The following is a 41,775-nucleotide window of genomic DNA, read 5'->3' on the forward strand; positions in this document are numbered from 1 at the left end:
ACCCCCCCCCCGCGGGGCGCCCCCCCCCCCCCCCCCCCCCCCCCCCCCCCCCCGCGCTCGGATCACCTCATGAACCGCCCCCCAACAGCCCCGCCGCCCGAGCCCAGCGGTACTTCGCGCCGAGCGCGGCCACCGGCTTCTCGGTCGTGTACGGGTACGCAACGACCCCCCGCTCGTACAGGTACTGGCAGGCCTCCTCGACCTCGACGTCACCCGCGAGCGACGCCACCACGGGCTTCTCGATGCCGCGCTCCCGGAACTCGGCCACCACGCGCGCGGTGAGCTCCGCGAAGACCATCGGGGGAGTGACGATCGTGTGCCAGTAGCCCAGGACCAGCGTGTGGATGCGCGGATCCTCCAGACCGAGCCGGATCGTCGCCTCATACGTCGACGGCGGCTCGCCCCCCGTGATGTCCACCGGGTTGCCCGCGGCCCCGAAGGGCGGGATGAACTTCCGGAACGCCTCGTCCAGGTCCGGCGGGATCTCCATCAGGGACAGGCCGTTGTCGGTCACGGCATCCGACAGCAGCACACCGCTGCCACCGGCCCCGGTGATGATCACGACGTTGTCGCCCTTGGGAGTGGGAAGCACCGGCAACGCGCGCGCGTACTCCAGCATTTCGTTGAGCCCGGGCGCCCGGATGACGCCGGCCTGCTTGAGGATGTCGTCGTACACGGCGTCGTCGCCGGCGAGGGCTCCGGTGTGCGAGCCGGCCGCCTTGGCGCCCGCCGCGGTACGGCCCGCCTTGAGGACCACGACGGGCTTCTTGGGTACGGTCGCCCGCGCGGCCTCGACGAAGGCACGCCCGTCCTTGAGGTCCTCCAGATGCATCGCGATGCACTCGGTGTGCGGGTCCTCGCCGAACCAGGTCAGCAGGTCGTCCTCGTCCAGGTCCGACTTGTTGCCCAGGCCCACGATCGCCGACACGCCCGTCTTCGTGGTTCGCGCGAAGCCCAGGATGGCCATCCCGATGCCGCCGGACTGCGAGGTCAGCGCCACCCCGCCCTTGACGTCGTACGGCGTGCAGAACGTGGCGCACAGGTCCTGCCAGGTCGAGTAGTAGCCGTAGATGTTCGGCCCGAGCAGCCGGACGCCGTGCCGCTCGGCGATGGCCACGATCTCCTCCTGGAGTTCGTGCTCACCGGTCTCCGCGAACCCGGAGGGGATCAGGACGGCGTTGGGGATCCCCTTGCGTCCCACCTCCTCCAGGGCCGAGGCCACGAACTTGGCGGGGATAGCGAAGACCGCCACATCCACCTCACCGGGAACGTCCGTGACACTCTTGTACGCCTTGCGGCCCAGAATGTCATCGGCCTTGGGATTCACCGGGTGGATGTCCCCGGCGAAACCACCGTCGATGAGGTTGCGCATGACCGAATTGCCGATCTTGCCCTGCTCGTTCGAGGCACCGATGACCGCGACCGACGACGGCTGCATCAGCCGGCGCATCGAGGTGAGGATCTCCTCGCGCGAGTAGCGGCGGCGTGGCTTCGCGGGCGCCTCGGAGAGGATCACGCGGATGTCCGCGGCGACCGCGCTCTCCGCGGTGGCGATCACCGGGTTGAGATCCACCTCGGCGATCTCCGGGAAGTCCGCGACCAGCTGCGACACCCGGCGGATCTGCTCGGCGACCGCCCACCGGTCCACGGCCGCCTGACCGCGCACGCCGCGCAGGATCTCCGCCGACCGGATCGAGTCCAGCATGGACAGCGCCTCGTCGGCGCTCACGGGCGCGAGCCGGAAGGTGACGTCCTTGAGGACCTCGACGAGCACCCCGCCGAGCCCGAAGGCGACGACCTTGCCGAACGTCGGGTCGGTGACCGCTCCGACGATCACCTCCTGCCCCTGCGGGAGCAGCTCCTGCACCTGCACGCCCTCGATGCGGGCATCCGCGCTGTACGCGCGCGCGTTGTCGATGATCTTGTGGAAGGCGGCCCGCACGTCCGTCGCACCCTCGACACCGACGATCACGCCGCCCGCATCGGTCTTGTGGAGGATGTCCGGCGAGACGATCTTCATCACCACGGGCCCGCCGAAGCGCGCCGCGTACGCCACCGCCTCGTCGACATCCGTCGCGAGCTCCTCGCCCGGTACGGCGATCCCGTACGCGTCGGCGATCACCTTGCCCTCGGGCGCGGTCAGCGCGGTGCGTCCCTCGGCCCGCACGGAGTCGAGGAGCGTCCGCACCCTGAGGACGCGGTCTTCGGCCATCACGTCAGATCACTCCGTTCGACTTGAGCAGGCGCAGTTCCTCGTCACCGAGGCCGAGCTCGCCGATGTAGACCTCTTCGTTGTGCTCGCCGAGCAGCGGCGAACTGGTCACCTGGACCGGGGAGTCGGAGAGCTTCAGCGGGCTGCCGACGGTGACGAAGTCGCCCCGCTCGGGGTGGGGCACGGTGACGACCATCTCGTTGTCGACCAGCGAGGAGTCCTCGATGATCTCCTTGGTGGACAGGATCGGCCCGCACGGGATGTTGTGGGCGTTGAGCTTCTCCAGCACCTCCCACTTGGGCAGGGTCGAGGACCACTCCTCGATCAGCTGGAACATCTTGCTGAGCTTGGGCAGCCTGGCCTCCGGCGTCGCCCACTCGGGGTCGTCGGAGAGTTCGGGCCGGCCGATGAGCTCGCTCAGCGGCTGCCAGCCGACGGGCTGCACGATGACGTAGACGTAGTCGTTCGGGCCGCCCGGCGCGCACTTGACCGCCCAGCCGGGCTGACCGCCGCCGGACGCGTTTCCCGAGCGGGGAACTTCCGTGCCGAAGTCCTCGTTCGGATATTCAGCAAGCGGCCCATGTGTCAGGCGTTGCTGGTCCCTCAACTTCACCCGGCAGAGGTTGAGTACAGCGTGCTGCATGGCCACATTGACCCGCTGCCCACGCCCGGTCTTCTCGCGCTGGAACAGCGCCGCGAGAATCCCCGCCACGGCGTGCACACCCGTCCCCGAGTCCCCGATCTGGGCTCCGGTCGCCAGCGGCGGCCCGTCCTCGAAACCGGTGGTCGACATCGACCCGCCCATGGCCTGAGCGACGACCTCGTACGCCTTGAAGTTGGTGTACGGGCCCTCGCCGAACCCCTTGATGGAGGCATAGACGATACGTGGATTGATCTCCTGGATGCGGTCCCAGGTGAAGCCCATCCGGTCGATCGCGCCCGGTCCGAAGTTCTCGACCATGACGTCGGAGCGCCGGATCAGCTCGGTGAGGATCTCCTTGCCGCGCTCGGTCTTGGTGTTGAGGGTGATGCTCCGCTTGTTGCAGTTGAGCATCGTGAAGTAGAGGGAGTCGACGTCCGGGAGGTCGCGCAACTGCTTGCGCGTGATGTCACCGGTCGGCGCCTCCAGCTTGACGACGTCCGCGCCGAGCCAGGCGAGCAGCTGGGTCGCGGAGGGCCCGGACTGGACGTGGGTCATGTCCAGGACGCGGATGCCTTCGAGAGCCTTGGACGGAATACCCGTCGTGCCGGTCATGCAGGCCTCCTCACTTGTACATGGTCTGGTTCATGGTTCCGGGGGCGTACGCGTCCGGGTCGACCCAGACGTTGATCAGCGACGGCTTGCCCGACTCACGTGCGCGCCTGAGTGCGGGGCCGATGTCGGCGGGGTCACGGACCTCCTCGCCGTAACCGCCCAGCATCTGCGCGAACTTGTCGTAGTGGATGTCGCCGAGGGTGTTGCCGACCCGCTCGCGCTCCAGCCCGTACTTCTGGGCCTGGCCGTAGCGGATCTGGTTCATGGAGGAGTTGTTGCCGACGATGCCGACGAAGGGGAGGTTGTAGCGCACGAGCGTCTCGAAGTCCCAGCCGGTGAGGGAGAACGCGCCGTCGCCGAAGAGGGCGACGACCTCCTTGTCCGGCCGCGCCTGCTTGGCCGCGAGCACGAAGGGGACGCCGACGCCGAGGGTGCCGAGGGGACCCGGGTCCATCCAGTGCCCGGGGGACTTGGGCTGCACGACCTGCCCGGAGAAGGTGACGATGTCGCCGCCGTCGCCGATGTAGATCGAGTCCTCGGTGAGGAACTCGTTGATTTCGCTGACCAGCCGGTACGGGTGGATCGGCGAGGCGTCCGACTTCAGGCTCGGCAGCCGCTTCTCGATGGCGGTCTGCTCGGCGGCGCGCAGTTCGTCCAGCCACTCCTTGCGCTTGGACGCGCCGCCGTTGCTGTATCCATTGAAAGCGTGCCCGGAGGCGGCCTCGGCGACCGACTTCAGTACCAGTCCGGCGTCGCCGACGATGCCGAGGTCGATGTCGCGGTTCTTGCCGACCGTGCGGTAGTCGAGGTCGATCTGCACGACGGTTGCGTCAGGGGACAGCCGCTTGCCGTAGCCCATGCGGAAGTCGAAGGGAGTGCCGACGATCACGATGACATCGGCGTTGGAGAAGGCGCAGCGCCGCGACAGCTGGAAGTGGTGCGGGTCGCCGGGTGGGAGCGTGCCTCGACCGGCCCCGTTCATGTACGCGGGGATGTTGAGGGTGCGGACCAGCTCGATGGCCGCCTCGGTGCCGCGCGTCGTCCATACCTGGCTGCCGAGCAGGATGGCCGGCTTCTCGGCGTGGACCAGCAGGTCGGCGAGCTTCTCGATCGCCTCGGGGTCGCCGGCCGAGCGGGTGGAGGCACGGTAGGCGCCCTCCTTCGGCACGCGTGCCTTGCTCACGGAGACCTTGGCGTCGAGGACGTCGCGTGGGATCTCCAGGAAGGAGGGCCCGGGCGCGCCGTGGTAGCACTCGCGGAACGCCATCGACACCATGTCCGCCGCGCGTGCCGTGTCCGGCACGGCCGCCGCGAACTTGGTGATCGGCGTCATCATGTCGACGTGCGGCAGGTCCTGCAGGGACCCCATCTTGTGCTGGGTGAGAGCGCCCTGGCCGCCGATGAGCAGCATCGGTGACTCGGCGCGGAAGGCGTTGGCGACACCGGTGACGGCGTCGGTGGTGCCGGGGCCGGCGGTGACGACCGCGCAACCGGGCTTGCCGGTGATACGGGCGTAGCCGTCGGCGGCGTGGGCGGCGACCTGCTCGTGTCGGACGTCGACGACCTCGATGTCCTCGTCGACGCAGCCGTCGTAGATGTCGATGATGTGGCCGCCGCACAACGTGTAGATACGGTCGACCCCCTCGGCCTTCAGCGCCTTGGCAACGAGATGACCACCGGAAATGACGTCCTGGGTGTCGTCGGGCATGGCGAAGTCCTGTCCCTTCGTAGGGGGTTGGGAACGCACTCAGCGATATGCCGTCGGCCGTCGGCAGTACATTGCATACAGTCGACGAATACTGTATGAACCTTGTTATCCCGCATCCGGTGGGTGGTGTCCAGGGGGCGTGCGGCACTTTTGAGTCAGGAGCCGAAATGGACCTGTACGAACACCAGGCAAGGGAACTCTTCGAGGAACACGGCATCTTGGTGCCGCGGGCAGAGGTGACGGACTCACCCAAGGAGGCCCGCGAGATCGCACGCCGACTCGGCGGTCGGGTCGTGGTGAAGGCACAGGTGAAGACGGGTGGCCGCGGGAAGGCGGGCGGTGTGAAGCTCGCTGCGGACCCGGCCGCCGCCGAGTTCACGGCCCGTCAGATCCTCGGTATGGACATCAAGGGCCACACGGTCGGCAAGGTGATGCTGGCCCAGCCCGTGGACATCGAGACCGAGTTCTACGTTTCCAATGTACTCGACCGTGCGGAGGGCGGCTTCCTGGCCATTGCCTCCGCCGAAGGCGGCATGGAGATCGAGGAGGTCGCCGCCACCCGCCCCGAGGCCGTGGCCCGCATCCCGATCGACCCGGTCGAGGGCGTCACCTCCGCCAAGGCGGGCGAGATCGCCGCGGCGGCCGGACTGCCACCACAGACCGTCGACGTCCTCGTACGACTGTGGGAGGTGCTGGTCCGCGAGGACGCCCTCCTGGTCGAGGTGAACCCGCTCGTGCTCACCAAGCAGGGCCAGATCCTCGCCCTCGACGGCAAGATCACCCTCGACGACAACGCCCGATTCCGGCAGACACGCTGGGGCGCCGACGACGTGGAGCATGACGACGCCCTGGAGGCGGCCGCCGCGGCCAAGGGCCTCAACTACGTCAAGCTCGACGGCGAGGTCGGCATCATCGGCAACGGCGCCGGCCTCGTCATGTCCACCCTCGATGTCGTCGCGGGCTGCGGTGCCCGCCCCGCCAACTTCCTCGACATCGGCGGCGGTGCGTCGGCCCAGATCATGGCGGACGGACTCTCCGTCATCCTCTCCGACCCGGCCGTGAAGTCGGTCTTCGTCAACGTCTTCGGCGGGATCACCGCGTGCGACGCGGTCGCCGACGGCATCGTGAAGGCCCTGGACACCGTCCAGCTGACCAAGCCGCTCGTCGTACGGCTCGACGGCAACAACGCCGCCCGTGGACGCGCCATCCTCGACGGACGCGCCCATCCGCTGGTCCAGCAGGCCACCACCATGGACGGCGCCGCGCTGCGGGCCGCCCAACTCGCCGCCGCCACAGCCTGAGGAGACACGACGACATGGCCATCTACCTCACCAAGGGGAGCAAGGTCCTCGTCCAGGGCATGACCGGCGGCGAGGGCATGAAGCACACCCGGCGCATGCTCGCCGCCGGCACCGACGTCGTCGGCGGCGTCAACCCGCGCAAGGCGGGCCGCACCGTCGACTTCGACGTCCCCCAGTGCCTTGAGGGCCTGGGAGGTGCCCCCACCGCCGTCCCCGTCTTCGGCTCCGTCGCCGACGGGATGCGCGCGACCGGCGCCGACGTGACCGTGGTCTTCGTGCCGCCCGTCTTCGCCAAGGCGGCCGTCGTCGAGGCCGCCGACGCCGGCATCGGACTCACCGTCGTGATCACGGAGGGCATCCCGGTCCACGACTCCGTCGCCTTCACCACGTACGCCAAGGCGCGCGGCACCCGCGTCATCGGTCCCAACTGCCCCGGCCTGATCACCCCCGGCCAGTCCAACGCGGGCATCATCCCGGCCGACATCACCAAGCCCGGCCGCATCGGCCTGGTCTCCAAGTCCGGCACGCTCACCTACCAACTCATGTACGAGCTGCGCGACATCGGCTTCTCCACCTGCGTCGGCATCGGCGGCGACCCGGTCGTCGGCACGACCCACATCGACTGCCTGGCCGCCTTCCAGGACGACCCCGACACCGAACTCATCGTGCTCATCGGAGAGATCGGCGGCGACGCGGAGGAACGCGCGGCCGCGTACATCCGCGACCACGTCACCAAGCCGGTCGTCGGCTACATCGCCGGGTTCACGGCGCCCGAGGGCAGGACGATGGGGCACGCGGGCGCGATCGTGTCCGGCTCGTCCGGCACGGCGGCGGCGAAGAAGCAGGCACTGGAGGCCGTCGGAGTGGGAGTCGGCAGTACGCCGACCGAGACCGCGCGTCTGGTGCTGGACCGCCTCGGGGCGCATACGTGATGCCACTCATAGTCGACGCGGGGTTACTTTCAGGAGTCGCCGCGCCTCGCTAGCTTCCGCCGTAGCCATGTACGACCGCCCACCCGTCTCCCACCACCACCCTTCCAAGGAAGGGCCCTACGGACCCCCTTTCCTCTCGACTGTGCACCGAGAGCGGAGAACCCGATGGCAACCACCCTCACCCTCAAATCCGGCACCTCCTGGGCCGACGCCTGGCAGCGCTGCCTCGCCGTCGCCCCGGAGGCATTCCGGGACGACCGAGTCCTCAACCTCTGGAACTCCACCTGGCAGGCGGACGGCCGTTCGCTGCCCGCCACCACCCCCGTCGACGGCAGCCCGATCGCGGGCCCGCCGCGCCTGGACCGGGCCACCGCCCACCAGGCCGTACGGGCCTCACTCGACCAGCACCGCGCCTGGCGGTGCATCCCGCTGGACGAGCGCCGGGCGCGCGTCGCGGCCACCCTCGACGCCCTGACCCAGCACCGTGACCTGCTCGCCCTGCTCCTCGTCTGGGAGATCGGCAAGCCCTGGCGGCTCGCCCGAGCGGACGTCGACCGGGCCATCGACGGCGTGCGCTGGTACGTCGACGGCATCGAGCCGATGGTCGCCGACCGGGCCCCGCTGGACGGTCCGGTTTCCAACATCGCGAGCTGGAACTACCCGATGAGCGTGCTCGTTCACGCAGTGTTGGTACAGGCACTGGCAGGCAACGCGGTCATCGCCAAGACCCCGACCGACGGCGGTGTCGCCTGTCTGACCCTGGCCTGCGCGCTCGCCGCCCGTGAGGGGATTCCCGTCACCCTTGTCAGCGGCAGCGGAGGGGAGCTGTCGGAGGCGCTGGTGCGGGCGCCCGAGATCGGCTGCGTGTCCTTCGTCGGCGGTCGCGACACCGGGGCGGCCGTGGCCACGGCCGTCGCCGACCTCGGCAAACGACATGTACTCGAACAGGAGGGACTCAACACCTGGGGCATCTGGAACTACACGGACTGGGACGCGCTCACCACGGTCATCCCCAAGCTCTTCGACTACGGCAAACAACGCTGCACGGCGTACCCGCGCTTCGTCGTCCAGCGTGCGCTGTTCGACGAGTTCCTGGTGGCGTACCTCCCGGCGGTGCGCACGCTGAGGGTCGGCCATCCCCTGGCGGTCGAGAACCGCGTCGAACCGTACCCACAGCTGGACTTCGGGCCGGTGATCAACGCGGCCAAGGCCAAGGAACTGCAGGACCAGGTCGCCGAGGCGATCGACCGCGGCGCCGTCCCGCTGCACCGCGGCAAGCTGTGCGACGCCCGCTTCCTGCCCGGCCAGGACACCTCGGCGTACGTCCAGCCGGTCACGCTGCTGAACCCGCCGCCGTCCTCGCCGCTGCATCACGCGGAGCCGTTCGGTCCGGTCGACACGATCGTCCTGGTCGACACGGAGGCGGAACTGCTGGCGGCGATGAACGCGTCCAACGGCGCGCTGGTCGCCACCCTGTCCACGGACGACCGGGCGACGTACGACCGTCTGGCGCCACAGATCCGGGCGTTCAAGGTCGGCCACGGCAAACCGCGCTCCCGCGGTGACCGGGACGAACTGTTCGGCGGCTTCGGCGCGTCGTGGCGCGGGGCGTTCGTCGGCGGCGAACTGCTGGTACGTGCGGTGACGCAGGGGCCGGCGGGGGAGCGGCTGCCCGGGAACTTCCCGGAGTATCACCTCATGCCGTGACGGGACCCGGTGGCCCCCGCCGTGCGCGGGTGCCACCCGAACCGGCCGATCTCACCCGTGCGTGACCCCGCGGTCACCTCCCGTGAAGCGCCTCGGAGGACCTCGTCGCACGCCTCCAGGTGGCCGTCCAGCGCACGGATATGCAGGTGAAGGGCGCTCCGAAACCTTGGTATTGTTGTCCATGTCGCCGCGGGGAACACCCTCGGTAAGGCGGCAGACACCTAGTCCGGGTGGCGGAATGGCAGACGCGCTAGCTTGAGGTGCTAGTGCCCTTTATCGGGCGTGGGGGTTCAAGTCCCCCCTCGGACACAGAACACTTCCAGCTCATGCGGATCGAGGATTGCCTCGGTCCGCATGAGCTGTTTTTGCATCCTGCCGTTGTCCGGCTGGAGGGCCAGATGCCACGCCTCGTGGCGCGGCCGGACCCGGGCCGTCTCCCGTGTGAGGCGCCGCCATATGTGGGGTGCCGCCGACGGGGCGGCACCCGGCAATTGGGTCGATACCCGGAGATACTTCGTGAGGTGCCGTCGGATTGTCCGAGGCGTTGTACGTCATGGAGGCCATGGTCGGCCTGGCAAGGAGGGATGTTGATCCGTGTTCTTCTCGTCGAGGACGCAGACCTGGTGCGCGGGGCACTCGCCGCCCTGCTCACACGTGAGAAGGACATCGAAGTGGTCCCGGGGCCGGCGGAGCACAGACACACGGTTTCGCAGGCGCTGACGTACCGGCCCGACGTGGTCGTCATCGACGTCGACGGCGGTGAGGAAGGCGCCCTCGGCACCTCGCTGGAGCTGGCCTCGCGGCTGCCGGAGTGCCGGACCTTGCTGGTGGTCGGCTCGGCGAGCCCGGACTATCTGCGGCGGGCACTGGAGCGTCAGGTCGCCGGCGTCGTCGGCAGGAACAGTCCCTGCGACATCCTGCCCCAGGGGGTGCGCCAGGTGGCGGCGGGAGAGCGGTTCATCGACCCCAGGCTGGCGCTGCTGGCGCTCTCCGCGTCGGAGAACCCGCTGACCGAGCGGGAGCGTGAGGTGCTGCGGCTGGCGGCGGAAGGTACGCCCACGCGCGAGATCGCCGACCGGCTGTCGCTGTGTGTGGGAACGGTTCGCAATCACCTGAACGCGGTCTCCAGAAAGACCGGGGCACGCAATCGCATCGACGCGATTCGGATCGCTCGGGAGTCGGGCTGGATGTAGGGGGGCTAGGGCGGCGTTGTCGCGGCGGCACACGCTCAGTCGTCAGCGCCGGGCATCGGCTCCCACCTGGTCCCAATGCCCGATCAGGTCCCGGTACGGGGCACAGTCGGTCCGCAACTGTTCGTGCGTGCCGAGGGTGCATCGGGGGCCGTCCATGACCAGGACGAGGTCGGCGCGCAGGGCGGAGCTGATGCGGTGGGCGCAGACGATCAGGGTGGACGGGCGGCTGGCGAAGGCCCGTTCGGCGACCTCCTCGGCGGCCGGGTCGAGGTGGCAGGTGGCCTCGTCCAGCAGGACCAGGGCGGTAGGCGGCAACAGGGCCCGGACGAGGGCGATCAGTTGGCGTTCCCCGGCGGAGAGCAAGGCTGGGTCGACCGGGGCGTCGTAGCCGCCGAGGCGTTCGACCAGAGGGGTGGCGCCGATGGCGTGGACCGCCGAGTCGAGGGCGGGCCGGGTGGCCGTCGGGTGCAGGTAGGCGAGGTTCTCGTGCAGGGTGCCGGTGAAGACGTATGCCTCCTGCGGGATCAGCACGCGGGATCCGGAGAGCCGGCCGCTGTCCAGGGAGCGGAGCGGGACACCGCCGAGGCGTACGTCGCCGACTTGCGGTTCGAGCATCCCGGCGACGATCGCGGCGAGCGTGGACTTGCCCGCGCCACTCGGGCCGACGACGGCCAGGTGGGTGCCGGGAGTGAGGGAGAGGTCGAGGTTCTGTACGACCGGTTCGGCGGCCGGGGCGTAGCCGAAGGTGACGTCGCGCAGCTCGACGCGGCCGTCCGAAGGCCGAGGGTTCGCCGACGGCGACGCCTCCACCTCCGTTGCCGGAGCCCTTGCCGTTGCCGGAGTCACCGGAGCGTCGGCGCGGGGTCCTCCCTGCCCGGGGGCGAGCGGGGGGCTCGGCGGCTGGAGGCTCGCGGCTGCCCCCGAGATCCTTGCCCTCTTCGAAGCGCCGGTCTTCCGCGACGCCCCCGCTACTCGCGGCGCCTCCGTCATCTGCGGTGTTCCCGTCATCCGCGGGGCCCGCGCCACCTGCCAGGCGCCCGCTACTTGAGAGGCCCCCGCAGGTTGAGAGGCGCCCGCCGGTTGAGAAGTACCCGTCGGCTGCGGGGCGCCCGGCTCCTGCGGGGCACCCGATACCTGCGAGGCACTCGCCGCCTCCGAGGCGCCCGCTACTTGAGGAGCCCCCGCCACCCCTGGTGCGCCCGCCCCCGATGCCTCCAGGATCCGGCCCAGCGTGACCAGCAGCCACAGCCCGCTGCCGCCGAGCCCCTGGACGAAGCCGCGCAGGGCTGGTTGCAGGCTCTGGGAGACGTACGTCAGCGCGCCCAGGATCGCGCCGGTCGTCACGCCGTTCCGCACCAGCCAGGGTGCCCCGGCCAGGATGAGCACGATCGGCAGCCAGCCGCCGACACCGAGCGCGGCGGTGCGCAGTGCGGTGAGCCGGGCCAGGGCGCGGGCCGCGCGCGCCGCCTCGTCGATGCGGGCGCCGACGCGACGGCGTACGACATCCTCGGCGCCGCACGCCGCAATGTCCCGCAGCCCTCCGGCCACCGCGCTCACCTGCTCGGCGATGGCCTCGTCGGCGAGGACGACCGCCCGTTGCCGGGCCGCCATCGCCCGCAGGGCCAGCAGGAAGAGCACCAGCCCGGCCAGGAGGGGCGGTACGACGAACAGCAGGAGGGCGGGATCCAGCGCGGCCAGCCCGAGCAGCACGCTGACCGCGGTGACGGCGAAGGTCTGCACGAACATGACGACCGCGCCGTACGACTCGCGGGCGATCTCCACCTGTTCGGTGAGCCGGGCCACGCCCGCGGTGTCGATGGACTGGCCGGCGCCGGCGGAGCGGCGCAGTGTGCCGGTGGTGGCGAGGGTGACCAGGTCGTCGCGGAACGGCTCGACGACGCCGGCCAGTTGGAGCGTGGCCTGCCGGGTGCCCCAGGCGCCGACGAGGACGGCGCAGGCCAGCAGGCCGAGCCAGCCGAAGCCGGCGGTGCTGCGGCCGGCGAGGAAGCCGTCGTCGACGGCACGGGCGACCAGCCAGCCGGACAGCAGCGCGGGCACGGCCTCGACCAGCGACCAGCCGGTGAGCCGTAGGAAATCCCGGCGCCGTGTGCGCAGTGTGGACCGCAGCAGGACTCCCGGCCGCGGGCTCACCCCACGCCTCCGTCGCGTTCCGGCGCGGAAGCCGGGCCCCACACAGGCCGGCCACTCGCCCCAGCCTCGCACCCCGCTTCCGCCTCGTACCCCGCCTCCGCCTCGTACCCGGCCTCCGCCTCGAACCCGGCCCAGTGCTCCGTCTTCGCTTTGTACCCGGCCCGGTGTCCCGCCTGCGTTTCGAATTCGGCCTCGGCCTCTGTCTCTGCCACGAGCTCCGTTCGATGCTCCGTGTTTGCTTCGTACCCGGCCCGGTGTCCCGCCTGCGTTTCGAATTCGGCCTCGGCCTCTGTCTCCGCCCCGAACCTCGCCCGGTGCTCCGCCTCCGCCCCAACCTCAGCCCCGAACTCCGTCCGATCCCCCACCCCGGCCCCAAACCCCGACCGATACCCCACCCCCGCCCCGAAAACAGCCCGATACCCAGCCTCCGCCCACAACTCGCGATGTGTCCCCACCCCCCGCACCCGCCCCCCGTCGAGCCAGACGACAACATCAGCGCGGGCGGCCGTGGAGGTGCGGTGGGTGATGATGAGGCGGGTGCGGTGGGCGAGGGGGCCGGTGCCGGTCAGGGACTGGCCGATTTGGTGTTCGGTGACGGTGTCGAGGCTCGCTGTCGCGTCGTCCAGGATCAGCAGGCGGCCGCACGGGGCGGACTGGGCGAAGGCGCGGGCCAGGCCGATGCGCTGGGTCTCGCCGCCGGAGAGCGGGGCAGCGGCGAGCCGGGTGCCGTACCCGTCGGGCATGGTCCGGATGAAGGCGTCGGCGCGTGCCGCGGTGGCCGCCGTGCGGACCTCTACGGCGTCGGGTGCGCGGGGCCCGAAGCCGATCGCGTCGGTGTAGGAGTCGCCCAGCAGTACCGGGCGTTCGAAGCCGTACGCGACGGCCCGGTACAGCTCCGGGCGGGCCACGTCGCACAGCGGCTGCCCGTCGAGCCGTACCTCGCCCTCGTCGGGGTCCGCCAGCCGTCCGGCCAGCGCGGCCAGCAGGGACTTGCCGGATCCGGAGCGGCCTACGACGGCGGTCAGCGCGCCCGGCGGCAGGTCCAGGTCGATGCCGTCCAGTGCCGGGTCGCCATCAGCGGTGCGTACCGTGACGCCGCGGAACTCCAGCCGCCCGCCGCCCCCGGAGGGCAGGTGCGCGGTGCCGTACGCGACGGTCGGCTCGCCCAGCACCTCGGCGATCCGGCCCGCGGTGGCGCGTGCGAAGGCCAGCCGGTTGACCGAGGCCACCAGCGAACTGACGCCGGTGGCCAGGAGGACGTAGCCGCTCGCGGCGAGCATCTGACCCGGTGTGATGCGGCCCTGGGCGAGCCCCAGTCCCGCCACGGCCAGCACGGCGATCTCCAGCAGGGGCACGATCGCCGCGTCCCGTGCGGAGACCCGGGCGAACGCCTGCCACATGCCCAGGCCGTGGCGGTGAAGTTCGGGCAGCGGCTCCAGTACCCGCTCGGCCTCGCGGGACGTGGTGCCGGCGGCGGCGATGGTGCGGATGCCGGTGAGGGCGTCGACGAGCCGGGTGGCGATGCGGCCCTGCGTGGCGAAGTAGCGGTCGTTGAGGTCGGAGACGTCGCGGACGAAGGCGCGGACCATGAGGACGACCAGCGGCAGCCCGGCCACGAAGGTGAGGCACAGCCACGGGTCGATGAGGGCGAGGGCCACGATGGCCCCGATCGGCGGGACCAGTTCGGTCACCGCCCACACCAGGCCCGACGGGGCGCTGCCGGCCCGGGCGGTGTTGCCCACCAGCCGGGCCACCAGGTCGCCGGGGGTGTGCCGACGGGCGGCGGGGGCGCCCAGGTCGAGGACATGGCCGAGCAGGGTGTGCCGCAGCCAGGCCGTGCAGCGGGCGTTGGCCACGGCGCCCGCGTAGTCGTCCGCGGTGTCGCACACCACCAGAAGCGCGACCGTGACGGCGGTGAGCGTCAGCCACAGTGCGGTATCACCCTGCCCGAGCACGGCGTCGACCGTGCGACCCAGGACAGCGGGCAGAAGTACGTAGACACACGCCAGCAGGAGGGATACGGCGGCCTGGATCCCGCCCCATGCACCGCCTCGCCGGACCGTCTCCAGGAGCAGACGGTCGGCCGCACGTCGGTCCACCGACTGCTCCCGTCGTCGCACGGTTCAGCGGGAGGGACAGGACTGCCCCAGGAGGGGCGGGGGCGCGCGGTGAGCCCCCGCCGTGTCTGTCCGGACCAGCAGATCTGTATGGACAAGCAGGGCTTCTGCCTGGACAAGCAGAGCTGTCCGCATGGGCGCCGGCAGACGTGTCTGTCCCGACTGGCAGAACTTGTCTGCCTGGACTAGCAGAGCAGCAGGCTCAGCCGGCTGCCTCCGCCACAACCCTTGCTGGCCCGGCTGCCCGGCGGCGGCGCGTAACCGGTCTCGGTCTCGGTCGTCAGACCCTGCAGGTCGAGGAGCGACATATGTCCTCACCTCCTCTCTCGAACTCGCGTGGGGACGGGTTGGTCATGAGCGGGCTCCAGGCCCGGGGTCAGGAACGGCAGCCCGGTGGGCCGCGGGTGGAAGGCGGCGCCAAGCGCCAGCAGGACCCCCGCGGTGCCGGTGGCCAGGTCCATGGACAGCCGCAGCAACTGCTCGCCGGGGAAGGCGAGTCGGCCGTCCAGTACGCAGGCGTGGCGCTCCAGATGGCGTACGTGGTCCGCGATCACCCGGTCGCGCGCGGCGGCCGTACCGGGTGCGTGGGCGCGGCTGAGGTGGAGGATCATTCCGGCCACGCCGTCGAAGAGCCCGGGTTCGATGTAGAACGACGCCCTCGCCGCCCGGCGGATCGCGTCGGCGGCGGTCGAGAACCGCTCGTCCGCGCGGTGGGTGAGGTACTCGTCGAGGACCATGCCGATGCCCACGCTGCCGTCGGCGAGATAGGGCATGGTGCGCCAGCCCTCGTTCACCTCCATCGACCCGTCCGGGCGTACGAGGCAGCGGCGCAGGTCCTGGCGGAGGGCCGTGGCGGCCAGGTCGAGCAGGGCCGGGTCGCGGCTGACCTCGTACAGCCGCAGGAACAGCAGCGCGGGTCCGGACGAGCCGTACATCAGTCCCGCTCTCGGGTGGGCGCCGCCGCTGGTCTCCGGTACGCCGTCGGCCGGGCCGAGACGGTCGGCCACGGTCTGCGCCACCTGCTGGACGGCGTCACGGCAGGCGGTGTCGCCGAGGGCGGTCGCAAAGTGCAGCAGGTTGAGCCCGATGCCGGACAGCCCGCCCTTGAGGTCCGAGGCCAGGGCCTCCCAGTGTTCGCCCAGGCACATGTCGAGGACCTTGGTGGCCTCCTCCCGGTGCCCGAGGTGGTCGAGTACGTGGGCGACGCCGTGCAGACCGTCGTAGAAGCCGAGGCGGGTGCCCGGTTCCGGGCGCAGTGCGTGCCGGATCAGCCAGTCCTCGTGGGCCGGGTGGCGTCCGGCGCCGGTCGCGTCCAGCGCGTACAGCACGCCGGCCGCGCCGTGGGCCAGGTCGAGGCCGCCGCCCTGGACGGTGAACTGCTCGATGTCGCCGGGGAAGAGCCGGTCGTGGCGCTCGGGTGTGGCGGCGGCCAGGATGGCGTCGGCCATCGAGTCACGGGCGCGCAGCCACCCGGCCTGGTCGGGCTCCAGGCGGGGTCCGTCGGCCATGCCCGTCGCCATGCCACCGTCGCCGGTGAGCGTGCGGACGGCCTCGTCGAGGAACTGCCGCGGGACCGGGAAGAGCCGGGCGGCCTCCCTGGCGAGCTGCCCGGCCTTGCCGCCGTCCAGGTCGATGAGGCCGGTCAGCGGCAGGAAGAGGAAGATCCGCATACAGGCCAGCGCGTACCGGTCGATGTCGAAGCCGGTGGCCCCGCTCGGGGCGATGAACCCCGGGGCCGCGAGGACCTGGTGCCCCGCCTGCGTCACGTCCGACGCGCCCTCGAAGTCGATCAGCACCACCCTGCCGTCGGGGCGGATCAGGACGTTGTACGTGTGCACGTCGCCGATCACGATGCCCCGCCGGTGGACCTCGGCGACGGCCTCCTCCACCTGCCGGTGCACATCGAGCGCCCAGGCGGTGTAGTCGGCGAAGGCCGTCGCGTCGGCGTCCAGATCGGTCGGCGGATACTTCTCGACGAACACCTCGTGCAGCGCCCGTCCCTCGATGAACTCCTCGACGAGGAAGTGGTGACCGCCCAGTTCGAAGTGGTCGTGGAGCGCGGGTACGCAGGTCAGCCCGCTCAGCCGCTCCAGGGCCGCCCGCTCGCGCTCCAGCCGGATGACCGCGTCGGCCCCGTCGGGAGTGAGTCCCGCGTGCGGCCGGGCCTCCTTGAGGACGACACGTTCTCCGGTGCGGGTGTCGACCCCGGCGTACAGGCCACCGCCGTTGGAGAAGTGCAGTGCCCGCTCGAACCGGTAGGGCAGGTCGGCGACGGTGGTCCGGCGGCTCTCGGCGAGCTCCGGTTCCAGGAAGCCGGGCATCCGCACCCACTCCGGCACCTGGAAGGTGGGGCCCCGGACATCGGGCACCAGCCGGCCGGAGGGATCGGCCACCGCCTGCTCCAGGATCCCGTCGGCCGAGACGCAGTACCGGTCGGCGAAGGCGCCGTACCGGACGTAGAGCGGCCCCGCGCCCCAGCGCAGATCGCTGAGAATGTACGGCCCCTGCCAGCCGTCCAGCGCGGGGCCGAGCTCGGCGAGGATGCGCTCGCACTGGGCCTCGTCCACGGGGTAGATGGTCACGAACTTGCCGCTGGAACCCCGGTGCGCGTACTTCGCGTTGGCCAGGAACAGGGTTTCCAGGCCGGGCAGGAACTTGAAGGCGATGCGGCGCGGGACGCAGTAGTCCCAGACGGTGTCCAGGATCTGCTGTGCGTCGTCCGGGCAGGCCGAGGCGTGGATCTTCCAGCCCTGCGGGGGAAGTTCCGCGTCGACCGGGCGGCAGACCACCCAGTCGCCGAGCTCCTCGCGCGACCACGAGGCGGGCAGCGGACGCAGGGTCTGACGGAAGCGGCCACGCGCCCGGCCCTGGGACGGCGTGTCGTAGAAGTGTGAGTGGGTGAGGCAGTAGACCTCATACCGCTTGTCCACGGAAAGCCTCCCGCGGGGACGGTCCTGACGGTGGTCGGGCCGCCTGGCCCGCGCCTCTCACGTCCCACGATGGCAGAACAGCAGGCCAGGGGCATCGATCGACTGTCATCGGCCGACCGTGAGATTCGCACAGCGCATCTGGACGAATCGCACGGTCGGTCCGCGGAGGCGCAGAATGCCTGGTCAGCGGCCGATCAGGCGGTTGTCCGGCGGTTGTCCGGCGGCGGGTCGGGCCACTGGTCGGTTGGGCGGTCGATCGGTCAGGCGGTCGGTCGGGCCGCTGCTCAGGCGGTCGGTCGGGCTGCCGGTCAGGCCGCCTGGCTCGGCGCGCTGGTGCGCAGGGCCGCGACGACGCCGCCGTCCACGAGTAGATCCGTGCCGCTGACGAAGGCCGAATCGGGACCCAGCAGGAACGCGGTCGCGGCGGCGATGTCGGCCGGTGTGCCCAGCCGGCCGGTGGCCGAGGCGTCGATCACCGAGCGCATCAACTCGCCGCTGTCGCCCGCCAGTTCCTGTCGGCCCATGGGCGTGGAGACGACACCGGGGCTGATCGAGTTGATCCGGGCACCGCGCCGGCCCCACGCCCCGGAGGCCGCCTGGACCCGCAGGTGGTTGGCGAGCTTGGCGAGGGCGTAGCCGACGGCGCCGGAGGTCACCTGGCCGAGGAACGGCAGATCGAGCAGTTCGTCGGCCGGGGTGTGGGCGAGCGCCCGCTCCTGCTCGGCGTCGAGCGGCGCCGCCAGATGCCCGGCCATGCTGGAGATCACGACCTCCGCACCGCCCGGGGCGACGACGCGCCCGAACTCCTCCAACACCAGGGCCACGCCGAGCAGATCGACCGCGAGGATCGCGGCGGCGGACGCCTGCACGGGGGAGAGGCCCGCGGTGTGCACGACCTCGGTGACGCTGCCGAGCCGCGCCGCCCGGTCGGCGAGTGGGGCCACCGAATCGCGGGAGGAGACGTCGACGGAGGGGGCGACGATGTCGAATCCCTCGCCGCGCAGCGACCCTGTGCCGTGGCGCCGAGCACCTGCTCGTCGAAGTCGGCGAGCAGCACCCGCCTTCCCGTCCCCTGGCGCCGGGCGATGCTCTGTCCCATACCGCCGACACCGATGACGACCAGCACGTTCATGCTCATGCGACGTGCGTTCGAGCCTCGGCAGGCTGCGTAGGCCCTCGCCGGGCTACGTCAGTCTCGTCAGTCGCGGTCGGCCATCGCCGAGCTGAGGGCGGCGGGGGCGGCCGGGTCCGCGTCGCCGTCCGTGCCGGGCGTGCCGGCCGTCTTGTCCGTGCCGCCTGTGCCGGGCGTGTCGGCTCTGTCGTCCGTGGCCTCCGTGCCTCTCGGCCAGGGGCGGCCCGTGATGCGCTCGATGTCGGTGTTGAACTGCCGTAGGTCGGTGATGAACCGGTCCAGACGCTCGGGCGTCCAGTCGGCCACGACCGAGGACAGGCCGGTGACGATGCCCTCGCGCTGCTCCGAGAGCAGTCGGTGGCCCTCCTCGGTGATACGGAACTTGCGCGCCACCCCGCCGTCCGGGTCGAGCGTGCGCTCCACCAGCCCGTTGCGCAGGAGGGCCGAGGTCTGCCGGGTGAACGTCGACGCGGCGAGTCCGAAGGCCTCGACGAAGTCCGGGATGGACATGGGGCCCTGGGTCTCCAGCCGGTTGAGGAGTACGTAGGCGCTCTGGTCCAGCGGGTCGCCGCCGCGCGGTCCCCGAGGTGCCCGCATCTCCTTGTGGCGGGTGAGGATCAGCAGTTCCCGCTCGATGCGCTCCGCGGCCTCTCGGGCGTCCACGCCGATCTCCTTCCCGGCCGCCAGGCCAACTCCCCGACCTCTCAGGTCCACAGCTTCCCAGGTCCCCACCCTACGGTGAGATTGCGCCATGCATCGAAAGTGCATGATGCACTCTTGATGCATGATGCACAACGTGCGTAACGTGCCGTGCTGTGCACGCTTCCGCGTCGCTCACCCGCCTCCCCCCACCAGGTGATGCAAGATGCGCGAGAACGACCTCCTGCGACTGCCACTGCTCGGCGACAACCCCCTTGATCCGCCCGCCGAATGGGAGCAACTGCGCGGGCGATGCCCGATGTCCACGGTTGAACTTCCCAGCGGGGACAAGGCGACGTATCTGACCCGCTACGACCACGTCAAAGCCCTGCTGTCCGACCCCCGCTTCGTCCGGCCGACCGCCGAGGACGTCGGCGCCGCCCGGATCGCCCCCGAAGGCGCGGGCGGCCCCGCCGCCGACGGCAGCAGCACCCTGACGCTGCCCGACCGCGGCGAACCACACCTCAAGTGGCGGCGGCAGGTGGGCAAGTACTTCACCGCCCGCCGTATGACCGCACTGCGCCCCGGCATGGTGCGGACGGCCGAGGACCTCGTCGACGAGATGGTCCGCGGCGGCCAGCCCGCCGACCTCAAGGCGGGCCTCGGCTTCCCCCTGCCCGTCTACGTCATCTGCGACATCCTCGGCGTCCCCGCCGCGGACCGGGACCGGTTCTCGCACTGGTCGGACGCCTTCCTCAACGTCAGCCGCTACTCCGGCGACCAGACCCGGGCGGCGTACGACGAGTTCGCCGAGTACATGGGCGCGCACATCGCGGCGACGCGCGCCGAGCCCGGCGGGGACCTGATCGGCATGGTGATCCGGGAGAGCAAGGAGGAGGGGCAGGGGCTGACCGACGACGAACTGCTCGGCACCGCCATGGGACTCCTGGTCGCCGGGCACGAGACCACCGCGAACATGATCGGCAAGATGGTCGCCATGCTCCTCGCCGACCGCACCCGCTGGGAGCGGCTCCTCGCCGCCCCGACACTGGTGCGCACCGCGGTCGACGAGGCCCTGCGCTTCGACGCCAACCTCGGCTTCGGGCTGCGGCGTTATCTGACCGAGGAGGTGGAGATCGACGGCGAGGTGCTCCCGAGCGGCACGACCGTCGTGTGCAGCATGCCGTCCGCCAACCGGGACGAGAGCGTGTTCACCGACGCGGACGACATGGTGCTCTCCCGGTCCCCGAACCCCCATCTGACGTTCGGCGTCGGACCGCACTCGTGCCTCGGGCAGAGCCTGGCCCGCACCGAACTGCAGGTCACCCTCGATGTCCTGCTGCGTAAGTTGCCGTCCCTTCAACTGGCCGTACCCGCCGATGAGTTGAAGCGCGTCGAGGGCCTCCTTGTCGGCGGACTGCGCACGGTTCCCGTGCGGTGGTGACGGCTCTCTCACCGGGAAGGAAGGCAACCGCCGTGAAACTCAGTGTGGACGAGGGGCGCTGCTGTGGCGCCGGCCAGTGTGTGCTGATCGCACCCGAGGTCTTCGACCAGCGTGACGAGGACGGCATCGTCACACTGCTCGAACCGAACCCCGCCGAGGACCTGCACGCGTCCGCCCGCGAGGCGGCGGCGGTCTGCCCCGCCGCGGCCATCACGATCGACGAGCAGTAGGGACGACGACCAGCAAAAACCGGCTGCATCGACCCCGCCCGGCTCCCTAGACTCACCACGAAACCACGCGCCGCCCGCCACTCGGCGGCGCGTCGTCGTGCCAAGTCGAAGGGAGCCGGGCCATGCGTGACCACACCGCTGCCGTCGTCTCCCTCTGCCGGTACGAGGTGATCCTGGTGTCCTCGTCCGCCCGGTGCCCGCTGCGCGGCCGGCACCGGATGCCCGTGACGAGCGCCTGAGAGCGCCGGCACACCCGGGTACCTCAACGCACCTGCCACAGCACCGCTCTGACGGTGCGACAGGCGGTAGGTGTCAGGCGTCAGGTCATGCTCGTGTGCCTGTACACATGTGCCGATCTCGTCCGGGAATCGCGCTGACCCGTTCCACTTCCGGATCATCCGAAAGGCCAAGGGCCGTGCGCACCAACCCCAACCCCAACACCCTCGCCGTCGTCCGCAATCTCGGCATCCTCGCCCACGTCGACGCAGGCAAGACCACCGTCACCGAGCGGATCCTGTACGCCACCGGGACCACGCACAAACGCGGCGAGGTCCACGACGGCACCACCGTCACCGACTTCGACCCGCAGGAGCGCGACCGCGGCATCACCATCTTCGCGGCGGCGGTCAGCTGCGCCTGGGACGGTCACCGGATCAACCTCATCGACACCCCCGGGCACGTCGACTTCGCCGACGAGGTGGAGCGTTCGCTGCGCGTCCTCGACGGCGCGGTCGCGGTGTTCGACGCCGTCGCGGGCGTGGAGCCGCAGAGCGAGTCGGTGTGGCGGCAGGCCGACCGGCACGGTGTGCCGAGGATCGCGTTCGTCAACAAGCTGGACCGTGCCGGGGCCGACCTCGACACGGCGGTCGCCTCGATACGGGAACGGCTGCACCCGGCGCCGCTGGTCGTGCAGTTGCCCATCGGCGCCGAGGACGGGTTCCGCGGTGTCGTGGACCTCGTACGGATGCGGGCGCTGGTGTGGGCCGACGGCGCCGACACGGCCGTAGAAGGGCCGGTTCCGGAGGAGTTGCGGGCGGAGGCGGACCGGCGTCGGCGGCTGCTGGAGGAGGCGGTGGCCGAGCTGCATGCCGGCGCGCTGGAGGAGTTCTGCGCGCGGTCGACGCTCTCGCCGGAGACCCTCGGCACCGCGCTGCGCGACCTGACCCGCAACGGCGACGGCGTGGTAGTGCTGTGCGGCTCGGCCTACCGCAACCGGGGGATCGAGCCGCTGCTCGACGCGGTCGTGGCCTATCTGCCCTCACCGCTCGACGTACCGGCCGTGCGCGGCCTGCACGACGGTGTGGACCAGGACCGGCCGGCAGACCCGTCGATGCCGTTCGCGGCCCTGGCGTTCAAGGTGAGCGCGACCCCGACGGGACGGCTCACGTTCCTGAGGGTGTACTCGGGAACGATCGAGAAGGGAGACACGGTGTTCGACGCGACAGCGCGGCGCACCGAGCGGATCGGACGGATCCTGCGTGTGCGGGCCGACCGCCACGCCCAGCTGGACCGGGCCGTCGCGGGCGACATCGTGGCCGTGATCGGCCTGAAGTCGGCCCGTCCCGGCGCCACCCTCTGCGCACCGGACGCGCCGCTCGTCCTCGAACCGCCCAGTGTGGCCGACCCGGTGGTGTCCGTCGCGGTCGAGGCACGCAGGACCACCGACACCGACCGGCTGGCCACCGCGCTGGCACGGCTGGCGGAGGAGGATCCGTCGCTGGTCGTGCGCACCGATGCCGAGACCGGGCAGACGGTGCTGTCCGGCATGGGTGAACTGCATCTGGAGGTCGCGGTGGAGAAGATCCGCCGGGACCTCGCAGTGGAGGTCAACGTGGGCCGTCCCCGGGTCTCGTACCGGGAGACGGTCGGCCGAGGCGTGACCGGTTTCGTCTTCCGGCATGTCAAACAGGACGGCGGGGCAGGGCAGTTCGCGCATGTGGTACTGGACGTGCAGCCCACGGAAGGTGGCTTCGAGTTCCGCTCGACCGTCGTCGGCGGGCGCGTGCCGCAGGAGTACGTCCGTGCCGTCGAGGCCGGCTGCCGGGACGCTCTCGCCGAGGGCCCGCTCGGCGGTCACCCGGTGACCGGGCTGCGCGTCACCCTCACCGACGGGGCGACCCATGTGAAGGACTCCTCCGACACGGCCTTCCGCACCGCCGGCCGGCTCGGCCTCCGCGACGCCCTGCGCACCTGCGCGATGGTCCTCCTGGAGCCGGTCGTCGAGGTCACGGTCACCGTGCCCGAGGACGCCGTCGGTGCGGTCCTCGGCGACCTGGCGGCACGCCGGGGCCGGGTGACGGGCTCGGCCACCCGGGCGGGCGCGGCCGTCGTCACGGCGACCGTGCCCCTGGCCGAACTCTTCGGCTACGCCACCCGGTTGCGCAGCCGCACCCAGGGCCGCGGCAGCTTCACGACCCGGCCGACCGGGTATGCACCGGCGCCGGTGACGACGGCGGCGCCACGGTAGGACGGGCCCGTCCCTTCAAGGGACAGTGCCCCCTCCAGGTGGCCCCTCCTGTTCCCGGGAGGGGCCACCTCCGACCGGCGGCGTCATGGCACGCTCTCAGGGGTACGACACCACGGTCGACGGCACCGTCGACGTCCCCGAGGTGGGCGCCCCGGTGTCATTGATGACGCGCTCGTACTGCCCCTTCCCGCCCAGCGACACGACCAGCAGGCCGTGAAAGCGCACCCCTGGCGTGTCGGGGGCGGCGAAGCCGTGGTGCTGCACGATCGTGGGGTCCACGTTGTAGTAGCAGTAACTGCCCAGTCCCCAGCCCTCGTGCGAGGTCACGCGGTCACCGACCTTGTAGGCGGCGTACCCCTTGACCGGGCCGTTCTGGATGGCGGCCTGGTTCGGGGCGTCGTACGCCTTCTCGTTCTGGAAGAAGATCGTGCGGCCGCGCCGGCCGTTCCACTGGACGTCGTACTTGTTGAAGTGCTCCACGAACAGGCCGGTCGCCAGGACGTCGTCGCCGTTGACGACGACGCCGTAGTCGGCGCGGTTGGTCTCCCAGCCGACTCCGTCGCCGTGGTCGGCGCGCCACACCCAGGTGTGGTCGACGATCGTGTGCCGGCTGTTGATCACCATGCTGGTGGTGGCCTTGCCCGCGCCCGCTCCGCCGATCCGGACGAACACGTCCTGCACCGTGGTCGGGTTGGCGGAGTGGTCCCTGGACGCGCCCGTCGGCCCGATCTCCAGCAGGGTCGCCGAGTTGACGGGTCCGGCGTCGACCAGGAACCCGGCCAGCCGGACTCCGTCGACGTCGGCGACCTTCAGAGCCGTGACGCCGCCGTCGGGAACGACGGTCGCGTAGCCGAGGCCCAGGACGACGGTGTTCGGCCGGTTCACCTGGATCGGCCGGTCGACGTGATAGATCCCCGGGGTGAGCAGGAGGTGCAGTCCCTGTGCGAGCGCCTGGTTGAGGGTGGCCGCCGAGACGCCGGGCCGGGCGACGTAGAACTGCGTCAGTGGCAGCGAGGTGCCTCGCGGGGTGCCGTTGCCCCAGGTCACGCCCCGCGCGTTCGTCCGCTTCTCCGGCAGGAAGACCCGGAACCCGCCCCCGTCGACGTACAGGAACGGCTTCTCGCGTGAGACGGGTGTCGTGTCGAGCGTGGTGTACGGCGGGTTGGGGAAGCTCTGCGCGGGAGCACCCTCGACGCCGGAGAACACCATGTTCCACACGCCGTTGAGCCAGCCGCCGATTGCACTGTCGCGGGTGTACCACTGCTGTTGGGAGTAGGGCCCGACCTGACCGTCGATACGGCTGTCGGCGATGTATCCGCCGCTCGCCCAGCCGTAGCCGGTGGGGGAGAGGTTGAGGCCGCCGCGCACATGCATACGGCGGAACGGGGCCGCCTGCGCGACCGCCCAGCGGTTGGTGCCGTTCGCGGGAACTAGCGCCAGGTTCTCCGCCGAACGCCAGAAGTTCTGCGTCGCGTTGCCGTCGAACCAGCCGGCGTCGACCGTGACGTCGCCGTTGATGGTGGTGTCGTCGGGGGACAGGCCCAGGCCCGCGATCGAGGTGTAGAAGCCGAGTTGGGCGTTGAGCCCGTGATAGATGCCGGGCTTGAACAGCAGGGCGTAGCGGCCGGTGCCGAACTGCGCCGACTCCTGCTGCCGGAACACCTCGTCGAGGCGGGCCTGGACCTGGCCGCCCGGGGTCGACGGGTCGAAGACGAGGACGTTCGGGCCGAGGTCACCGCCGCCGGGCAGCGGACGCGGTCGCTTCCGGGCCGACGGGACGGTGGAATCCCGCGCGGCAACGGCGGAATCCCGGGCATCGACGGCGGTGCGCGCGGAGGCCTGCGACGACAGTCCGATCACCGCCGACGCGGACGCCGACGCGACCGCGGCGCCGATCACGGCCCGGCGGCCGATCGAGGGTGGCCCGGACGAAGGGGAGGAAGGGGGCATGGGGCGGCTCTCCTGGTTCAGGAAGTGAACGGCGTGGGGTGCGGGGAGCGCTCTCTCGCCGCTGAATGGTTCAACCGTGGAACGGATGAGTCAAGAGGTACGCCCGAAGTTCGGAGACTGTGTCAGAACTCTTGACGCGTCCGCGCTCCAGGGCTTAACTCACGCTCTAAATTAAGCCGTGACGCACTTCCCGGAAGGGCCAACTGGAGCCATGCGCAGCATCCGAGCCGCGGCCGTAGGCGCCGTCACCCTGTCCCTCGCTCTGGCCGCCTCGGCGTGCGGAGGCGGTTCGCCGACGGGCGGCGGGTCGGACGACTCGCCGAAGACCCTCACCTACTGGGCCTCCAACCAGGGCGCAAGCATCGAGGTCGACAAGAAGGTCCTCCAGCCCGAACTCGACAAGTTCGAGAAGCAGACCGGCATCGAGGTCGAGCTGGAGGTCGTGCCCTGGTCCGACCTGCTCAACCGGATCCTGACCGCGACGACCTCCGGCCAGGGCCCTGACGTCCTGAACATCGGCAACACCTGGAGCGCCTCCCTCCAGGCCACCGGGGCGCTGCTGCCGTGGGACGCAGCGAACTTCGACAAGATCGGCGGCAGGGACCGCTTCGTCGAGTCGGCGCTCGGATCGACCGGCGCCAAGGGCGAGGACCCGGCGGCGGTGCCGCTGTACTCGATGGCGTACGCGCTCTACTACAACAAGAAGATGTTCGCCGACGCGGGCATCTCGAAGCCGCCGGCCACCTGGGACGAGCTCACAGCCGACGGAAGGAAGCTGTCGAAGGACGGCAAGTGGGGCCTGGGCACGGAGGGTTCGAACCCGGCGGAGAACATCCACCACGCCGTCGTCTTCGCCAAGCAGCACGGCGCCGACTTCTTCACCGCCGACGGCAAGCCCGACTTCACCTCCGACGGAGCGGTCGCGGGAGTCAAGCAGTTCGTCGACCTGATGGCCAAGGACAAGGTCATCGCGCCGGGCAACGCCGAGTACGCGCAGAACCAGTCGGTCAGCGACTTCGCCAAGGGCAGGACCGCGATGCTGCTGTGGCAGTCGGCGTCCGCCAACCTCAAGTCGCAGGGCATGAGCGAGGACTCCTACGGAATCGCCCCCGTCCCCGTGCAGTCCGGCGCCCCGGGCACCGGCACCGGCGTCAACTCGATGGTCATGGGCATCAACCTGGCCGTCTTCAAGAACACCGACAACCTCGACGGCGCCACGAAGTTCGTGAAGTTCATGACCGGCGACGCCGAGCAGAAGATCCTCAACGAGGCCTACAGCTCGATCCCGCCGGTCAAGGGCGCACAGTCGGAGCAGGCCTTCAACTCCCCGGCGAACGCGGTCCTCAAGGACACCCTCGCGAAGAGCGCCGTAGCGGCACCGCAGGTCCCCGACGAGTCGCAGTTCGAGACGGCTGTCGGGACGGCCGTCAAGGAACTGTGGGCCGACGCGGCCGCCGGACGCCCCGTGACCACCGACTCGGTGAAGGCGGCCCTGGAGAAGGCCCAGCAGCAGATGCCGACGAAGTGAGCACGATGACGACCACCGTCCCCGCCGAGGCCGCCGTACGCAAGAGCTCCCCCGGGACGGCGGACGGCCCCCGCCGCCGTCCCGGGCGGATCCGCCGCATCGGCCTGCCGTACCTGCTGCTCCTGCCCGCCCTGCTCCTCGAACTCCTGGTCCACCTCGTGCCGATGGTGATCGGCATCGCGATGAGCTTCAAGGAGCTCACGCAGTTCTACATCCGCGACTGGACCACGGCCCCCTGGAGCGGTCTTGGCAACTACGACACGTCGGTGGACTTCAACGCCCCGGTCGGCGAGGCGCTGCTCCACTCCTTCCTGGTCACCATCGCCTTCACTCTGCTCTCGGTCGGCCTGTGCTGGCTGATCGGCACGGCGGCGGCCATCTGCATGCAGGACACCTTCCACGGCCGGGGCCTGCTGCGCGCCCTGTTCCTGGTGCCGTACGCACTGCCCGTCTACACGGCCGTCATCACCTGGGTCTTCATGTTCCAGCACGACAACGGCCTGGTGAACCACGTCCTGCACGACCAGCTCGGCCTCACCGACCAGCCCTCCTTCTGGCTCATCGGCGACAACAGCTTCCTCGCACTGCTGACGGTTTCGGTGTGGAAGGGCTGGCCGTTCGCCTTCCTCATCGTGATGGCCGGCCTGCAGAACATCCCGAAGGAGCTGTACGAGGCGGCGGCCCTGGACGGCGCAGGCATGTGGCAGCAGATCCGCCGCATCACGCTGCCGTCCCTCCGCCCCGTCAACCAGGTCCTCGTCCTGGTGCTGTTCCTGTGGACGTTCAACGACTTCAACACGCCGTACGTCCTGTTCGGCAAGACCGCACCCGCAGCCGCCGACCTCATCTCGGTGCACATCTACCAGGCGTCGTTCGTCACCTGGAACTTCGGCACGGGTTCGGCGATGTCTGTTCTCCTGCTGCTGTTCCTGCTGCTGGTGACCGGCGTCTACCTCTGGCTCACCTCGCGCGGACGGAGAACCGCCGATGCGTAACTCCCCGATGGCACCGCCGATGCGTAACTCCCCGATGGCGCCGCCGCGTTCCTTCCTCTGGTCCCGGCGGATCTTCCTCGCGCTGCTCACCGGCTTCGTCCTGGTGCCGGTCTACGTCATGGTCTCCAGCTCGCTGAAACCGCTCGCCGACGTCACGGGGAAGTTCCGCTGGCTGCCCAGCAGCCTGACCATCCGTCCGTACATCGACATCTGGTCGACGGTGCCGCTCGCCAAGTACTTCGTGAACTCGCTGATCGTGGCGGGCGCCGCGACGGTCTGCTCGGTGGTGATCGCGGTCTTCGCGGCGTACGCGGTCAGCCGCTACACCTTCCGCGGCAAGCGCGTCTTCACGGTCACGGTGCTCTCCACGCAGATGTTCCCGGGCATCCTCTTCCTCCTCCCGCTGTTCCTCATCTACGTCAACATCGGCAACGCCACCGGCATCGCCCTGTTCGGCTCGCGCGGCGGCCTGATCCTGACGTACCTGACGTTCTCCCTCCCGTTCTCGATCTGGATGCTCATCGGGTACTTCGACTCGGTGCCGCGCGACCTGGACGAGGCGGCGCTGGTCGACGGCTGCGGTCCGCTGGGCGCGCTGCTCAGGGTCGTGGTCCCGGCCGCGGTCCCCGGCATCGTCGCGGTCGCCGTCTACGCCTTCATGACCGCCTGGGGCGAGGTGCTGTTCGCCTCGGTGATGACCAACGACACCACCCGCACCCTCGCCGTCGGCCTCCAGGGCTACTCCACGCTCAACGACGTGTACTGGAACCAGATCATGGCCGCCTCGCTGGTCGTCAGCGTCCCCGTGGTGGCGGGCTTTCTCCTCCTCCAGCGCTATCTGGTCGCCGGTCTGACCGCGGGCGCCGTCAAGTGACCGGGCGCAGCCAGGTAGCCAACACCCCCCGTTCCGAAGGGATCTCCGTGTCCGACCGCATCGACCTCGCCGCACTCCCGCACGACTTCCTGTGGGGCACGGCCACATCGGCGTACCAGATCGAGGGAGCCGTGGCGGAGGACGGCCGATCCCCATCCATCTGGGACACCTTCTCGCACACCCCCGGCAAGATCGACGGCGACGACCACGGCGACGTCGCCTGCGACCACTACCACCGCTGGCGCGAGGACATCGCCCTGATGCGCCGACTCGGCACGAACGCCTACCGCCTGTCGATCGCGTGGCCGCGAGTGGTGCCCGGCGGCGACGGACCGGTCAACGGCAAGGGCCTCGACTTCTACGACCAGTTGGTCGACGGCCTGCTGGAGGCGGGCATCACCCCCTCCGTCACCCTCTACCACTGGGACCTCCCGCAGACGCTCCAGGACCGGGGCGGCTGGCCCGAGCGGGAGACCGCCGAGCACTTCGCCGCCTACGCCTCCGTGGTCGCCGCCCGACTGGGCGACCGCGTGCACCACTTCGCCACCCTGAACGAACCCTCCTGCTCGGCCTGGATCGGCCACCTCGAAGGCAAGATGGCCCCCGGCCTGACCGACCTCACGGCCGCAGTCCGCGCCTCCTACCACCTCCTCCTCGGCCACGGCCTCGCGACCCAGGCGATCCGCGCGGCCGCCCCCGGCGCCTCGATCGGCATCGTCAACAACCTCTCCACGGTGTTCGCGGCCGGCGACCGCCCCGAGGACGAGGCCGCCGCCCGCCGCCAGGACGGCCACGTCAACCGCTGGTGGCTCGACCCGGTGCACGGCCGTGGCTTCCCGGCCGACATGATCGAGACCTACGGCGTCGACCTCCCCGAGCGCACGGGTGACCTGGAGACGATCGCCACCCCCCTGGACTGGCTGGGCCTGAACTACTACTTCCCGGCCCACGTCGTCGACGACCCCGAGGGCCCCGCCCCCCACGCCCGCGCCGTCCGTCGCCCGGACGTGCCGCGCACCGGCATGGACTGGGAGATCGACGCGAGCGGCATGGAGACCCTGCTCCTGCGCCTGACCGACGAATACGGGCCCCGCAAGCTCTACGTCACCGAGAACGGCTCCGCCTTCCCGGACGCCGTACGCCCCGACGGCACCATCGACGACCCCGAACGCCAGGCCTACCTGACCCGACACCTCGCCGCCTGCGCCTCCGCCGCCCGCAAGGGGGCACCGCTGGCCGGGTACTTCGCGTGGTCGCTGCTCGACAACTTCGAGTGGGCGTACGGCTATGCGAAGCGGTTCGGGCTGGTCCACGTCGACTACGAGACCCAGGCTCGCACCATCAAGGGCACGGGCCACCGATACGCGGACATCATCCGCGCACACGGGTCACGGGCGGAAAGGGCGGCCTGACGTCCTCAGCAGTCCCGGAACTCCGGCGACTGGTTCAACACCTGCGCCCGCACCGAAGTGAACCGCGCATACGTCTCCCCACCCTCCGCCTCGGGCCGGAACGCCGCCACCCGGTGGCAGTTCTGGAAGGCGAGGGTCACGCCGAAGTGGCGTTCCAGGCCGCCCCGGATCGCGTCGCTGGCGAGGGCGCGCAGGAGCTGGCCGCGTTCGCGCTCCGACGGGGGCGGGGTCTGATTGTCGGTGAACTCGGCCGTGCCCTCGCGCAGTTCGGTGGCGAGGGAGGCGATCAGGTCGTAGGCGTACGGCAGTGAGGTGCGGACCGTGTTGAGGAAGTCCTCCTCACGGATGTCACCTCGCTCGGCTTCGGCGAGGAGCTCGGGGGAGACGTCGAGAGACATGTGCGTGGGTCCTGTTCGGGGTGAGAGGGGAGAAGGAGAGGGGGGAAGCAAGCCCCCGGCGGGCGGGGACTCAGGTCAGTGCCGCCGGGACCGGCACGAAGTCCGGGTCGACCTGGGCGGCCAGGTCGCCGCCCGTCCTGTCGTCCGCCCACGCGCGGGCGTTGCGCAGATGGAACTCGACGGCGTGGGCGTGCATCGTGGCCCAGTCCTTCGGCAGTGCGTCGACCGTCTCGCGCAGGATGTTCAGGGCGTGGACGTTGGGGGACTCCAACTCACCCTGTTCCCGGCCCTGTTCGGCCGCGCGGATCCAGGAGGAGTGGTGCAGGTGGGTGAGGAGGTCGTCGCCGACCTCCTCCTTGAGGAAGAGCAGGTCGTCCTCGCCCGTCACCTTGTTGCCGATGACCGCGATGCGGATTCCGAACTCCCGCGCGTGGTCCCGGTACTGGCGGTACACCGAGACGCCCTTGCGGGTCGGCTCGGCCACCAGGAAGGTCATGTCGAAGCGGGTGAACAGGCCTGACGCGAAGGCGTCCGCGCCTGCTGTCATGTCGACCACGACGTACTCGCCGGGGCCGTCGACCAGATGGCCCAGGTAGAGCTCCACGCCGCCGAGCTTGGAGTGGTAGCAGGCCACGCCGAGGTCGCTCTCGTCGAACTCGCCGGTCACCATCAGGGGGACGTCGCCCACGCGCCGCACGTGTCGCGCGTGCAGTTCGTCGTCGCCGAGCAGGGCCAGGAGGCGGGAGCCGCGGCCGGGCGGGGTGGTCTTGATCATGGCGTCGGCGGAGGGGATGCGCGGGTTGGTGCCGCGCAGGAACTCCTTGATGTCCCGGACGTGGGCGCCGAGGGGCGGGGCGTCCAGCGGGTCCCCGTGATGGCCGAGTGCCTCGGCGAGGTGCTGGTTGATGTCGCCGTCGATGGCCAGCACGGGGGCGCCGGAGCGGGCCAGGTGGCGGGAGAAGAGCGCCGACAGCGTCGTCTTGCCGCTGCCGCCCTTGCCGACGAACGCGATACGCATCAGCGGCCCGCCTTCGGAGGCACGATACCCTTGTTGAAAATGGATGTCATGTGGCCAGGTTGGGTGCGGCCGGCGATCACTGTCAAATCGCTTGAGCCGTAAGGGGGTTGTGGGGATCGAGGGGTCGGCGTGATCAGCCCTTGTCCTTAATGCATATGATGTGCAAGTGCACGACTACAGCATCAGGGCGGCGAGCCCGGACGACCTCGACGGTGCGCGGGCCCTGATGCTCGACACCGTCTACCACGACTTCGGCACCGGCTATGTGCCCCGCTGGCATGCGGACATCATCGACCCGGCCGCCGCCTACCTCACCCCGGCCCGCCACACCCTCCTCGTCGCGCTCGACCCGCGCGACAACGCTGTCGTGGCCACCGCCGCCCTGGACTCCCGCGGCCCGGCCCACCCGCCCAACCCGCGCGACCTCGCCGAGCGCTATCCCTCGGGCCGGACCGCGCAGCTGCGCCGCGTCTACGTCCGCGCCGAGCACCGCAGGCGCGGCCTGGCCCGGCGGCTCGTCGCGGAGCTGCTCGCCTTCGCGGCCGCGGACGGCGACTACCGCGCCGTATATCTGCACACCGACCCGAAGGTGCCGGGTGCCGAGGGCTTCTGGCGCTCGCTCGGCAAGGTCGTGCACGACGAACGTGAGGACACCGGCGGCGGCAACGGCGTCGTCCACTTCGAGATACCGATGGAGCGATAGACCACCGTGCGACGCCGAACCCGCCCGTTCCTCGCCGCCCTCGCGCTGGCCCCTCTCCTCGCCGGCTGCTTCGCCGCCGGTGGCGACACCGACTCCGCCGAGGGCGCCGACGCCGGATCCCGCCTCCGCGTCGCCCTCGCCTTCCCGCCCGCCGAGAACCTCTCGCCGTACGGCGCCGACTCCACCATCCTCAGCCGCCTCGGCGTCACCGAGAGCCTGACCGCGCTGGACGCCAACGGTGCCGCCGCGCCCGCCCTCGCCGCCTCCTGGCGCCGGGAGAACGACCGCACCTGGCTGTTCACCCTGCGTGAGGCCACCTTCCAGGACGGTTCCACCGTCACCCCGGCCGCGGTGGCCGCCGCCCTCACCCACGCCACACAGGCCAAACCGGTCCCGGCCGCCCTCGCCGGCGTCACCCTCACCGCGAAGGCCGAGGGCGGCACCGGCGTACGGATCACCACCGGGTCCCCCGACCCCATCCTGCCGCTGCGTCTGTCGAGCCCCTCCCTCGCCGTCCTCGCCGACAAGGCGTACACCAAGCAGGGCGAGGTCGACCCGGTCGGCACCGCCACCGGGCCCTTCGAGCTCACCAAGGTGATGGGCACGACCGCCGCCACCCTCGACCGCTACGCCGACTACTGGGGCGGGCGCGCCCAGGCCACCGGCATCGACGTCAAGTTCGTCGCCGACGGCACCGCCCGCGCGAGCGCCCTGCGCACCGACCAGGTCGACCTCGCCGAGGCCGTCCCCGTCTCCCAGGCCGCCACCCTCGACAAGGCCACCCGCAGGGCGACCGCCACGACCCGCACCACGAGCCTGCTCCTCAACACCCGCAAGGGCCCCTTCAAGGACGCCGCGCTGCGGGCCGCCGCCCGGCAGGCCGTCGACACCTCCGCGCTCGCCAAGGGTGTCTACGAGGGATACGCGGATGCCGGCGCCGGCATCTACGGGCCCGCCGTCACCTGGGCCGCCGGCAAGCGGACCGATCCGGTCGGGCGGGCGAAGGCGGGCAAGGCCGACGGGGCACGGTTCACGCTCGCCACGTACGACAACCGGCCCGAGCTGCCGGAGGTCGCCCAGGTGCTGAAGCAGCAGCTGGAGAAGGCCGGGTTCGACGTCACCCTGGAGGTGCGCGAGTACTCGCGGCTGGAGAGCGACGCGCTGGCCGGCAAGTTCGACGCGTTCGTCCTCGCCCGCAACACCCTCGTCGACACCGGCGACCCCGTCTCCGTCCTCGCCAGTGACTACGGCTGCGACGGCGGCTACAACATCGCCCGGCTCTGCGACAAGGGCGTCGACCGGGCCGTCACCAAGGCCGAGGGCACCGCCGACAGCGCCGAGCGGCAGGACGCGGCGATGGCCGCCGAGGCCCGCATCCTCGGCACGGACGCCGTCGTACCGCTGGTCCACCAGCGCATCATCACCGGCGTCGGAACCGACGTGCGGGGCGCGCTCCTCGACCCGTACGAGCGCACCCTCGTCGGCGTCGGCACCCGGCGCTGACCCATGCGGCGGCAGGCAGTCACGTTTCTCTGGCGTGCGGGGATCGCGGTCGCCCTGGTGTGTGCCATCGGCGTGCTGCCCTGGCTCTCGCACACCGACCCGGCGCTCACCGTCCTCAAGGCCCGCTCGGCGGACCGCGACCCGACCCCCGAGGTGCTGGCGGACATCCGCGCCCAACTCGGCCTGGAACGCGGCCCGTTCCACCTCCTCGCCGACTGGCTGGGTGGACTGTGGCACGGGGACGCCGGCCGGTCGTGGATCAACGGCACCGAGGTCACGCCTACCGTCCTCCAGGCCCTCGGCGTCTCCCTGCTGCTGATGGCGGTGGCCCTCGCGGTCGCCGCCGTCACCGCCGCGCTGATCTGCGCCCGCACCCTCTGGCTCGGCGCACGGCGGCGACTCGACGGACGGTGCGCGGGAGGCACCGGCTCCGCCGTCCTTGCCGCACTGCCCGAGTTCCTCACCGCGTCGGTCCTCGCCACCGTCGTAGGCGTCCAGTTGGGCTGGCTGCCCGCCCTCGGCTGGTACGGCTTCCAGTGGACGATCCTGCCCGCCCTCGCGCTCGGCCTGCCCGCCGGTGCCGTCCTCGGCCGGCTCCTGGACGACCTGCTCCCCGGCGCCTTCGCCGAACCCTGGGCACTGGCCGCCACCGCACGCGGACTGCCCGGCCTCACGGTCGCCCGCCAGGCCCTGCGCCGCAGCCTGCCCGGACTGCTCCCCAACACCGGCCTGTTCGTCGTAGGACTGACCGGCGGAGCGGTCACCGTCGAGCAGATCTACGACATCCCCGGCCTCGGCCGCACCACTCTCCAGGCCGCCCGAGCCCAGGACCTGCCCGTCCTCCAGGCCGGAACCCTCGCCCTCGTCCTGCTCGCCGCGGCTGCCGCCGGACTCGCCCACCTCCTCACCCGCCTGCTGATAGGCCCGGCCCTGCGCGATGGCGCACTGCCGACACTGCACCGCAGACCGTCGCCCGCCCGCAGGCTCCTGCCCCTCGCCTACGGCGGCCTGCTGACCGCCGTGATCACCCTCGGCCTCCCCCGCGACCCGCTGACCCTCGACACCACCGAGCGACTCGCGGCCCCCACCCCGTCGCACCCCTTCGGCACCGACGCCCTCGGCAGGGACATGCTCGCCCGCGTAGCGCACGGCGCCCTGGACACCCTGCTCCTCGCCCTCGCCATCACCGCCGTCACCCTGCTCACCGGCGTCGCGCTCGGCCTGCTGCCCCGACTGTCCGGCCCGCTCGTCGACACGGTCACCGCGCTGCCGCCGGTCCTCGTCGCCCTGCTCGTCACCGCGGTCGTCGGCAGCGGAACCACCACGCCCGCACTCGCCGTGGCCACGGTCGCCTGGGCACCGCTGGCCGCCCACACCTCCGCGCTGCTACGGCAGGAACGAGCCGCCCTCCACCTGACCGCGACCCGAGCCCTGGGCGCCGGCCCCTGGTACCTGCTGCGCCACGAACTCCTGCCCGCCGTACTGCCGCCCGTCATCCGCCACGCCCTGCTCCGCCTCCCCGGCATCGCCCTCGCGCTCGCCTCCCTGGCCTTCCTCGGCCTGGGCGCCCAGCCACCCTCCCCGGAGTGGGGCCTGCTCCTGGCCGAGAACCAGCCCTACGCCGAACGCGCCCCCTGGGCGGTCCTCGCCCCCGCCGCCGTACTCGCCCTGCTGGGAGCACTGGCGGTGACGGCGGCAGGCGGAGCGGGCAGCCGCCGACGTCGCGGAAGCGAGCCAGACCCCGCGGCACCCACCCCCGAACGACACAAGGAGGCAAGGGAGTTGGTGACGTCCCGATGACCTCACTGTCACTCGGATTCCGAAGGACGCCGACGGCGGACCGCCCCCGCCTCTCCCCCCTCCTCCACCTCCTCATCCTCACCCAACTCGCCTTCAACATCGGCTTCTTCGCCGTCCTGCCCTTCCTCGCCGAGCACCTGGGACAGGCCGTAGGAATGGCGGGTTGGCTGGTCGGCTTCGTACTGGGGCTGCGCACGTTCAGCCAGCAGGGGCTGTTCGTGGTGGGCGGCGCGCTGGCCGACCGCTACGGCATACGACCGGTCGTGCTCACGGGCTGCGTGCTGCGGATCGCCGGGTTCGCGTGGCTTGGATATGCGAACGCGACCTGGGCGGTGATCGGGGCGGTGCTGCTGATCGGCTTCGCCGCCGCGCTGTTCTCGCCCGCAGTGGAGTCCGAGGTGGCTCGACAGGCGGTCCTCTGGGAGGAGTCGGGCGCCGGCCCCCGTACCCGCATCCTCGCGCTGCTGACGGTGGCCGGACAGGCGGGCGCGTTCGTCGGACCGCTGCTCGGCGCACTCCTGCTCTCGGTGGACTTCCGCACGGTCTGCCTAGCCGGTGCCGGCATCTTCGTACTCGTCCTGGCCGGGCACGCATGGCTACTGCCACAGCACATACCCGGCCGAGGAGGCGTCCGATTCCGCGGCGGCACGGGGAAGCTGCTGCGCAACCGCCGCTTCCTCGCGCTGTGCTGCGCCTACGGCGCCTATCTGCTCGCCTACAACCAGCTCTACCTCGCCCTCCCCGACGAGGTGGAGCGCGCCACCGGCTCCCAGACCGCGCTGGCCTGGCTGTTCGCCCTGTCCTCGCTACTGGTGGTGGTCGCCCAATTGCCCGTCACCCGCTGGGTGGGGGACCGGCTGACCCTGCGCCGGTCGATGGTCGCCGGACTCCTGCTGATCGCGGCAGGATTCGCAGCCGTGGCCGCGGCCCGCCCCGCCGACTGGACCGGCACGGCAGCCCTGTTGCCCGCGGCCGCCTTCGTGGTCCTGCTCACTCTCGGCCAGATGCTCGTCGCCCCGGTCGCCCGAGCCTGGATCCCCGACCTGGCCGAGGAGGGCCGACTGGGCCTCTACACCGGGGCACTGTCCTCGGTCTCCGGCCTGATAGTCCTGATAGGCAGCTCGGCAACCGGCACCTTGCTGGACACGGGCCTCCCAGCCGCCGTTCCCTGGCTGGTGCTGGCGGCCGTACCACTAGCAGCGATCGCCGTGCTGCCGCGCAGATAGATGCGAAGGCCGACGACGTGGACGCGTACCCCCACCGGCCTGCAGTCGCGTACGGCGGGAAGGGGACGTGCCGGGGAGTGTCCGCCCGCAGTGGCCGGCGTCAAGAAACAGGACCTCCTGGCCAGGTCCAGCCGCCGGTCCGAGGACGGACACCCCCCGGCGCGGCCCCGACCCACAACGCAACCAAAGGCGCTGCGCGAACCCCCACCGAAAATCAACAGGCCGCCGCAGGCATCCCGGCCCACCCACCGAAGGCACCCGCTCAGGACGCCACCAGCTCCCGAACCTCCACCACCGAAGCCTGCGCCATCCGCGACGTCCGGTACAGCCACATGATGTCCCGGCCGAACGACCAGACCAGAGCGGCCAGAGCCGTCGCCGTGACCACGAACGTCGCAGCGTACGGAAGGTAGCCGGAGGCGGCCAGCAGCAGGAACACGCCCTGCATCGCCGCAACCGTCTTGCGGGCCGTGCTCGGCGGAAGCGGGGCGTTCAGCCACGGCCAGACACGGGCGGCGGCGACGAACGCGTAGCGCATCGTGCCGATAAGAAGGACCCAGGGCCCCTGCGACATCGAGACGTAGACACTGAGCACCAGGATCAGGAACGCGTCGACCTCCATGTCGAAGCGCGCGCCCAGCGCCGTCGACGTGCCCGTACGACGGGCCACCTTGCCGTCCACACCGTCCAGGATCAGCGCGACCGCCGTCAGCCCGACGAAGAGCGTGACGGGCGGCGAACTCTGGAAGGAGTCCGCCACCAGCGCCGTCACACCGCCCACCAGCGTCGCCCGCCCAAGAGTCACCCTGTTCGCCGGGCCGAACGAGCGCAGCCCCGACCGGTGCAGGGCCAACGAGAGCAGCGCCCACGTGGCGATCGCGAAGACGAGGCCGGTCAGCCAGCCCGCCGGCCCCAGGCCGATCGCCGATCCGAGCAGGGCCAGCAACAGGATCTGCACGCCCGCTCCCACAGCGGTCTCCTGCTGGACCAGCCTTGCGTCGTAAGTGTTGTTCAGGGCCACCGCACATCCTCCGGGCCAGGTGACAGAGTCGATCAAGGCCGCGTACTGTGCGCGACCTGTGCACTCCTCGGTACGTGCACAGCTTCACGATCGTTCAGGAGGATCCCGATGAACCGCACCGCACGCGCGTTCTGGCTCAGCTCTCCGGGCGAAGGAGAACTCCGCGAGGTCACCCTTCCGGAGCCTGCCGAGGGCGATGTGGTCGTGCGGTCGCTGTACTCCGGAGTCAGCAGGGGCACCGAGACACTCGTGTTCCGCGGCGGCGTCCCCCAGAGCCAGTACGCGGCCATGCGCGCGCCGTTCCAGGAGGGCGAGTTCCCCGCCCCGGTGAAGTATGGCTATCTGAGCGTCGGGACGGTCGAGGAGGGCCCTGCCTCGCTCCTCGGCCGTACGGTGTTCTGTCTGTATCCGCACCAGACCCGCTACGTCGTCCCCGCGAGCGCGGTCACCGTCGTACCGGACACGGTGCCCGCCCAACGGGCCGTCCTGGCCGGCACCGTCGAGACCGCGGTCAACGCCCTCTGGGACGCCGCACCCCTGGTCGGCGACCGGATCGCAGTGGTGGGCGGCGGCATGGTCGGCTGCTCGGTGGCCGCCCTGCTGGCCCGCTTCCCGGGCGTACGGCTGCAGTTGGTGGACGCCGACCCCGGTCGGGCCGAAGTCGCGCGCGCCCTCGGCGTCGCCTTCGCCGCACCCGAGGACGCCCTCGGCGACTGCGACCTGGTCGTCCACGCCAGCGCCACCGAACAGGGCCTCGCCCGCTCGCTCGAACTGCTCAGGCCCGAGGGCACGGTCCTCGAACTGAGCTGGTACGGCGACCGGCGGATCGGCCTGCCGCTCGGCGAGGCCTTCCACTCCCGGCGGCTCGTCGTGCGCAGCAGCCAGGTCGGCACCGTGTCCCCGGCTCGCAGCGGCAGCCGTACCTACGCCGACCGGCTCGCCCTCGCCCTGAACCTGCTCGCCGACCCGGCGCTCGACGCGCTCGTCACGGGGGAGAGCGCTTTCGAGGAGCTTCCGGATGTGCTGCCGAAGCTGGCCTCCGGGCAGATCCCGGCGCTGTGCCACCGCGTCCGGTACGCGGACACGCCCTGACGGACTTGCTCATTCCGGGACGACAAGAGCGCCTGACCTGAGAAAAGAGTGAGAGACCGCTGAACAACGGGAAGCGAAGAGCCGTACTACACGACATCCCCGGCAACGATCAGCGGGGATGAGGAACGCACCGCACCTGGAGGGTGTCCGTTGTTCAGCATCACCGTCCGCGATCACATCATGATCGCCCACAGCTTTCGCGGCGAGGTCTTCGGACCCGCGCAGCGCCTGCATGGAGCGACGTTCCTGGTGGACGCCACGTTCCGGCGCGAGCAGCTGGACGACGACAACATCGTCGTCGACATCGGACTGGCCACGCAGGAACTGGGTGCCGTCGTCGCGGAGCTGAACTACCGGAACCTCGACAACGAACCCGACTTCGCCGGCATCAACACCTCCACCGAGTTCCTCGCCAAGGTCATCGCCGATCGGCTCGCCGAGCGGATCGAGAAGGGTGCCCTCGGCGAGGGCGCCAGGGGCCTTGCCGGTCTCTCCGTCACGCTGCACGAGTCGCATGTCGCCTGGGCGAGTTATGAGCGTGCCCTGTGACCGACGTGACGCTGGAGAAGCCGGCCGAGCCGGAGCGGACCACGACGGAGAAGGTCAAGCTCGGCTATATGCCCGTGCAGACCTCCGTCCTGAAGAACGCCGAGATCATCCCCATGTCCCTGCGCTCCGTGCACTTCGTCATGCCGGGCGGCGTCGACGACCAGACCGCGCCCAGCGGCGGTAACGCCTATGACCGGCGGGTGAGTCTGGATCTGCCCGGCTTCGGCTGGCAGGTGCACAAGCACGCGGTGGACGGCAGCTGGCCCCGCCCCGGCGCGCAGGCCCGTGCGGAACTCGCCCGCACGCTGCGGGAGTTCCCGGACGGCACCGTCGTCCTGCTGGACGGGCTGGTCGCCTGCGGAGTCCCCGAGATCATCGTCCCGGAGGCGGAACGGCTGTGCCTCGCCGTCCTGGTCCATCTGCCGCTCGGCGACGAGACGGGACTGGACCCCGCCCTCGCCGCGGAGCTGGACGCGCGCGAACGCACCGTGCTGCGGGCCGTCCCCGCCGTCATCGCCACCAGCGACTGGGCGGTCCGCCGCCTCGTCGCCCACCACGGCCTCGCCCCCGACCGGGTCCATGTCGCCGCCCCCGGCGCCGACATCGCGCCCCTCGCGTCCGGTACCGACGGCGTGTCGCGGCTGCTGTGCGTGGCCGCCGTGACGCCGCGCAAGGGACAGCACCGGCTGGTGGAGGCGCTGGCCGCGGTCACCGACCTGCCGTGGAGCTGCGTCTGCGTGGGCGGGCTGAACCACGACCCCGAGTACGTGGCCGGGCTGCGGTCGCTGATCGCGCGGCACGGCCTTGAGGACCGGCTGATCCTGGCGGGCCCGCAGTCCGGCGCCGAACTCGACGCCAGCTACAACACCGCCGACCTCATGGTGCTCACCTCCTACGCCGAGACATACGGCATGGCGGTGACCGAAGCGCTCGCGCGTGGCATCCCCGTGCTGGCGACGGACGTCGGGGGTCTCCCGGAGGCCGTCGGCCGGGCGCCCGACGGCGGTGTCCCCGGCATCCTCGTACCGCCGGAGAACCCCGGCGCGATCGCCGTCGAACTGCGCGGCTGGTTCGGTGAGGCGGACGTACGACGCCGACTGAAGGCGGCGGCCCGGGGACGCCGGGCCGCACTGAACGGCTGGGCCGGCACGGCCCGCAGCCTGGCCACGGTACTGGGCCGACTGCCGAACGAACCCCGGAGGGCGGCATGAGGAAGACGGCAACGACGCAGGGCGGGGGCACGATACCGGCCCGGCCGGGCCCCCGGGAGACCGCCGCCGAGGAGGCCGCCGCGCAGCGCGGGATCGTTTCGGCATCGGGCGACATGGGCGGTGTGTCCGTACCTGCGGTGTCCGACGACGACGTCGTGATCCTCGGTGCCGGGCCCGTTTTCCGCCCCGGTGAACGGGCCACCGTACGGCTGCGCGAGGCCGGGCCGGACGACCCGCCCCGGTACGCCCCCGAGTGGCTGGAGCTGCGCGAAGGCGCCGATGCGAGCGCCCGGGCACACGAGTTGCTCGACCCGCTGCGGATCCGGCTCGCCAACCTGCCGGGACGATCCGGCGGAGTCGTCATCCACGACCTGGGCTGCGGCACCGGCTCCATGGGCCGCTGGCTCGCGCCCCACCTGGACGGCGCCCAGCACTGGGTCCTGCACGACCGCGACCCGTACCTCCTGCACTTCGCCGCGGTGGCCTCCCCGCGCTCCGGTGCCGACGGCAGCCGCGTCACGGTCGAGACGCGCCGCGGCGACGTCGGCCGCCTCACCCCGGACGCCCTCAAGGGCGCCTCGCTGGTGACGGCCTCCGCGCTGCTCGACGTCCTCACCCGCGAGGAGATCGACACCCTCGCCGCGGCCTGCGCGGGCGCGGGCTGCCCGGCGCTGCTGACGCTGTCGGTCGCCGGGCGCGTCGAACTCACCCCGTCCGACCCGCTGGACGCGGAGATCGCCGAGGCGTTCAACGCCCACCAGCGGCGCTCGGGACTGCTCGGCCCGGACGCGATCAACGCCGCGGCCGAGGCCTTCTCCGAGCACGGCGCGACCGTCCAGATACACCCGAGCCCCTGGCGCCTCGGCCCCGCCGAATCGGCGCTCACCGCCCAGTGGCTGCGCGGCTGGGTCGGCGCGGCCGTCGAGCAGCGCCCCGAACTGCGCGAGCGCGCCGACCGCTATCTGCGCGACCGTCTCGCCGCCTGCGAGGCCGGCGAACTGACCGCCGTCGTCCACCACAGCGACCTGCTGGCCCTGAGCCGGCCGACGGGCGGAGCGTCATGAGCGTGGAGACGGT

The 41,775-nt window shown here is 71.1% G+C and carries 30 protein-coding genes, 1 tRNA gene and 2 pseudogenes; 20 read left to right on the plus strand and 13 right to left on the minus strand.

Going from position 1 to position 41,775, the window contains the following annotated elements; genetic code table 11:
- Positions 1–67: 67 nt before the first annotated feature.
- From POF73_RS41080 to POF73_RS41090, 3 genes are read right to left on the minus strand one after another with little or no spacing between them, the layout of a single operon-like run.
- A complete protein-coding gene (locus tag POF73_RS41080; RefSeq protein ID WP_272124513.1) occupies positions 68–2,212 on the minus strand; it encodes an acetate--CoA ligase family protein in 2,145 nt (714 codons plus the stop codon).
- 4 nt (positions 2,213–2,216) lie between these two features.
- Entirely contained in the window at positions 2,217–3,467 is a 1,251-nt protein-coding gene (frc, locus tag POF73_RS41085) for a formyl-CoA transferase (RefSeq protein WP_272124514.1), read from the minus strand.
- Between the two features lie 10 nt (positions 3,468–3,477).
- On the minus strand, positions 3,478–5,175 hold the full coding sequence (locus tag POF73_RS41090; RefSeq protein WP_272124515.1) for a thiamine pyrophosphate-binding protein: 1,698 nt from the start codon (positions 5,173–5,175) through the stop codon (positions 3,478–3,480).
- A 167-nt stretch (positions 5,176–5,342) separates the two neighbouring features.
- On the opposite strand from POF73_RS41090, the gene sucC reads away from it, so the two are divergent.
- From sucC to POF73_RS41115, 5 genes are all read left to right on the plus strand, one after another.
- A complete protein-coding gene (gene sucC / locus POF73_RS41095) occupies positions 5,343–6,476 on the plus strand; it encodes an ADP-forming succinate--CoA ligase subunit beta (RefSeq protein ID WP_272124516.1) in 1,134 nt (377 codons plus the stop codon).
- Between the two features lie 14 nt (positions 6,477–6,490).
- A complete protein-coding gene (sucD, locus tag POF73_RS41100; protein ID WP_272124517.1) occupies positions 6,491–7,408 on the plus strand; it encodes a succinate--CoA ligase subunit alpha in 918 nt (305 codons plus the stop codon).
- Positions 7,409–7,573: 165 nt separating this feature from the next.
- Positions 7,574–9,115 (plus strand): aldehyde dehydrogenase family protein, encoded by a 1,542-nt coding sequence (locus POF73_RS41105; RefSeq protein ID WP_272124518.1) that lies wholly within the window; start codon positions 7,574–7,576, stop codon positions 9,113–9,115.
- A gap of 224 nt (positions 9,116–9,339) precedes the next feature.
- A tRNA-Leu gene (locus tag POF73_RS41110) sits at positions 9,340–9,424 on the plus strand.
- A 278-nt stretch (positions 9,425–9,702) separates the two neighbouring features.
- A complete protein-coding gene (locus tag POF73_RS41115; RefSeq protein WP_272124542.1) occupies positions 9,703–10,308 on the plus strand; it encodes a response regulator transcription factor in 606 nt (201 codons plus the stop codon).
- A gap of 42 nt (positions 10,309–10,350) precedes the next feature.
- On the opposite strand, the gene POF73_RS41120 is transcribed toward POF73_RS41115, so the two are convergent.
- The 6 genes and pseudogenes from POF73_RS41120 to POF73_RS41145 all read right to left on the minus strand — a co-directional run.
- A complete protein-coding gene (locus POF73_RS41120) occupies positions 10,351–12,459 on the minus strand; it encodes an ATP-binding cassette domain-containing protein (RefSeq protein ID WP_272124519.1) in 2,109 nt (702 codons plus the stop codon).
- Complete coding sequence (locus POF73_RS41125; protein ID WP_272124520.1) at positions 12,456–14,558, minus strand: ABC transporter ATP-binding protein; 2,103 nt, start codon at positions 14,556–14,558, stop codon at positions 12,456–12,458. Before POF73_RS41125 ends, POF73_RS41120 begins: the two co-directional genes overlap by 4 nt.
- 203 nt (positions 14,559–14,761) lie before the next feature.
- Positions 14,762–14,884: a SapB/AmfS family lanthipeptide gene (locus tag POF73_RS41130; protein WP_272124521.1), complete on the minus strand. Its 123-nt coding sequence runs from the start codon at positions 14,882–14,884 to the stop codon at positions 14,762–14,764.
- A gap of 6 nt (positions 14,885–14,890) precedes the next feature.
- Positions 14,891–17,506: a class III lanthionine synthetase LanKC gene (gene lanKC, locus POF73_RS41135; protein WP_272124522.1), complete on the minus strand. Its 2,616-nt coding sequence runs from the start codon at positions 17,504–17,506 to the stop codon at positions 14,891–14,893.
- 308 nt (positions 17,507–17,814) lie between these two features.
- Positions 17,815–18,644 (minus strand): annotated as a pseudogene (locus POF73_RS41140) (SDR family oxidoreductase).
- Positions 18,645–18,845: 201 nt separating this feature from the next.
- Positions 18,846–19,301: pseudogene (locus tag POF73_RS41145) on the minus strand (MarR family winged helix-turn-helix transcriptional regulator); the annotation flags it as partial.
- 202 nt (positions 19,302–19,503) lie between these two features.
- Between POF73_RS41145 and POF73_RS41150 the strand changes: the two are divergent.
- The 3 genes from POF73_RS41150 (at position 19,504) to fusA (ending at position 23,418) form a co-directional block, all read left to right on the plus strand.
- A complete protein-coding gene (locus tag POF73_RS41150; protein WP_272124523.1) occupies positions 19,504–20,721 on the plus strand; it encodes a cytochrome P450 in 1,218 nt (405 codons plus the stop codon).
- Between the two features lie 32 nt (positions 20,722–20,753).
- Positions 20,754–20,951 (plus strand): ferredoxin, encoded by a 198-nt coding sequence (locus tag POF73_RS41155; protein ID WP_272124524.1) that lies wholly within the window; start codon positions 20,754–20,756, stop codon positions 20,949–20,951.
- Between the two features lie 415 nt (positions 20,952–21,366).
- Positions 21,367–23,418 carry an elongation factor G gene (gene fusA / locus POF73_RS41160; protein ID WP_272124525.1) on the plus strand — a complete coding sequence of 684 codons (2,052 nt, stop codon included), beginning with the start codon at positions 21,367–21,369 and terminating at the stop codon, positions 23,416–23,418.
- Between the two features lie 96 nt (positions 23,419–23,514).
- Here the strand turns inward: fusA and POF73_RS41165 are convergent, their stop codons facing one another.
- Complete coding sequence (locus POF73_RS41165) at positions 23,515–25,368, minus strand: coagulation factor 5/8 type domain-containing protein (protein WP_272124526.1); 1,854 nt, start codon at positions 25,366–25,368, stop codon at positions 23,515–23,517.
- A 211-nt stretch (positions 25,369–25,579) separates the two neighbouring features.
- Here POF73_RS41165 and POF73_RS41170 point away from each other — a divergent pair, with 211 nt between their 5' ends.
- From POF73_RS41170 to POF73_RS41185, 4 genes are read left to right on the plus strand one after another with little or no spacing between them, the layout of a single operon-like run.
- Positions 25,580–26,896: an ABC transporter substrate-binding protein gene (locus POF73_RS41170; RefSeq protein ID WP_272124527.1), complete on the plus strand. Its 1,317-nt coding sequence runs from the start codon at positions 25,580–25,582 to the stop codon at positions 26,894–26,896.
- 5 nt (positions 26,897–26,901) lie between these two features.
- Positions 26,902–27,891, plus strand: coding sequence for a carbohydrate ABC transporter permease (locus tag POF73_RS41175; RefSeq protein ID WP_272124528.1), 990 nt, complete (start codon positions 26,902–26,904; stop codon positions 27,889–27,891).
- Positions 27,884–28,765, plus strand: coding sequence for a carbohydrate ABC transporter permease (locus POF73_RS41180; protein ID WP_272124529.1), 882 nt, complete (start codon positions 27,884–27,886; stop codon positions 28,763–28,765). The genes POF73_RS41175 and POF73_RS41180 overlap by 8 nt, the downstream gene beginning before the upstream one ends.
- A gap of 47 nt (positions 28,766–28,812) precedes the next feature.
- A complete protein-coding gene (locus tag POF73_RS41185) occupies positions 28,813–30,177 on the plus strand; it encodes a GH1 family beta-glucosidase (RefSeq protein WP_272124530.1) in 1,365 nt (454 codons plus the stop codon).
- A 5-nt stretch (positions 30,178–30,182) separates the two neighbouring features.
- Here POF73_RS41185 and POF73_RS41190 read toward each other — a convergent pair whose 3' ends face one another.
- Together POF73_RS41190 and POF73_RS41195 are read right to left on the minus strand one after the other, a co-directional pair.
- Positions 30,183–30,575 (minus strand): SCO5389 family protein, encoded by a 393-nt coding sequence (locus tag POF73_RS41190; RefSeq protein ID WP_272124531.1) that lies wholly within the window; start codon positions 30,573–30,575, stop codon positions 30,183–30,185.
- A 70-nt stretch (positions 30,576–30,645) separates the two neighbouring features.
- Entirely contained in the window at positions 30,646–31,593 is a 948-nt protein-coding gene (locus POF73_RS41195; protein ID WP_272124532.1) for an ATP-binding protein, read from the minus strand.
- 166 nt (positions 31,594–31,759) lie between these two features.
- Between POF73_RS41195 and POF73_RS41200 the strand changes: the two genes are divergently transcribed.
- Genes POF73_RS41200 through POF73_RS41215 form a run of 4 tightly spaced genes read left to right on the plus strand, consistent with a single transcriptional unit; the run spans position 31,760 to position 36,825 of the window.
- A complete protein-coding gene (locus tag POF73_RS41200) occupies positions 31,760–32,296 on the plus strand; it encodes a GNAT family N-acetyltransferase (RefSeq protein ID WP_272124533.1) in 537 nt (178 codons plus the stop codon).
- A 6-nt stretch (positions 32,297–32,302) separates the two neighbouring features.
- Positions 32,303–33,799, plus strand: a complete 1,497-nt coding sequence (locus tag POF73_RS41205; protein WP_272124534.1) for an ABC transporter substrate-binding protein — start codon at positions 32,303–32,305, stop codon at positions 33,797–33,799.
- 3 nt (positions 33,800–33,802) lie between these two features.
- On the plus strand, positions 33,803–35,599 hold the full coding sequence (locus POF73_RS41210) for an ABC transporter permease subunit (RefSeq protein ID WP_272124535.1): 1,797 nt from the start codon (positions 33,803–33,805) through the stop codon (positions 35,597–35,599).
- A complete protein-coding gene (locus POF73_RS41215; RefSeq protein WP_272124536.1) occupies positions 35,596–36,825 on the plus strand; it encodes an MDR family MFS transporter in 1,230 nt (409 codons plus the stop codon). The genes POF73_RS41210 and POF73_RS41215 overlap by 4 nt, the downstream gene beginning before the upstream one ends.
- 262 nt (positions 36,826–37,087) lie before the next feature.
- Here POF73_RS41215 and POF73_RS41220 read toward each other — a convergent pair whose 3' ends face one another.
- On the minus strand, positions 37,088–37,846 hold the full coding sequence (locus tag POF73_RS41220; RefSeq protein WP_272124537.1) for a CDP-alcohol phosphatidyltransferase family protein: 759 nt from the start codon (positions 37,844–37,846) through the stop codon (positions 37,088–37,090).
- Between the two features lie 108 nt (positions 37,847–37,954).
- Here POF73_RS41220 and POF73_RS41225 point away from each other — a divergent pair, with 108 nt between their 5' ends.
- From POF73_RS41225 to POF73_RS41240, 4 genes are all read left to right on the plus strand, one after another.
- A complete protein-coding gene (locus POF73_RS41225; RefSeq protein ID WP_272124538.1) occupies positions 37,955–38,938 on the plus strand; it encodes a zinc-dependent alcohol dehydrogenase in 984 nt (327 codons plus the stop codon).
- Positions 38,939–39,088: 150 nt separating this feature from the next.
- Positions 39,089–39,487 (plus strand): 6-pyruvoyl trahydropterin synthase family protein, encoded by a 399-nt coding sequence (locus tag POF73_RS41230; protein WP_272124539.1) that lies wholly within the window; start codon positions 39,089–39,091, stop codon positions 39,485–39,487.
- On the plus strand, positions 39,484–40,698 hold the full coding sequence (locus POF73_RS41235; protein WP_272124540.1) for a glycosyltransferase family 4 protein: 1,215 nt from the start codon (positions 39,484–39,486) through the stop codon (positions 40,696–40,698). The genes POF73_RS41230 and POF73_RS41235 overlap by 4 nt, the downstream gene beginning before the upstream one ends.
- On the plus strand, positions 40,695–41,762 hold the full coding sequence (locus POF73_RS41240) for a class I SAM-dependent methyltransferase (RefSeq protein ID WP_272124541.1): 1,068 nt from the start codon (positions 40,695–40,697) through the stop codon (positions 41,760–41,762). The genes POF73_RS41235 and POF73_RS41240 overlap by 4 nt, the downstream gene beginning before the upstream one ends.
- The last annotated feature ends 13 nt before the right edge of the window (positions 41,763–41,775 follow it).

The sequence above is a fragment of the Streptomyces sp. HD genome (assembly GCF_028369295.1).
Lineage (GTDB): Bacteria > Actinomycetota > Actinomycetes > Streptomycetales > Streptomycetaceae > Streptomyces.

Coding starts and splice junctions, on each gene's coding strand:
- POF73_RS41080 (WP_272124513.1), bottom strand. CDS start 2,212: ATGGCCGAAGACCGCGTCCTCAGGGTGCGGACGCTCCTCGACTCCGTG.
- frc (WP_272124514.1), bottom strand. CDS start 3,467: ATGACCGGCACGACGGGTATTCCGTCCAAGGCTCTCGAAGGCATCCGC.
- POF73_RS41090 (WP_272124515.1), bottom strand. CDS start 5,175: ATGCCCGACGACACCCAGGACGTCATTTCCGGTGGTCATCTCGTTGCC.
- sucC (WP_272124516.1), top strand. CDS start 5,343: ATGGACCTGTACGAACACCAGGCAAGGGAACTCTTCGAGGAACACGGC.
- sucD (WP_272124517.1), top strand. CDS start 6,491: ATGGCCATCTACCTCACCAAGGGGAGCAAGGTCCTCGTCCAGGGCATG.
- POF73_RS41105 (WP_272124518.1), top strand. CDS start 7,574: ATGGCAACCACCCTCACCCTCAAATCCGGCACCTCCTGGGCCGACGCC.
- POF73_RS41130 (WP_272124521.1), bottom strand. CDS start 14,884: ATGTCGCTCCTCGACCTGCAGGGTCTGACGACCGAGACCGAGACCGGT.
- POF73_RS41150 (WP_272124523.1), top strand. CDS start 19,504: ATGCGCGAGAACGACCTCCTGCGACTGCCACTGCTCGGCGACAACCCC.
- POF73_RS41165 (WP_272124526.1), bottom strand. CDS start 25,368: ATGCCCCCTTCCTCCCCTTCGTCCGGGCCACCCTCGATCGGCCGCCGG.
- POF73_RS41170 (WP_272124527.1), top strand. CDS start 25,580: ATGCGCAGCATCCGAGCCGCGGCCGTAGGCGCCGTCACCCTGTCCCTC.
- POF73_RS41175 (WP_272124528.1), top strand. CDS start 26,902: ATGACGACCACCGTCCCCGCCGAGGCCGCCGTACGCAAGAGCTCCCCC.
- POF73_RS41180 (WP_272124529.1), top strand. CDS start 27,884: ATGCGTAACTCCCCGATGGCACCGCCGATGCGTAACTCCCCGATGGCG.
- POF73_RS41190 (WP_272124531.1), bottom strand. CDS start 30,575: ATGTCTCTCGACGTCTCCCCCGAGCTCCTCGCCGAAGCCGAGCGAGGT.
- POF73_RS41195 (WP_272124532.1), bottom strand. CDS start 31,593: ATGCGTATCGCGTTCGTCGGCAAGGGCGGCAGCGGCAAGACGACGCTG.
- POF73_RS41210 (WP_272124535.1), top strand. CDS start 33,803: ATGCGGCGGCAGGCAGTCACGTTTCTCTGGCGTGCGGGGATCGCGGTC.
- POF73_RS41215 (WP_272124536.1), top strand. CDS start 35,596: ATGACCTCACTGTCACTCGGATTCCGAAGGACGCCGACGGCGGACCGC.
- POF73_RS41225 (WP_272124538.1), top strand. CDS start 37,955: ATGAACCGCACCGCACGCGCGTTCTGGCTCAGCTCTCCGGGCGAAGGA.
- POF73_RS41240 (WP_272124541.1), top strand. CDS start 40,695: ATGAGGAAGACGGCAACGACGCAGGGCGGGGGCACGATACCGGCCCGG.